Raw genomic sequence first — 57,671 nt, forward strand, 5'->3', positions numbered from 1 at the left:
GCTAGGGTTGCTGTCACGATAACCTTGTGGTGGCAACCGCAAACGCCTAGCGGCTTTTCCTACGCTCATCGCGTATACTGCGAAACCAGCCATTCGCAATTTGACGCATTCACCGAGCCACCCGATCGCAATGAATTCTGACCGACGCAACGAGCTGAGGGACTTGCTTCCGTCCACCGACGATGTTGATCCAGGGGCGTTCGCGTCGGACGCCGAATTAGAGTGTTTGTTGCACCTTGATTTGGCCGGGGAAGACGGCCACGACGGGGTGGAGGGTGAAAGCTACTTTGACCCCGTTCGCCGACCCGGAGCCAACGGCCGTCGGGGTGGAGACGCGACACCGGCCGGTCGTGGTGAGGATGCGGCGTCCGCAACCCTTGAGCTCGGATACGCCACGGAAGCACGCGATTCGGGATGGATCGACATCAACGGTACCTCGGTCGCCTCCGATCAATCGCGACATCCCCTGCGCGCTCAGCATCCGATTGGCAACGACGGATACGTTTTCATTGATGCAACCGGTGGGCGCGGAGGAAACGGAGGAAAGGCGGGCAATGGACAGCCCGGGGCTCGAGGATACAAAGGCCGTGATGCGACGCGTTACTCGAGTGGTGGTAACGGAGGCCCGGGCGGAAATGGGGGCGATGCAGGCGAGCCCAGCGACGGTGAACTCGGCGGCAGCGGGGGCGAGGTCACCTTGGTCGTCGACGCGGACGACCTGGGTCTGCTGATGCTGATCAAGGGCGACCTTGCGGGGGGCGACCTCGGGTTCGCTGGCGAAGGCGGTATCGGGGGGCGCGGTGGCCCCGGTGGGCCTGGCGGAAACAGCTATCACTGGACGGAAACCGCTCACTACACCGATTCACAAGGCAAGCGTCAAACGCGAACGGTTTTCCGGTCCAACCCAGGCGGTTTTGCCGGCCGCGATGGGCATCCCGGAAACGCATCGCGATACCGAGCTCGTGACGGGCAAGCAGGACGTGACGGGCGCCTGAGCATCGTCGTCAAGCATGTTGGCGGGACTCAAAAACAATACGATTCCCCCTATGATTTGCGACTGGTCTCTTTCGATCTTGCGCCGGAATATGGGATTCTGGAACCCGACAGCTTGGCAAGTGTCGATAGTGTGACCGTCTTGAACTGCGGCGGAATGCCGACACCTTCGAATTACACGATTCGTACCTTTTTGCCATCGGATGAGTGGCTGCATTGCGATCAAGTCGACTTGGTCCTTCCTCACTCGCTTGTCCCTGGCGAGTCGTATACGTTTTCCAATCAAAGTCTTCGATTTCGCTTTGCCGATGTCGTGATCGCCGGACCTCGAAAGCGTGGCTTCTCGCTGAATCATTCGATCAGCCCGGTGGCTTATGTTGAAAGTGGCATTCATCGGCCGTTTCGTGATTTTGAAAACCAGGAAGAGGTGCAGGTTCGCTTTCCGATCGAGCTAACCGACGTGATCGCACTCAATAGTCTCGCACCCGGCGAATCGACTCGAGTGCGATGGGGAATCACCAACCTCAGCGAGGAGACCTTTGACGACCAAATGTTTCACCGCAGCGTCCAAACCGGAGTGAGGTTGCTTGGCGGCGACGTCGACTTGGACCAACTTTTGTTCTTTGACGATACCGATGCACCTCGTGATCTTCTCGAACAAGAATACCGCAGTGCGGTCCGCAACCTTGAACCGGGTGAAACACGTTGGATCGAAACACGGATTGGCATTCGCGATCACAGTGATGTGATTGCCTATCAAGCATTTGTGCTCGGCGTGGATCTGCATCAGCAGCGCCCCGGTTCAAGTGATCGGCATGACCAGTATCGTCGCGTCGATTATCGACAGGAAACAATCCGCGTGTCCGAAACCTATCGCCGCGATGAAGGTTCACGCTTCCTGTTGATTGCGAATCAAAAGACCGATGTCGATGACATCCAAAAATGGACTCAGCTTGCCGACTACTTTGGAAGTGGGCTCGATGTTTGGGATGTTGCCTATTACGGATTTCTCGATTTCGTTCGCAAGATCGACCGAGACAAATCGTTGCTGGAGCAGTGGCAGGGGATGACCGTGATCATTCCGAACAACTACTATTTGACGGCTGCGGGAAAGACGGCCGCGTTCAACCAGTTGGCCAAATCGCAGTTTCTACAAGCTGCTGCCGACTTTGATATTTCGTTCTATGTCGTTGGTGATTCTCGTACCGGCGGAGAGGAGTTGCTTGCCAACTCGCTGATTCCCATCAGTGCCGAAAAATCGGCTAGCCAACTGAAAACTGAGCGAGCATTCTTGAAGCGAGTTCGCCGTTGGTCCAAGTACGTCGCGGCAAGCGGTGAAGTGGTCGGCGGTGTCACCAGCGGTGCAAGCGACATCGCCGACGCATCACTTGGTGCGGTTCACGAATTCGAAATCAACAAACGAACCCTTTTGTTTCAACCCAAGCCAAAATGGCTTGAGCAGGAAGCGCGTGACCTGCAACGTAAGCTCAAGAAGGTCGATCCGCTGCATCGTTGGGTCATCGTCCACCGCTACGACACAGGCGATACCGATACGTCGTGGGGATTTTTTCGGAAACGGAAAATCGGCAAATTGGAGGTCCGACGCACGCTTGATTCGAGCAAGGGTTCCGCCGTGTTGTTTGAAGCCGATGCCATCGATGTCGCCGATCAAGATTTCATCAACAGTGAGCAGAACAAACATGGGATCTTCTTAGCACTAAAATTCGAAGACAAAGTGGACCGTTTCATTCGGCTGGTGAGCGAGCGAACCTTTCCCCGCTTCAATGAAAACTATATTGATCGGCCCTTGACGGACGAAGAGATTCACAAAATTGGTCATGAACTGATCGATTCGATCTTGGTCGACATTTACAATGAACAACAGGTCGCTCGGACCAGTCGCACGTGGGCGATCGGCGGCGTCCGCCCGTTGATGCCCAAACTCAACTATCTCGCAGAGCGGTCGCTTAACTACGGAGTCACCTATCGGCAAATGAAAGAAAACGAGGCGACACTCTGCCTGCTTTACGAGCTTTTGGCCAACATTCGCTACATGGCAACGCATTCGAGAACGATTTGGGATTCGGCGATATTCCCAACCGCATTCTTCAAACGAAGTCGGGCGGTTTCCACCTACATGGCGAATCGTGTCGACCGAATCATCGCCAGTATTTTCGGGCCAAAATTGAGTTGGTGGGACAAATGGACGGCTCCCGAGGATTATGACCCCTTCGGTACTGCGAAGAACGCTATTCCGCAGGGGGCGGCTCGTGACTTGGCGGAAAAGGAAATCGCCAAGTGGGAAACCGAGTTGGCAAAACGGAAGACTCCACTCGAGAAATACACTTCCGCCCAAACGCATCCCGGTTTAACGTACGATCCAGAGCTCTTGCCAGAAAACCAACGAGTCCTCTCCGGCAAGGTTTACGACCAATTGGTCAAGAGAGAACAAGACGCCGATATGCAACGAGCGAAACTGGAGTACGCTGTTGCCAAGCAGCGATCCGAGTTGTTGGTCCCGCTCGAAAAAGCAGACCGGACCGCAACGGAAAACGTAACGCCCACCCAAAAACCGACCTCCCTCTGAGTGCCTCTCATGTCCCATCGCCCTACTTTGCGAAACCGCTTCGCCTTGCTCGTCCTCGCAGCATGGGTCGCTTCCCCTTCGCAGGCCGCCGATCCGTTTACGGTAGCGAATCAATACTCAGCACCCGAGATCGATTACGGACTCGAGCGGCTTGAACGATCCTTGAAGAATCGAAAGCTCGAGTTGACGGTAAGTCACGATCGGGCAGCCGATTTAACGTTGACCTGTGAGCAGAATCCTGACCCCGATTGTCATGACGGTTACTCACTCCACCACAGCGATTCCGGCTATGAGATCCGGGCCCAAAACGGGCGTGGAATTCTGTACGGGATCTTGGAGTTCGCAGACCAGTTGGATCACGGCGCCGCGGTGGACGGAATCCAGCCCAAATCGGTGCAGTCACATTTTCCGTTTCGCGCGATCAAGTTCAATCTACCTTGGTACTCGTATCGGTCCGGACAGAACCTTTCGTTGCATCTGGATACCTGCCGCGACTTGGATTTCTGGCGTGCGTTTCTCGACATGATGGTCGAAAATAAGTTCAATACGCTCTCGCTTTGGAACATGCATCCATTCGCATACATGGTCCGATCCCCGTCGTTTCCCGATGCGAGCCCTTTCGATGAAGACGAACTGGCTGAGTGGCAATCGTTTTGGAAATCACTGTTTTCGATGGCTCGGCGTCGCGGGATCAATACCTATGTCGTTAACTGGAATATTTTTGTGTCTGCTGAATTCGCAGAAGCCTACGGTGGCGTCGATCAGGCAGAGAGTTCACAGTTTTTTGGCGACGGTGAAACCTCGGAAGAAATCGAACAGTACACTCGCGAGTTGGTCACGCAAACGATTGACGAGTACGATGACTTGACGGGTCTCGGCTTAACGCTCGGAGAACGCATGGGCGGGATGACTTCTGCGGAACGTCGCGATTGGATTGACCGTACAATCATCGCTGGGCTTAAAGCGGCAAAACGGCCGGCGCGGCTGATCTATCGAGCACCTTTGTCGGCGGACAAACGTTCCGGTGGATCGACCAGCGTCACCACGGAAAAAATCACACGAGACGCGATCGAGACGATGGGCATGGACGACACCGTTTGGATCGAATTTAAATTCAATTGGTCTCACGGCCACTCCTCGCCGCGTCTTTCCATCGTTCATGGCGGAATGTTGACCGACACCTATTGGGACCCGCCGTCCGATCGATTCAAAGCAATTTGGACGATGAGAAACGAGGATTTCTTTGTGCTGCGATGGGCACAACCTGATTTCATCCGCGAGTTCATTCGGCTCAACAGCCAACCCTATGCCGCAGGCTGTTTCGTTGGCAGCGAATGCTACATCCCAGCCAAAGATTACATCACGCAAGACCAACATCGAAATTGGGACTATGCGTTTGAGCGTCAGTGGCTGTTCTATAAGGTTTGGGGCAATCTGCTGTTTGATCCCCAGACACCTGATCGCCTGTTTGCACAAGCACTCGAGGATCGCTTCGCGGGAATTGATGGAACACAGCTTCTTGATGCCTGGAAATTGGCGTCGAGCAGCGCCAATCGCTTGGCCTCGTTTTACCGAGCCACCTGGGATGCGACTCTCTATAGCGAAGGCTTTGCTAAGAACAACGGGAAACTGATCAGCGTGGATGAACTAATCAAGCAACCGGTGTTGGATAGGACCTACATCAGCATTGATGATTTCGTCAACCACGACATCGACGATCCCGACCGTGTGAATCCACTCCAGCTTGCGGATCAGTTGGAAGTGGATTGCCTCGAAGCGTTGCGATTGGTCGCCGTCGCACGTCATCAGTCATCCGATGCCGCCTCAGCAACGCTGTCGATCGAATTGAACGATATCGAAGCGTGGGCGTGGCACGGACGGTATTTTGCTGAAAAGCTTCGTGGTGCCGTTGCGCTCGCTCGGCACCGAAGAACAAAGAATGGATCCGACCAAGAAGCGGCGATCGAACGACTGACTGCTGCAAAGGCATGTTGGGAAAAACTGACCGAGCATGTGGAGAGATACAACCAGCCGGTTATCCCCTATCAATTCGACCCCGAGTACAGTTGGCGAAAACAAATGCCGCTCGTCGAGCGAGACATTGCGATCGCTCACTCGCCCTAACTATTTTCCGTTGTATTTTCCCTTGATCGGTCTTTCCAATGCAACTTTCACGTCGCCAATTCCACCGCGGTTCCGCTGCCGTCGTTGCATCCGCCCTCGCGGGCGAGTATTGCCATGATTATCCAGTCCATGCTGCGGAGTCCACATTGAAGCCATGCCCCACGCACGAGGATACCTTCGGGCGATTGAAGTCTGGCAACAAGATCCCTGTCATCTTTGATACGGATCTCGGTGGCGACATTGATGACACTTGGGCCCTGCTGTATTTACTGAAGTGCCCGGAACTTGACGTTCGCTTGATCGCAACCGACGCGGGTCTTGGCGACTACCGGACGAGCTTGGCAGCAAAATTCTTGACGGAGGTGAGTCGCACCGAGATTCCTCTTGCGATTTCTGTCGGTCCGAAAGGTGGCAGGAGCAACCAACAAGATTGGGTGGGTGACTATCACCATGCAGAGTATGAAGGCATCGTGCATGAGGATGCCGCTGACGCGATCATCCGCACGATTAAAGAATCCTCCGATCCGGTAACGCTGGTTTGCGTCGGAGCGGTGCCAAACATTGCCGAGAGCTTGCGACGCGATCCGTCCATTTGTCAGAATGCTCGTTTCGTGGGGATGCATGGTGCGATTCGTGTCGGCTACGGAGGCCATGCCCCGGTCGTGCCGGAAGCGAATGTGAGGAATGGCATTGAACCACTTCGAGATACGTTTGCCGCTCGCTGGGAATGCTCGGTCACCCCCTTGGACACTTGCGGAATTGTCGATTTGGCGGGCGAGCGGTATGCAAAGGTTTCCCGCAGCGATTCGGTGGGCGTCAAGGAATTGATGGAAAACTATCGCCACTGGTTGAATCGTGTTTCTTGGTTGAAGGTGAAACCCGATCCAAAATCCCGCAGCACCACGTTGTTCGACTTAGTCGCTGTCACGATGGCGTTTTCTGAAGAGTGGATGGAAATGCAAACACTGCCGCTTTCGATTGATGACAAGGGGATCACGGCAATCGACGAGACCAATGGGCAGCCCGTTCGCTGTGCCATGGCATGGAAGGATCTGGATGGCTATAAGGACCACGTTGTTGAGCGATTGATCAGCGGCATGGCGTGAACTGATGTTGGCTTGATCCCGCGATGCTAAGTGTCCCCACGGTCCGCGATGGTCAGCCCGAGTTGTAGCCGCTCTTTTTCAGAGACAACGCGATCAAACACCGCCAGCGCGCTGGGATTGGTGGCATCGAGTTCTCGATAGATCGTTTGCAGTTGGGTTTGACTCTCGGTCAACCGCCGGGTTTCGCCGAGCTGCTCAAGGACGTTACATCGCTGTGCCAACGCAAGCGCTTGGTACAATCGATCGATTCGTGGATTGCGAAGCAGGTCCTCCAGCACGCGGTCCGCTTGCTGCCATTGCAGCTCGGCAGCCATCAAACGCGCCATCTGAAGCAGACTCTTGGCGTGATAGTTGGTGTTCAGTGAATTGTTCTCACTTGCAGGAAAGTAGTCCGACACTGCACGCCAACCTGCTTCATCATTCCGGGTTGCAGCGATCAAGTATTGCTCTTCAACCGTCTTGGCCTGCGGAACTTGATCGGGCCTCAGCACGCGAGTGACACTCTTGGCCGGGTGAGATAAAAAGAACGCTGCCGTCGCGACGATACAACCGAGTGGAATCAGGAAGATGGCGACCCGACGCCAGCCAGGCGAACGCTGGCGAAGTCGAGATTGATCGGCGACTCGTTGTAAGCGAATCGTTGCCGCTGCGGTTCCAATCGTCTCGGCCGCGGAGTAGCCCGCATCAATGGCGCGAGAACGGATCGACGCGAGCAACTCCGAAGGTGATTGGAATCGATCCTCGGGTCGCTTACGAATCAGTTTCGAGACAATCGCAACCAGCCACTCTGGAAGATCCTCCGTTCCACGGGCGCGATCGAGCGGAATGGGCGTTTCATGCAAGTGCATCACAGCCAACGCCAGCGGATCCTCTGCCTCGAAAGGGGGGCGGCCGGCGAGCAAGTGGTACATCGTGATGCCAAGCGAATACAGGTCGCTGCGTGAATCGACCGTGTGACCTTGGATCTGTTCCGGGCTCATGTAGCGAGGTGTCCCAAGGGTCAACCCAGCTTGGGTCAGGTCCGCTCGCGAGGCATCGACATCGGGACCGAGTCGAGCGAGCCCGAAGTCGGCGACTTTGACGATCCCACGAGACGATCGCATGATGTTTTCGGGCTTGATATCACGATGGGTGATGCCAGCTTCGGCAGCCACTTCAAGTGCGGACCCCACAGCGACCAATACCTCGACCGCTTCGTCGGTTGACAACGACCCGCTGCGAGAAAGGATGTGACGCAAGTTGTCGCCATGGATCAATTCTTGGGCGATGTAGTGAAACGAGTCGACGCTTCCCACCTCATAAACTTGGACGATATTGGGATGATTTAGTTTTGCGGCAGCTTTTGCTTCACGGCGAAACCGAGCAACGTAGTCGCCATCGCGAGCATAATCGCTGCGTAGGATCTTCATTGCCACGTCGCGGCCGAGCGTTAGATGCCGGGCCGCGTAAACATCCGCCATCCCGCCACGTCCTAGCTTTCGCAAAATCTGGTAGTCGCCCAACCGACAACCAATCAATTTTGCCGAGGAAACGTCGCCGTCTTCGCGAGATGAGGCCTGGGGAGACAACTCGTTCGGTTCGGAAGATTCGGATGTCAAAACAAATTCCTGAGTTAGGGAATGAAAGTTGGCAGCTTCAAGACAAACGTGTCGGCTCGATCGACACAAGCGAGAGATTCAGGCTACCCGACTGAAGTCCGTGCAGATCCACCGTCACAAAACGAAAACCGAATGAGCGAAACGCCTCGTCCATTTCAGTCGCCAACGAATCTTCAACGAGTCGATGGCGCTCGTCCTTGGGGACTTCGATTCGAGCGAGTTCATCCGCATGCACTCGCACGCGCAGGTCACTGAAGCCGCGCTGTCGCAACCAGCTTTCTGCCTTCTCAATCCGTTCCAGCCGATCCGTAGTGACTTCGACGCCGTAGGCAACGCGGCTGGCCAAGCAGGGAGAAGCGGGCAATTCAGCATTCTCAAGGCCGAACCAGCGAGCAAGCTGACGGACGTCGCTCTTGTCAAACCCCAAATCGGCGAGTGGCGTTTTGACGGAGGCTAATTTCCCCGCTTCGATCCCGGGTCGATAATCACCGAGGTCCTCTGCGTTGGTTCCAGAAATCAACACCGTGTCGCCGCACTGATCGACGAGCTGCGACAGCGTCCGATAGAGCGTCTGTTTGCAATAAAAACATCGCTTTGCGTCGTTGCGAACGTAATCGGCATCACTGCCTTCACTTGTCGACACGACATGATGTTCGATGCCGATCTGGGTCGCAATCCGCTGCGCCCATTCAATCTGCCACTGTGAGACGCTTGCGGAAGATCCCGTGACGGCGACCGCTCGGCTGAGGTCCGCGCGCAGCGCAGCAGCGGCAACCACACTGCTGTCAACGCCACCGGAAAATGCAATGGTCACACGCCCCAGCGGACGCAGCCAATCGATCAGCCGCGTGGCATTGATTTCAACGTCAAGGACATTTTCTATCTTCTGCAAAACCCTAAAACTCCCTTCCGCCAAGACAGCGAATCTCATCTCCGACACGCAACAACAAACGCCCTTGGGCAAACGCAGGCGTCGCCCCAACCGGCCCCCCCAAGTCGACCTCACCGAGTTTCTCAAAACGTTCACTCGCTCGCAACAGCGTGGCCTTACCGTCGAGGCTGATGATCAGCAGCGTGTCTCCAACAATAATGGGGGAAGCACCGAAATTGCCGCCGATCCGCTTGGACCAAATCATTTTGCCCTCTGCGGCGTCTGCACAAGATGCGACCCCTCTATCATCGACGAGGAACAGACGGCCGTCTTTGACCGAGGCAGTCGGAACGTAGGGAGCGCCTCGATCGATTCGATAGACTTGCTCGGGCAATTGATCCGCCGTCGCAGGAATTCGCACCGCCACCAAGTGGTTCCCGCCACCGCCGCTTCCGGCTGAGGCGATTGCGAGATCTCCCACCAAGACCGGAGTGCTGCAGCATCGCATTTCGAACACTGGTAAGCTCCAAATCATTTCGCCCGTCTTGGCATCAAGCCCGAACATGCCGTTGCCGGTATTGGCATCGATCACCTGGGTGGTCCCATCGACATTTTTGTAGATGGCAGGAACGCCATAGCAGGTCCTTGTTGTTTTCAGCGGCGTCTCCCAAAGGGTTTTTCCCGTGGCCCGGTCGACGGCGATCATCCGGCTTCGCCCGGCGGTTTCGCCAGGGTCCAGCTGCTCGCCTTGTTGCGAATTGAGCAATAGCACCATCGAGCCAAACAGTTGCGGCGAGGTGCCGAATCCGTGTTGGCTTTGCCAAGTACCCAAGTCTCGCGACCAAAGCTCGTTGCCGTCGTGATCGAAGCTCTTCAGCATCGTGTGCTTCGGATCACTCCAGGCCACGACCACACCACGGTCGTCCACGGTCGGTGTGCTCGATGCATAGGTATTACGGTTGTGAATCTTAGCGACCGTATGGGGATAGGGTCTGCTGAAAACCACCTTTCCGGTATCCAGATCGATTGCCTCGAGAGCGATCGAGTGGTTCGCAGGGTCCGCCGTCAGATAGAAAACACGGCCTGCAGCGATTGCCATCGATCCGACATCGGTCGAAGGCAGCTTGTGTCGCCAAACGTAGTCTTGGTCGGTCCACGCGGTAGGCAACGTGCCATCCTCAACATATCCATTTGTCTCCATGCCACGAAACCCGGACCAATTTACGGGCGGAGTTTCCCCTGAGGCAATTGGGGCGAGTCCCGCCATGCCGACAAGGCAAACGAGCGTGTTGCGAACAAATCGATGGAGCGGTTTCGAGAGCAAATGCATACGTCATTCAAACCTATACGGCAATTTCACGAGTGTACGATTAATACGATGATGCCGGTCATCGTAGCTGGACGCCGATGCGACGTCTGCATTGTACGCGAAACCACCCATTCGTAACCCGCTGGAGCAAACGCAGGGGCTAGATTTTTGGGAACCCCTTGTGCCACTTCCTCCATTTTGTGCCAGCAAGAGCATTTTCATCTTTAGTGTAGTCCTTTTGGTATCGCACTCCCATTCTGAAAATATTCGAGTCGGTTTTCGAGACAACAGTATGTATCGCATTGAACGGTCTGACAGCTTGGTCGAGCTTTTCGAGAATGGCGACCGCTGGGATGCCCTCGCCGGCGGAATCCCGTTTCGAGAAACCTCCTGGTTGAAGTCCTGGTGGAGCCAGTTTGCCCGCGACCACGAGGCTTATGTGCTGGTCGCTCACGATGCGCGGGGCTGCGTCTGCGGTTTGATGCCTTTTTATCGTAATCCAACCTCTCCCAGCACGCTCTGTTTTCTCGGTGGCAACAACGCCTGTAGCGACTTCACCTCGGTGCTGGCCAAGCCGGATCAGGGCGAGGCCATTGCCGGAGCGATGGCCACCTTTCTGATTGCTGAAGCCAGCAGCAAAGACCACGCTTGGGAAAGAATTGAGATCGACGGAGTGAGCGACGACGACCGGGTCATGAAGCGGTTTGCCGCCTCGCTACAAGATGCCGGAGCAATCGTCCATGCCCAATCTCGAATGCACACATGGCTGTTGGAGTGCAGCGAATCATGGGACGCTTGGCTCGGGACGCAAAGCCGTCGTACTCGACGAAAACACCGTCTGCTTGGATCTCGCGTGGAAACGACCGAGGGGATGCATTTGCAGCGGGCGGATCGTCCAGAGCAACTGCGCCAATGCCTCAATCGCATGATTGATCTGCATCAACGTCGATGGAATGCCGTGGGCAAACCAGGAAGCTATGCGGATCCGAATCAGCGTGAATTCATTCATGCCGCTGCAGCCGACATGCTAGCTCGGGACCGCTTGCATTTGTTGGAAGTGCTACTCGATGGAGAGTGTATTGGTAGCTCGTTGAATTTCGTCGGCGCCAATGACTTTTTGTACGTTTACAGCACCGGCTACGATCCGAAGGCTGCGAAATATGAACCCGGTAAAATCTTGAGTACTGAAACGCTGAAATACGCTCATCAGCATCAGATGAGGGGGGTTGATTTCTTGCGTGGTGACGAGCCCTACAAGAAGCAACTCGGTGCGACACCGACGCGGATGCTTGAATTGCGAATCGTCGCCCCTCGATGGTGGGCCAAGGTCTGCCACAATGCATGGGCCGCTCAATTTGAACTGAAACAATGGGCGCGGCGGCGATCGGGCCGAGATGTGATCGAAGTGGTCGACATGGCGTTGACCTCCTAAGGATCGGCAACGCTGCAACGAACCGCTGGTTGCGAAAATGTGTCTTCGCCGATATGGTCGGATAGCGGTGTCCCGCCGTGTCACTTCCTCTGCTTTTGCGAAGACCGAAACCACCATGATTACCATCGTCGATTACCAAATGGGGAATCTCCGAAGCGTTCAAAAAGGAATCGAACGCGTCGGTGGCTCGGCCCAGATTAGTTCGGATCCCGGTCAGATTGCCGGTGCCGACCAATTGATCTTGCCTGGGGTTGGCGCATTCGGCGACGCGATGGCTGAAATCAATCGACGCGACTTGGCTCAACCGATTCGTGATTTCATCGCGTCGGGACGACCCTTCCTTGGTATCTGCCTTGGGCTACAACTCCTCTTTGAACGTGGCTTTGAACATGGCGAATACGAAGGACTTGGGGTTTTGCAAGGAGACGTCGTTCGCTTCGAATTGCCCTCTGGGATGAAGGTCCCGCACATGGGATGGAATACGGTTTCCCGCTGCAGCGATGCGCCGATTCTCCACGGCGTTACGGCATCAACTCATTTTTACTTCGTTCACTCCTATTATGTGCGGCCAACCGATTCGTCAATCGTGGCCTTGGAATGTGATTACGGGGGCCCCTTTTGTGCCATGGTATGGCGTGACAACTTGTATGCGACTCAATTCCATCCTGAAAAAAGCCAAACCGATGGCCTGAAACTGCTCGAGGCATTCTCGAAGCTGAACGAGCAGACCGCTGAGGTGAACACATGAATCCGGCGCCCTTGTCGATGACCTCTTTCGATGGTCGGTTGTCCGTTGAATTCTCTTGGGATGTCGATCGATTTGCGCACGCATTGGTGGGCTACGATCAGCATGGCACACCCGTCGCTTCCCTTCCCTGTGTCAACGCCAGCGACGACGTTGCCTGGCCTTGTTCGCCACCGATCCAACAACTCTCGCTCGAGAGTCTGCGATCGGGCGACTCCTTGTTGGCAATGGACGCCTTATTAGGGGTGGGAGGAGCCGGCACGAGCCACTGGAGCATCAGTGTCCAGTGGGTGGAATCGGTCGATTGGGCAACGCTCAAATTCGAATTGGCCTGTCGCTGCAGGCAAACCCCAGAATCATTGGGAAGCCAATACCCAGTGGATCCGCGATTCGTCATCCAGCCAGGGAAGGACTCGATCTTGATTCAGGAAAACGATTGGTTGCGGATCCAACCCACCGAAACGAATCAAACCGGCACGATCCGGTGGGAGTACTCGGTAAACCTTGACCCTGCCTCGGTTGCGGATCAGAAGCGTTTTCTTGTTGGGCGTTGAACTCAAAGAGGGAATTGTTAGGATTTCCACCGATCCAGCGCTGGACAACTCAAATCAATCAGAGAAAAGTACCTTGGGCCTCGAACTCAATCAGCTCCATCAAGGCGATTGCCTCGAAAAATTGGCGGCCATGCAGAAGGGCAAGATCGATTTGTGTTTTGCCGACCCACCGTTCAATATTGGATACGATTACGACGTTTACGAGGACAAACGAAACGACCAAGACTACCTGGATTGGTGCAAAACGTGGATCGGTGGAGTCCACCGGGTGCTCAAGCCGAGCGGGACATTCTGGTTGGCCATTGGCGATGAATACGCGGCGGAATTGAAGGTCTGCGCGACTCGCGAGCTGGGCTTTCATTGCCGTAGTTGGGTCATCTGGTACTACACCTTTGGCGTGAATTGCAAGTTTGGGTTTAGCCGCTCGCACACCCATTTGTTTCACTTCGTCAAGGATCCAACACTCTGTACGTTCAACGCCGACGATCCGGCGATACGCGTTCCCTCGGCGCGGCAATTGGTCTACGGCGATAAACGAGCGAATCCGAAAGGCCGCTTGCCGGACAACACCTGGGTTTTGCGGCCGCAGGACTTGCCCGAGGGTTTCCAGCCCAACGGGGACATGTGGTATTTCCCGCGGGTGGCAGGAACTTTCAAAGAACGCGAAGGCTTTCATGGCTGCCAAATGCCCGAGCAATTACTCGGGCGTATTATCCGGGCGAGTTCCAACGAAGGCGACGTCGTCTTCGACCCCTTTAGCGGCAGCGGTACGACCTTGGTCGTGGCCAAAAAGCTAGGCCGCAAGTACATTGGCACGGAGCTTTCCGAAGTTTACGCCGAGAAAATTCGCGAGCGGCTCGATCGAACCCAAGCAGGCGATCCGTTGGTTGGGGCCGAGAACCCGCTGCAGAGTGCCCCCTCAACCAAGCAAGGGAAGCGTTTGGGCAAGAAGCGAACGGCAAAGAAAAGGGCCAAGAAGCGACCGGCCAAGACGAACCCCAACAGCGGGGGGGACAAGCAGGGTTCATTCTTTGACGACTAGATCTGCAGGGTTTCAAACCACTCCATCGCCCGAACCCTCGTTGTTGGCTCGCCCTCTAACAGGGGCAATCACGATTCGGGATTGACGCTTCCCCATGAAAACAATCATTCTTGTCTTACCCGTTCATGCCTCCGTATCGCATGAACACTTCTTTGAACGAAATTTCGAGTGAAATCTGCTATGTCGACCGCATCCGCCGCGATCATCCAAATTCAACTACCCGATGGCACCCTGGCGAAACACCCCGCCCACACCACTTCGATGGACATCGCCAAAGGCATCAGCGAAGGCCTGGCCCGCAGCGTGATGGCGGCCGAAGTCGGCGGCCGGATCGTCGATGCCAACCGACCGCTCGGCGAATTGGCGGAAGAGGACGCGCCTCTTCCGCTGCGGCTGCTAACCAACCGCGACGCGGAATCGCTCGATGTGCTGCGTCACTCAGCGGCCCATGTGATGGCCCGTGCGATCATGCGGCTCTACAAAGGCGTCTCGCTCGCGTTTGGCCCAACCACCTCTGGCGGATTCTACTACGACTTCGATATCCCAGAAAAAATCAGTGAGGATGATTTCCCAAAAATCGAAGCCGAGATTAAGAAAATCATCAAAGACAAAGAACCTTTCGAACGGTTCATTCTCGATCGCGACGAAGCGAGGAAACTATGCGAGGATCTCGATCAAGATTTGAAGGTCGAACACATCGACACGGGACTCGGTGATCAGGCGACTGTCAGTTTCTATCGACAAGGGGAATTCGTCGACCTTTGCCGCGGGCCGCACATTCCGGATGCAGGCAAGATCAAAGCGATCAAGTTGATGAGTATCGCCGGTGCCTATTGGAAAGGTGACGCCTCGGGCCGCCAACTGCAACGTCTGTACGGCACCGCGTTCTTCGACAAGAAAGAACTCGCGAGCTACCTTGAACGACTCGAAGAAGCACGCCGCCGCGACCACCGGGTGCTCGGCAAACAACATGGCCTGTTCGCGATCAATCCCGAGGTGGGTCAAGGGCTCTGTTTGTGGTTGCCCAAGGGCGCCCGCGTGCGAAGTACTCTTGAAGACTTCCTCCGCAAGGAGTTGCTGTCGCGCGGCTATGACCCGGTTTACAGTCCCCACATCGGCCGCGTGGAGCTGTATGAAACCAGCGGGCATTTCCCCTATTATCGCGACAGCCAATTTTCGCCACTGTTTGGTAGTGAAGCAGGTGGAATGATCGACGCATGGAGTCAACGACTCGAAGCTGGGACGCTCGATGCCGACGGCGAAGAGAAATTGATGGAAGCGGCCAAGGTACTCGGCGCGGAAATCCCTGACTACAAACCCTCGGCATCCAACGAGGCAAAACGTGATGCATTGCATCGTTGGCAAAAGGTTCATGAGCGATACCTCGTCAAGCCAATGAATTGTCCGCATCACTGTCACATGTTCAAGGCACAACCACGATCGTACCGGCAATTGCCACTGCGGCTATTCGAATTCGGAACCGTCTATCGTCACGAACAAACCGGTGAACTGAACGGAATGCTTCGCGTTCGAGGATTGACTCAAGACGACGCCCACATCTTTTGCACCGCCGAACAAGTGGAGGCAGAATTCAAGGCAACGATCGACCTCACCAAATTCGTCCTGGAAGCGGTTGGGCTGAAGGATTATCGTGTGCAACTGTCTTTACGTGATCCCAAAAGTGACAAGTATGTTGGCAGTGAAGAGAATTGGGACCATGCCGAAAATGCCCTCCGCGGAGTGATGCAATCGTCGGGGTTGCAATTCAACGAGGAGCAAGGCGAAGCCGCCTTCTATGGACCGAAAGCTGACTTCATGGTCAGCGACTGCATCGGCCGATCCTGGCAACTCGGGACGGTCCAGCTCGACTATAACTTGCCCGAACGTTTCAAACTCGAATACACCGGCAACGACAACTCGACTCATCGGCCGGTGATGATCCATCGCGCTCCTTTTGGTTCGATGGAACGGTTCACCGGAATGTTAATCGAGCATTTCGCAGGGGCGTTCCCGATGTGGTTGTCGCCGGAGCAGATCCGTGTGTTGCCATTGAGCGACAAATCGATCGACTATGCCGTCGCGGTCGCGAAGCAATTCGACGAAGCGGGGTTGAAAGTGACGATCGATAACAACGATGGTAAGGTGCAAGCCAAAATCCGAAATGCCCAATTGGATTTGGTGAACTACATGGCCGTCGTCGGTCCCAAAGAAGCCGAAGCCGGGCATGTCGCACTTCGCGACCGCATCGAGGGTGACCTCGGATCGATGCCGATGGCCGAAGCGATCGCTCGATTGAAAAAAGAGATCGACGAACGGACGGTTCGCCAAGCCGTCGAAAGCAAGGTCAGCGCTGCTGCTGTCGATTCCGGCTCGACCGGCCATGAGTATTAGTGGTTTCGCGGCTGATCAAAACAACCGCGTTGCGATTCCGGATGAATCCACTTGCCATGGCGTCCAAAGGATGATGGGATCGACCACTTTCAAGTCGCTTTTTCGCGGTGCGATCACGGTCGTATCGAATTCCCAGTTCTTGACATCGTACTTCTCGCCTAGCACGGCGATTTCGACCTGAAGTTCCTGATCGAGTTCCGTCATCTCGAGCGCCAATTGCCGCAATGTCTCTTCGGCTCGCGAGACGTCGGCTCGCTGCTGCGCGGCGCGGCCCGCACCGCGTGCTGCCGTCGACACCTTGGACACATTCGTTCGACTCGCCACCTTGTTTCCAAGGAACGCCCCAAGGATAGAGGCTCCAAAGGAGACAACGGTTGATAACCTGGCTTGCTCGTACTGGTCTTGCTCCACAGCGACGCGATCCTTGGCCGATTGGATCTTCTTGTCCAATGCTTTCATCTTGGACGCATACTTGTCCCGAAGCTTTTCCGTCTCTCGGTCAAGTTGTTCTCGCGCATCTTGCTCGAAATAGATTCTCGCTTCGCCTTCACTACATCCGCCCGGCGCATAGCTTCCCAAAACACGACTTTTGTAAAGTGTGATGGCGTAGTGCCGGTACAAGTAATCTTTGAATTGTTTTTCAAAGCTCTTGAACTTCGATGCGTTGCGAAGGGGGGTTGGTAATTCGCTAAAGGTGAAGTCTTCATCGCAGACGTCGGACCCTACAGCATCGGCAGCAAGCGATTCACTTGCCGTCCAAAGATCGTCCGGCACGCCGCCGCCACATGGGACAAACAATTTCGCATCGGACCATTTGTCGAGATCGGCCGAACTTCGCACATAGTGCAGCGTTCCTTCTGCATAAACGGCAGGTCGATAGATCAATCGGCTGCCATCGTTTGCGGCTAGTGTAGGGGTCAGGAATTGTTCTCCGATGCCACTTGGGATCACCGGTCGCGAGGGTGCGGTCACTTCACCCGCAACCGATTCGGTCTTCGAATCCTCATGGCGTTTTTCGAGGCGCGCTTTACGATCTGCCATCAGCGACTTGATTTGTTCTCGAGCCATGGGTCCGGCTAAGTAGGACAAAGCCCATCGAGTTTGAAAGACACTTGGACCGTCATCGTGCACGTTGTTCATCAGGAACACACGATTACCAAGTGCGGCAAGCGTTTGCTCCATCGCTGAGCGATCAAACTTGGACCCGGTTTGCGCCGCTGCGCCCTCGAGCCCTTCAAGCACGCGAGCCTTGTCGCGTTCGGTTTGTAACCGTCCGAGGAACCAAGTGCCGATGTTGGACAGCCCCTTGTAATCCAAGTCAACAGGATTTTGTGTTGCGAGGGTAATTCCAAGCCCGAACGCACGTGCTTGTTTCAAAAGCGTTAACATCGGCGGTTTCGATGGGGGATTGGACACCGGCGGAAAATAACCAGCAACTTCATCCATGTACAACATCGCGCGAAGCGAGCTGGTTCCACGTTGCGTCCTCATCCAAGCCAACAATTCATTGAGCAAGATGGTGACGAAGAACATCCGCTCGCGATCGCTCAGATGGGCGATCGAGAGGATGGATAAACGTGGTTTGCCTTCCGCAGTGAAGAGCAGTTTCTGTATCGACAGCGGCTCCCCTTCGAGCCAAGTGGAAAACGCGGGCGAAGCAAGCAGGTTGTTAAGCTGCATCGCGAGCTTTGCACGGTCACTCGGGGGCATGAAGGAATCGAGATCCAAAATACCGACCCGCTCGATCGGCGGCGATTGAATCAATCCAATCAGATCGCCAATGTTCACGTTCTTGCCGTCTCGCCAGCAATGATCGAGAATCGATGAGATCAAAATGTGTTCACGAGAAAGCAGTGGATCCGCATTGATTCCCAGCAACGTCAACAGCCCGGATGCAGAGCCGGTGACGCGTTCCCGCATCGCATCCGAATCCTCAAGCAGCGATGGTGGCGGTGCGTCAAAGCTCTTCAGCACCGTCATCGGGATTCCCGCGTTGCTGCCGGGCGTATAGATCGCGATGTCGACGCTGTCGCGAAACTTGGCGATTCGTGATGGTGATTGACCCCACGATTCGATTCCCTTCTTCCAAAGCTTCGCTTTGTCGCAGGCAAGCTGTTCCGACGTGACCCCTTTGCGCGTCGCTTCCCCCTTGTCGATCCAGGGCAAGAAATCGCTAGAGCGAAGCTCGGGAAACGTCAGCAGTAGGTTTCCAAGATCGCCTTTGGGATCAATGCAGATCGCTGGAATGCCGTCGATCGCCGCTTCTTCGAGCAGCGACAAACACAAACCGGTCTTGCCGCTGCCGGTCATCCCGACGCACATCGCGTGCGTACAAAGGTCTTTGGCGTCGTACAGCAGCAAGTCATCTTTCAGCTCGCCCTTCTTTAAATCGTAAAGACGTCCCATGTAGAAAGTGGCGAGCTTTTCAAAAACATCTGGCGACGGAACAGGCATGGTTTCGATGACATCCATTGGAAGCGAAAATCTAAGTAGGGTTCCCGGCGATATCTTAACCGATTCGAATGACGGCGAGAGGATGGGTGCGACGATGCGTCCAAAAGTCGTTAAGATACGCGAAACAAACTTCACGCACCTTCTGGTGGAAAGACATCATGCTGGATCTGTTTGACAAAATCGAAGACGCTACGAAAAAAATCAAAAAACAGTTTGCATCGGTTCCGAAAACCGGTATCATCCTGGGCACGGGTTTGGGAGGCCTCGCCGAGCAAATCGAAGTCGAAGCAACCATCGATTATCGTGACATCCCTCACTTCCCAACTTCGACAGCGACAAGTCACAAAGGACGATTGGTTTGCGGGCAACTTGCTGGCGTTCCAGTTGTGGCCATGGAAGGCCGCTTTCATCAATACGAAGGTTATCCACTCAAACAAATCACACTTCCCGTGCGTGTCTTCAAGGCGCTCGGGGCGGAACGACTTGTTGTCAGTAACGCGTGTGGAGGATTGAACCCGTATTACTCGGCCGGTGACATCATGGTCATCGAAGATCAGATCAATTTGATGGGTGACAACCCACTGATCGGTATCAATGATGACCGCTTGGGGCCGCGTTTTCCCGACATGTGCGAAGCCTATGATCCGTGGTGGGTCGACCGAACGATGGAAATCGGACGCCAAGAGAACCTTCCGGTTCACAAAGGTGTTTTTGTTGCGGTAACCGGACCCAATTTGGAAACGCGCGCCGAATATCGGTTCTTGCGCATGATCGGGGCGGATGTGGTTGGAATGAGCACGGTTCCGGAAACGATCGTCGCTGTTCATTGTGGGCTGAAAGTCGTTGGGCTCAGCGTGATCACCGACATGTGCCTGCCTGATGCCTTGAAACCGGCCAATGTCGAGGAGATCATCGCAACAGCAAATGCCGCGTCGCCAAAGCTTATCACTCTGGTGCGTCGCATTGTCGCAGAGGCAGGGCAGACTCGCGTCGCTTGAGGAACGTGCGACCATCATTCACCGGAGCGTGGATTGAAAGCATGATCGATCACCAAAACGTTCTTAACGAAGCTTGCGCCTTCATTCGCGATTCCGCGGCGATCCAGCCGGCGGTTGCAATGATTCTCGGCAGCGGACTGGGGGGAGTGGCTAAACAGATTGAACGCCCGACCACGATCGACTTTGCGGACATCGCGGGGTTCGCTGCGTCCACCGCAAGCGGGCATCAGGGGCAGTTGATCTTGGGGGAACTGGAGCAACAGCCGGTCATCGCCATGGCCGGTCGGCTCCATTGCTACGAAGGATGGAACATCGATCAGGTGACCTTTCCGGTCCACGTGATGGCCGCCCTCGGAGCGTCCCGATTGATCGTCAGCAACGCCGCCGGTGGTGTGAACCCGAAGCTTCGCGTGGGGGACCTGCTGGTCATCCGTGACCACATGGACTGGATTCGCGGCGTTTCGAAAAGGGCGGTTCGCTCCGCCACGGGATCGCTTGGACGCCGAGTTAACCTGTACGACGATGAAATGTCAGCGATAGCGATCGAGGCGTCGAGAGTCGAGAATTTTTTGGCCATGCAAGGAACCTACCTGGCGACGTTGGGGCCCAATTATGAGACGCGGGCAGAGTATCGAATGATGCGACGCGTTGGAGCCGATGTGGTAGGAATGAGCACGGTTCCAGAAGTACTGGCGGCGGCTAGCAGCGGGATGCGTACGCTGGGATTGTCGTTGGTGAGTAACGTCGCCAGGCCCGATGCCGCTTCGGCGGCGAATCATGATGAAGTGTTAGCGGCGGGCAAATTGGGCCAAACCAAGCTAGAATCGATCGTTCGAACCGTTCTGCGGTCATTTACGTAAAGGTTTGGAGATAAACGACTGAACTTAGCTAGAATAGAGTCGTGTGTCCGTTCTCACGGACTTTTCTTTCCGCTCGGCCACTGACCCTGAGTGCCCATGTCTGACGCAGGATCTCGGAGTCCTCAAAACGATTCAACCTTGTCGGCATTCTCGCCGGCTGCGGTCAGCCACGTCTTCTCGATGGCGAAGTTCACTGACGCGCAGTTGCGACAAGCGATCTCCGAGGTTCCCGCGGCCGATAGCGATGAGGAATTGGTTCAGATTCAAGTCACCGACGCTACGGGTCAGCATTCCGCGTTGATGCGGCTTGACCATCCGGTGCGTTTGCATGTGGACGGGCAGCTTGGCGATTATGCCTTTGCGTTCAATCGGCAAGCCGACATTCGGTTAACCGGGTCGGCCGGTCACGGGGTCGGTGAAGGGATGGCCAGTGGTGCGGTTCGCGTGCGTGGTCGCGCCGGATGCGGTGCCGGAGTCGCCATGACCGGCGGCACTTTGGCCATCTTTGGCTCCGCTGGCCATCGCTGTGGCGCCGGCATGCGATCGGGAAGCATTTTCGTGCGTGGCAATGTCGGGGACGAAACGGGAGTAGGCGCTCTTGGCGGGATGATTGTGATCGGAGGGGATGCGGGATTACGGTTGGGTGATGCGATGAACAACGTGACCGTCTTCATTCGCGGGAAGGCGAAAAGTTTGGCAGACGGAGTGACCGAGGCACCGCTGCGCAAGCGGGAAGAACTGCGTTTAGGTTTGTTGCTTATCAATGCATCGATTCGCGGGGATGCAAAGGAGTTTCGCCGAGTGGTTCCCGAGGCGATGCTCAAAGCGGAAGCATCGCAGCGTGGCGAAGTGGTCCCCAATTGGCGTTAGGAACGATCCATGAATCATCGTCTGTCCCCTCTGCATTTCTTGCCTCCCCCGGTAAATACCGCTTGGACTGGGGCTTTGCTGAATCCGGCGCGCGGCGTGCTTTCACGGCGACATGGCGAAGACATCGCGATGCCGCTGCCGCTATTTTGGTACGACCCACCTTGGTACCAAATCACCACCGACCAAGCCGACAACTTGGCTGTCGCGGTCGCGGAGATGGATGTCCTTGTCGCCGCCATGCGCAGCGAGCTGGCAGGGCCCGCGAGCGAGTCGATTTTTCATAGCGGACGTGCCATTGAAGCGGACGTTGCAGCGACCCCGGACATCACCCGTCGGTATCCGCGGATCTTGCCGTATCGTTCCGAGCGATATGGGTTGATGAGCGAGGATTTCGATGACTGCACGATCCTTGACTTGCGACTGATCATGCCACGTGATCTCTCCGGTCGCTTCGCCTATTCCCCTGCTCAACTTCAGCGTTGGGAGGCGACTCCGGCGACAGCACCTGTTGCGGGAGGCGGTTGGATTCATGCGGCCACTTTTCCGCCGGATGTGGTTTCGATGCAACATCTTGCATCGAAAATCGAACAGCTTCGACGACTTGCCTCATCGGCCGCAATCTTCGTATCGATGGGCCCCTATCGCATGGAGGAAGAACTGCCCCTGCTGCTTGCCGCCAAACCGGACGGATTGATTCTTCGGCTCGACGAGATCTTGCTCGATGGATTGGAACTTGCCGTGCTGACGCGCCGAGCCCGAGAGATGATGGATGCTCACGATGCTCCATCGTTGCCGCTCTGGGTGGTGCCTGGAGAAATCACGGCGGACGATGCTGTCAAATTGGTTGCGTTGGGGGCATCGGCGGTGGCCATCGATGCTTGGTGCAACGCGTTGATTGAACAGACGCAGGTCGCACAATCCGAGTCCACGACAGGTTATGTATCGGATTCCCCGCACCAATACGACCCTCGCTGGTGTGAATTTGCCCGCGATCAGATTGGTGAACTGACTTCGCGTTTTCTAGGCCTGTTTGAATCCCTGCAAAGCGTCGCTCGAGACGAGCGGCTCGGCAGTCTGAGTTCAAGTTGGGTCAAGAACCTTGGGGTGCGAGCCTTACGATAGGTTGCTGGTGGTCGTCGCGGGCAGCAGCGGCTCGACATCAACGCGAACCTTGAGCGAGGTTTGCCCCCCGCCAAGAATGACACCTCGCATTGGGCTGACATCTCCATAATCACGGCCCACGCAAATCGGAATATGGTCGGTCCCACACAGACACGCATTGGTCGGATCACAATCAATCCATCCAAGCAGCGGGCCACCATAAACACTCAGCCAAGCATGCGATTCATCTGCACCGACCATCCTCGGCTTTCCCTCCGGTGGAATCGTTCGTAAGTAACCACTGACGTAACGTGCCGGCAAGCCAATCGATCGCAAACAAGCGATCTGAACGTGTGCAAAATCTTGGCAAACCCCTGCTCGAAGTCGGAATGCGTTGATGGTAGGAGTATGAACATCGGTGGCAGTCGTGTCATAACGAAAGTCTTTGTGAATTCGCTTCGTCAAATCCAAGGCAGCCTCCAGGATTGCACGATCGCCTTGAAAAGACTCAATCGCATAATCGGAAAAAATCTTGTCCGTCATCACTCGAGGCGAATCGAATAAAAACTCATACGCCAGCCGATCCGGGAGACGAGCGATATCGCGAGCTTCGTTTCGAACTTGTGTCCAAGGAATCGCGGTAGCGGCCAAATCATCAAGCGAACGGTACTTTGGCGGCTCCACGGTGACATCGCTGTTGGCGACCGCGGTCAGTTCTTTGTGCAGCGTTTCAATGGCAAAGGAATACACCCGATTGCCAAAATAGTCCACGTGCTCGGTAACCGTTTCGGGTACGGGAGTAATGGAAATGGTTGATTCGTGACAGGTGATTCCACTACGTGTTTGCGGTTGCATCCGCAATTGGTTCTGACAAATCGCCACTGGCTCGCTGTAGCGGTACTCCGTGCAATGCTCGATGCGATATCGAAGGGACGCGACAGACACGTTTTAGCTTAACTCCGTTGGGATGACTCCGGTCAACGCTTGCGTCGTACCGGTGTGAATCAGATAACGCGCAGCGATCGCGTCCGACAAACTTGGCAGGCCTTCAATCAGTCGCCTCAGCAGAAGTTGCAGGTTCGATCGTTTTTCGGTTCGATCGATCTCACTCAAGGGCGTCGGGTCGGCCACTCGCAACTGGTGCAACAATTCACTTGCCAGCTTTTCGTCGCTACCAAGACCAATGATCTTTGAATCGGTGGGCAATTGAGTAATCAAGTCAACGATCTCTTGCAATTGGAAGCGAAGCGACCGAGGATTGGTTTCATCGGTCACGAGCAAATCGATCGTGGGCGCGGGACGTACGAGATTCAAGTACCTCGATCGATACGTCATCAAGCTGTCAAGCGCCTCGAGCACCCCTTCGCATAACGTGGTTTCGCTGTGGACGGGCTGTACCAACGTTGCGTCGAGTAGTTCCGCGGTCTGGTCCGCTCGTTCGATCCGACGGCCGAGTTGCAAGAACCGCCAACCGTGTGTTCGTGTCATGCTTTCGTTTGCGACCCCAGAGAAAGCCAATAAATCGGTGATCAACCGGTTCAATCGTTCAATCACCCGGCCCATGTTCTCATCGGGGTGAATCGATGATTCACTCGTGTCGGTTCCAATTCGCTGGATGATGCGATACGCATCGATCGAAAGACGATCGCGAACCGATCGGGCGTTGGTCACGATCGATCGGATCGTCGACTGCAAGCCTCGCGGTTGTTTGAGATCGTTTACGGAATCGGGCAACATGTCTTCAATGCTCGGCAAATTGCCATCAAGGCCCGCAACGGCATAATCCGGTTCGATTTGCCCAACGGCTGCGAGCGCTGCAAGCAAGCGTGGAAGTTCGGGCAGATCACGAATCTCGCTTTCGCCCGAAATCCGCACGATTGTCGCTCGCAACAAGCGTGTGATCGCTTCGGCTCGTTCTGCATAACGGCCGAGCCAAAACAGATGCTCGGCCACCCGACTTGGCAATTCATCGCCACTTCGCTTGAGAGCGATCGTGGCACTCGGAGATGGCAGCAACGTCGTTTCCGAATCAATCGGCTGGCTGCTGGAAACCCAACAATCCATCGTCAAGTGACCGCTGACCGTTGAGAGTTCAAGTTCTCGCTCAAGTGGACTCAGCCGAGCGAGTGCGCCTGGCAAGACCTCGACCGCCTCGTTCGTCTGCAACTGAAAACAACGCAGCGCAACGTGCCATGGCTTCAGTTGTTCATTTGACCAAACGGGTGTGGTGCTATGCTCCAATTTTTGCTGCGCGACATACTCCTGTGGTCTTGCCTTGATCGCGGCAACCAATTCGTCTTTCGCAGCTTGAGAAAGCAACGATGGCGAAACGGGGGGCGCCCCGGACACGGCAAACGCGGGGCGAATGACCAGTGTCTCCAGATGCTGGAGAACAAAATCAAACTCTTTTTTGCCACCACACCAATAGGTCGCCACATTTGGCAATTGCAGCGGTTGACTGAACAAGAAACGACTGGCGGCTGGCAGGAACGGCAACAAGGCTGGCGTCTGTGCCATCACGCTGCCAAGGGAATTGACCACCGCAACATGGGATTCGCGAATTGCTCGGAGCAGCCCCGTGACACCTTCGTTCGAGTCCGGCTCGAGTTCTAGCGGGTCACATTTTCGATCCGAAACGTGACGCCACAACACTTCGATGGGAAGCAGTCCCCCGAGAGTCTTCAGGTTCAGTTGTCCACCTCGCACGGCAAGATCGGTGCTCTCGACCAACGTGACACCCAAGTACCGAGCCAAATACGCATCCTCGAAATCACGATAGCTGTCGTGTCCGGGGGTCAGCAGTGCAACACGAGGGTTTTCACGCATTCGCGGCGCGAGGGAGCGCAAATGCCGCCGCAGAGAGTCAAAAAAAGCCGCCAATCGCCGTGTATTGCATTGGCGGACCAATTGAGGAAACACGCGAGAGGTGACAATCCGGTTCTCTAACAAGTACCCCAACCCACTCGGTGCGCGAGTGCGATCGCTTGTCACCCACCACGAACCATCCGTCGCACGAGCCAAGTCGGTCGCCGTAATGTGAAGTCGCTTGCCCGACGTGCTGGGTAGCTTGTGATAGGCACGCTGGAAAAACGGATTCGCCCACAGCACTTCCGCTGGAATGATCTTCTCTTTGATCAAACGCTGGTCACCCAGCAGATCATCAAGGACCGCTTCGAGCAGCAGCGTACGCTGGGCCAACCCCGTTTCAAGTTTCGCCCACGACTGCGAATCAATGACGAGCGGAATGGCCGACAACCGCCACGGACGAACCAACCGCCCCTCATCGGAGTCGACATTGAACGTCGTGCCGTTCTCGTACACTAACTGTTCAATGGTCGAGGCTCGTTCGCAGATGCCTTCCGGGCCAAGGGATTCGAGATAATCTGCGATCGGGCGCCAATGCGGACGGACTTGTCCATCGGACGACTTGCATTCATCGAACCGAGCCGGCGTCGCAGCATAATCGCCAAACGAACAGGATGTACGGACCGATGTTGTCAAAGCCGTTGACCTAAAACAAAGACACGAAGAGAAAGCCAGCGAATGCAAGCATCCATTCTAGCTGCAATAACCGCCGACTTGAAGCGGCACCGTTACAAGAAGGCTTTGCAGCCTTGGCCTCAGCCGGTTCCCATTCCGTTCGGCAGTCACCCCAAGGCTGGATTCCTTCGTTAAAACTGAAATCGCCTCAAATCGAGCGTGACAGGGTAGTCGCAGCGGCCCAACAAGGCCGGCATTTGGGGCACATCGATCGTGCCGCCGGTCATCGTCCACGATTCAAACTGCACCGCACGGCGAGATTCCGCCTCACTGGCGTTGATTGGGAACACTTCGTGACTTCGACCTGCCGGATGGACGGCATGGTAACGACATCCGCCAAGGGAGCGACGATTTCTCATGTCCACCAGGTCGAATTCCAAGGGAGTATGAATTCCAATCGTCGGATGCAAACAGCGGGGCGGTTGCCAGGCACGGTACTTGACGCCTGCCACATATTGGTTCTGCTCGGAAGTCGGATGCAACGGAACTCGAACGCCATTGCATGTCAATGCATAGCGAGTCAAGTCGATGCCGCTCACGAGCACCTCGATTCGCTCAAGCGACGAATCGACATAGCGCGCCGTCCCACTGCTACCCGATTCTTCACCCATGACGTACCACGGTTCGATGGCGCTGCGCAGTTGCAACTGAATGTCTTGGTAGTTGACCTCGCCAATTTTCGGAAATCGGAACTCGAACTGCGGAGCGTACCATTCCGCTTTCAGACCGGCACCACTGCGATTCAGCTGTTCGATCAAGTCGCCAAGATCCTGCCAAACGAAATGCGGTAGCATGAATCGGTCATACAACGTTGTCTGCCAGCGGACCAGCGGATCGACACACGGCGACTGCCAAAACGAAGCAATGGCAGCACGAATCAACAATTGCTGAGCCAGATTCATTCGCGGATTGGGTGGCATTTCGAAACCACGAAGCTCGACCAACCCCAGTCGTCCGGTCGAAGAATCGGGAGAATACAGTTTGTCGATGCAAATTTCCGTGCGGTGGGTGTTTCCGGTCAAATCGACCAGCAAATCACGAAACAATCGGTCCACTAACCAAGGCGGTTGGTGAGAACCGAGATGATCGAGCTGGCGGAGCGCAATCTCCATCTCATAGATCGCATCGACTCGCGCTTCATCCATCCTTGGCGCCTGACTGGTCGGACCTATGAACCGGCCACTAAACAGGTAGGACATCGCCGGATGATTGTTCCAAAAACGAATCATACTGGCAAGCAAATCAGGTCGTCGTATGAAGGGGCTGTCGGCTGGTTTGGCACCGCCAAGGACGATGTGGCTACCGCCCCCCGTGCCGGTATGACGGCCGTCAATGTCAAACTTCTCTGCTCCCAACCGGCTCAAACGGGCCTCGGCATAGAGCGTTTCAATCTGCTCGACCAGCGACTCCCACGAATCCGTCGGATGCGTGTTGACTTCGATCACGCCTGGGTCGGGGGTGACTTTGAAGTGCTCGATCCGATCATCCGGGGGTGGCAAATAACCCTCCAAGATCACCGGCATGTTCAATTTTTCACACGTCTGTTCGACCGTGGCAACCAGATCGAGGTAATCTTCAAGTCGCTGTGTCGGTGGCATGAAGACATGGATTCTGCCGTACCGGCACTCGACGCAGAGTGCGGTGTTCACGACGTCGTCGCTGGTGGGAATCTCTTCGCTGATTTCCTCATCGAGCACTTGCTCGTTGATGGCGGGGCCCAGCGAAGAGTCTTGCGAGTCGCGTCCAGGCGGGAGGGCTTCGTTTCCTTTCGGCAACGGTGGCAGTGGCGGTCGCTGCGCAAAGGGATCTGCCGGAGTTGAGTAAAAAGCCCCCGTCGTGCTCGTGCCTGAAGGCAAAGTGGAAATCGGCAACCGCAGCCCAATCGGAGAGTCGCCAGGAATCAAATACAGCTTCTCGCTTCGGACGGGCCAACGCCCACTCATCCACCCGGGGCGAGCTTGCCACCAAGCGCGACGTAGGGGCAACACGAATCCAATCGGCTTGCTCAGCCCATGCGTGAACGTGCGCATCATCATTGAACGTTCGTTGGGATCATCGAGTTTGGGATCGGTCGGATCCACATCGATTGGCAGCCGATTTTCACTCCACAAATAGTGGAAAACATCCTCATAAACGGGGAACGTCATCTTCGCGTTGATGTTCAGCTCCGTCGCCAAATGCCGCACAAAACGATTGGCGTCTTCATGCGTGAAGCCGTAGTCGGTCCCTTCGTCAGCAATGTAGCTTGGATCGTTCCAAATGGGCTCCCCGTCGCGCCGCCACATGCACGTTAGCGCCCAGCGTGGCAGCGATTCACCGGGATACCATTTGCCTTGCCCGTAGTGCAGTAAGCCACCTGGAGCGAACTTGTCACGCAAGCGAAGCAGCAGCACATTGCTTAGTACACGTTTCTCTTCGCCGACCGCTTCGGTGTTCCACTGCGGATCGTCCATGTTGTCGATCGAAATGAACGTCGGCTCGCCCCCTGTGGTCAAGCGAACATCGCTTTCCTGCAAACGCGAGTCGATCTGGCGACCGACCTTCATGATTTCTTTCCATTGATCCTCTGAGTAAGGTTTCGTCACTCGCGGGTCTTCATGAACCCGAGTCACCTGCATCTCATGACCAAATTCAACATCGCACGCTTCGTGTCCGCCGGTGATCGGCGCCGCACCATCGTAGGAGGGGGTACAGGCGAGCGGAATGTGACCTTCACCAGCGAACAATCCGCTGGTCGGGTCCAAGCCAACCCATCCCGCGCCTGGCAAGAAGACCTCAGTCCAAGCGTGCAGGTCACAAAAATCCTCAGTCGGCCCTGCTGGTCCTTCGATCGGTTTTTCATCAGCCGTCAATTGAATCAGGTACCCCGAAACGAATCGAGCTGCTAAGCCGATTTGGCGTAATGTTTGCACCAACAACCACGCCGAATCACGACACGAACCGCTGCCGAGCGCCAGGGTTTCTTCGGGTGTTTGAACCCCTGGTTCGAGCCGCACCAGGTACTTCACGCGTTGCTGCGTCAATCGATTGATGTCGACGAGAAAATCATTGATGCTGCCCGACGGTTTCGGAAGCGATTTGACCCACTTGGCGAATTGGCCACCGGGCGAATCACAAGCGAGGTAGGGTGACAGCTGAAGCTTGAGGTCGTCTTTGTAATCGAACGGCCATTTTTCCGCATAGGATTCGACGAAGAAATCAAACGGATTGATGACCGTCATTTCTGCGGTCAGATCGACGGTGACGGAAAACTCCGTCGCCAATTCATTGAAGACGTAACGGGCAATCGGGTTGCCGAACGGGTCTTGTTGCCAATTGACGAAATGATCCGCGGGGACAACCTTCAAGTTGTACGCATTGATTTTCGTGCGACCATGGTAGGCAGGTCGCAAGCGAATGAGTTGGGGACCGAGAGTAATCGGCCGCGAATATCGGTACGAGGTTTGATGATGAAGCGAAACGCGAATGGTCATGTAGCGTTGATTTGGTTGAAGTAGTCTTGATTGAGCGAGGCACCAATTGCGTTGAGCTCGATCTGCAGTTGATCAATGAATTGGTGCATTCCACCGGCAAGCACTTCCTTGACGTTGGTTCTTGAAAATCGGTGTTTGAGCGCCGCGATTTGCTTCTTCGCTTCGTTCGATGCGTCATCACGGTCGACGACGCTGATTTCATGCAGCGACCAATCGGCGCCGGCGACACACGAACGGATCGACCGTGGAAAGGTCCGATGAAACAGAAAGAATTCTACGACCTTTTCCAACTCGACCAAGTGGTGTTCGCGACGGTAGGTCTCAAATCCGCTGATCGCTAGCAATAAGGACGACCATTGTAAGTCGTCAATTGCCGTTCCGACATCTTCGAGCCGCGGTAGCAAATTAAAATACTTGACATCCAAGATCCGTGATGTTTTGTCCGCGCGTTCGAGCAATCGGCCGAGGTTGGCGAAATGCCATGCTTTGTCATGTGCCATGGTGCTGTCGAGCGTGCCTGCCCACATGATGGCATGCCGCCGCACGTTGTCAAAAAACTCAGCCGTCGGGTCGGTCAACTGCGCCGCGGTCGCACTTTCGACAAAGTGGTAGAACTCGTTGAGTTGCTCATAGGATTCCGAGGACATTGTTTCGCGAACCGACTTGGCGTTTTCGCGAGCCGCTCGGAGACACGTCAACATCGAGCTGTGGTATTCCAGGTCAAACGCCAGAAAGCGGACGACGTTCTGTGCGTTCGGCGGACCATATTTCTCATGAAACCACTTCGTGTCGCCGGTCACCAAGACAAGCGGTTCCCAGGGGTCCACCAAGCTCTCCGGTTGGTCCAGGATCAGGTGAAGCGTCACCTCCAAGAAACGAGCGTGATTTTCGGCTCGTTCAACCTGGCGGCTCATCCAATAAATCGATTCGGCAACTCGGGAAAGCATTGTGATCAATATGCAGGAAAGGGGGAGAAGAAGCGTGTCAGCGAAGCGTGGCTTATCAAGGGTCAACCGCAACCGATTGCCCAGCCTCGGCAACCACCCAGGTGTCTTTGCTGCCGCCACCTTGCGAGGAGTTGACAACAAGCGACCCTTTGCGAAGCGCAACACGCGTCAGACCGCCGGGCATGACCCAGACATCATCCGGCCCGCTACACAAAATGTAGGGTCGCAGATCGACATGCCGTCCTTCCAACGCATTATTCGCGAGCGTTGGCACCCGCGAAAGCTGGAGCGTCGGTTGAGCGACGTAGTTACGAGGGTTTTCGCGGATCTTTTCTGCAAACTCGGCGCGTTGGTCTGCGGTTGCGTGGGGTCCGATCAAAATCCCATAACCACCCGATTCTCCGGCAGCCTTGACCACCAATTCATCGAGGTGAGCCAGCACGAACCGACGATCCTCTTCTCGCTGACAGACGTACGTTGGCACGTTGGCGAGGATCGGTTGCTCATTCAAGTAATATTTGATCATCGCGGGAACAAATGCGTAGATGACTTTGTCATCCGCGATACCGGTTCCCGGGGCATTGGCCAACGCGACATTTCCGGCCCGATAAGCTCGCATCAGCCCCGCGACGCCCAATGCAGAGTCCTTGCGGAACACTTCGGGGTCAAGAAACGTGTCATCCACTCGCCGGTAGATCACATCCACTTGCTGCAATCCATCGATCGTTCGCATGTAGACAAACTCATTTTGAACGACCAAGTCGCGACCTTCGACAAGCTCGACCCCCATCTGCTGAGCCAAAAACGAATGTTCGTAGTAGGCACTATTGAACACACCCGGGGTTAAGACAGCGACCGTCGGATCGCGAACCTCTGGCGGAGCCATCGATCGCAGCATGCCGTACAATCGAGAGGGATAGTCGCTGACGGGTCGGACACGCGATGCGCTGAACACCTGAGGAAAGTTGCGTTTCATGACATGCCGGTTCTGAAGCACGTACGACACGCCCGAAGGGCATCGCAGGTTGTCCTCCAATACGTACACGGCTCCCGTATCATCGCGGACCATGTCGGTTCCGGTGATGTGGCACCAAACGTTCCGCGGTGGTTTCAATCCAACACACTGGGGCAAAAATGCTGGGCAAGACTCGATCAATTCGCGTGGGATGACCCCATCGTTCACGATCGATTGGTCACTATACACATCAGAGAGGAATCGGTTTAGCGCCCGGATTCTTTGCCGTAAACCCGCTTCGATGTGTTGCCAAAGCATCGCGGAAACGATGCGTGGGATCACGTCGAACGGCATGATTTTTTCCGTCCCAGCGTTATCGCTGTAGACGGTGAACGTAATGCCCATTTGGTACAACGATCGTTCAATCGCCCCTTGGCGTCGGAGCAGTTCTTCGGGCGGCAACCGATTGATCAACTCGACCAGCAATTCCGCGTCGGGACGAGCGATCGTCGATTCGTCGACCAATTCGTCAAAGAACCCCTCTGTCTGATAGTGACCCAGTTTTGGTGCAATGACCGATTGAGACTGCGATTGGCTAGCCATAGTGCGTTTGACGAACGTGGTTGAAGAATGCCTGTTTGTATCGCGATGAACCGCGACTTGATCGTCCGGAGAATACACAAACGACCTCTCACCCGTTGGGTGGTACCAGTCCGCCAGATCTGGATAGAGAAAAGTCTACAAGAGAAGACGCAAGAAGATAGAGTCCAGGACCGGAATGGCGAGCAATCGTCAAGCTGGACGATGCGAAGGAGCCGACTCCCCGAGTTCGGTAAGGGGGACAAGGATCCTTAAGCAGAAACACAAAGGTAGAAAAGATGCTCGCGCTAGCTGCGGTGAGAGGACACGAATTAAAAACGCAGATTTCTTAAAAGTTTCCCCGTCGCCTTCCTCCGAGAAGGAAATGCCAACCCAAAAGAGCGAAACGCTGGTTGGCCGCTCGTTGTCACAAGCAGCGTTTCGCAAACCGAATGGACTTAGAAATCCGTCGACTCGCCATCGAACGTTCCCGCATCCGTGGTGCGGGAATTGGGGAAGCCGTAGCGGGGCGTTTTCGGTAGTTGCTTTAACCAACCGCCTGGCAGTGGATCTTGCCGCGTCGTGTGCTGCTTCGATTGCAGCGGAACGCCGAGCGTTCGAAAGGGATAGCGAGCCCACGCCGTGTGCGTCGCCGGTGTGGCATGCTTGGCGTGATCGGTTGCGGACGCGTCGATCACATCCGCTGCTGCGGCAGAGTCGATGGCCGACCCCTCGGCTGCTTCCTGAGGTGGCACTGCAATCGGAAACTCCGCCGCCGAGCCGTTGAGATGGCGATAAAAACTGGGAGGCAGATCAATGGTCTCGGTCTTCCGGCGTGGCCGTTTTGAACTCGATCGGTCGTCACCCGAACCACTCGGTTCGCCATCAAAGCTGGCAAGTCTCGTCGACGACGTCGATTTCGATCGATCCTCGATTGTCGTCGCTTGCTGCACGCTCGACGAGCCAGCAACCGGCCTGCTCAAACCGGGCAGAAGTTTGATGGTGGGGTCCGAAATCACGACGCCACCAGCGCGTCCTTCGAAGCGAACGATAAGACTCAATTGGCGATTCACTCCACCCACTTCATCCCAGGGCACCCAGACGCTGTAGGAGGGGCCCATCGATGTGCGGCTCATGTGTTCTGCAAACTGGTCCGCGGTAAAAACGAACTTGCGTTCCGGCTTAGCCAATTCAGGGTTGATCTGGTCCGCGTCAAACGCGTAGATCGCCAACCCGCCATCAACCACGACGGGATCAGGATCGTTTCCTTCGTAGAAATAGACTCGCCCGCCAAAGCCGCGAACACCCGGTTGTTGGGGCTGATGCAAAACCGTGTCGGTCCACATCACCATCATGCGATTCGGGACCGCCGGATCGGGTTCCTTGTGAAATAGGCTGTTTGGCCATTGCACCTTGTCGGGAACGAACTGACACCCCGGCATGAGTAGCATGAACAAGACCGCCGCGACGATGGCTCGTGATGGAAGCTTCATCGATGGTATTCGTGTCGACATCAAAATCCTCCCTGCTCGACCGATGCATCCGGCATGGCTGGTCCGGTCGACGATAACGGCTGTAGCGAGGGCTCGACAGCAGGCCACATCGGATCGGGCCGATTCTGCGGCTGAGCCCATTCTGCATCGGCGTTTGGATGAACCGCTGGGTCAGCCGGTGGAACCAGGGGCGGATGCACCACTCCGGAACCGTAACCGGTTGCTTGCGAGTCCATGTTGCGCGGTGCCAGACCGCGGGGATCGTCATGCGGGTAGATCACCTCCACTTCATAATCTTCGCACGAAGCGTCGAACAGTGACCCGCTGTTGCAATCGGAAATGATCTCGCCATGAAGGTCAAACACATCGCACGCACACCAACTCATCCGTGCCATTTCGGTTTGTTTCAATCGTTCCATGTCAGACGGCGAACGAACAACGTGAGGCGTCAAGATGATCAGTAGTTCCGCGCGTCGACTGGAAACCGAATCGTAGCGGAACAGATGCTTGATCAGCGGCAGATCACCGAGCCAAGGAACCTTCCGGTGGTGTTGTTTTCGGTTCGTCGAAATCAACCCACCCAAGATAATCGTTTCACCGTCCGCAGCACTCACCGTCGCTTGGGCACTTGCCACGTTCACGCGTGGACTACGTACAACCGTACCATCCGCGCTGATCGACACCGGAATCCCCTCCGATTCCGGCCCCACTTCCGACTTTTCCGCGTCGATTTCCATGGTCACATTGCCTTCGGGACTGATTCGCGGTGTGACACCGAGAATCAGACCAACGTTTTCGAGGGTCACCGTGTTTTGTTGCCCAATCTGGTTGATCGTCGATCCGGTGATCCGCGGAACACGTTGGCCGACCTGAATGAACGCCGGTTGATTGTCAAGGGTTAGCACCTGCGGCCGGCTGAGGACTTCGAGTCGTCGTGATTCTTCGAGTGCCCGCAGCAAGACACTGACGTTTTGGCTGCTCGCTGAAAGGACAAGTCCACCAAATCCCAATTCCGCGTTACTGCGACCGAGGGCAAAATTGGAAAGGCCTTGGCCGCCGACGTTACTGGCATTGGACAATGCGTTGGCGGACCCGCTGTTCCCCAACGGATCCGTACTATTGAAATTGAATCCTGGCTCATTGCTTGCGGAAATGACGGTGTCTTGCGTGACGGAAGAGACCGCGCCACCGGCCTGAGTGAGTTGGGACGTACTGGTGACCGTCAACAAATCACCGAGTAGACTACGATCGAAGAGGACCGAATCTTGAATACCAAGTTCAACGCCGAACTCGTCCGATTCATTGAGCAGCACTTCGGCGATCAGCACTTGAATCATCACTTGAGGCGGTTGTTCATCCAATTTCTCAATCATCCGCCGCACTTCATCAAAGTACCGAGGCGTTGCACTGACGATCAATTTGTTGGACACCGGTTCTGGGACAACCACCACTTCTTTTTCAAGTTGAGCGTAGGGGTTGAGGGTCCCCGGCGAAGCATTTTCCACTTGCCGCGTGTTGCGAAGGAATTCGTTGATGGCCAAGGCGACATCGACCGCTGGCGAGTTTTTGAGCTGGTAGACGGTGTTTTGACGTTGCATCGCATCCGCTTCATCCAGACGGAGCAGGAGCGCATCGACAATCTTCAAATCGCCGTCGGACCCCGTGGCAATAATGCTGTTGCTGCGGACATCCACGGTGAACCGCAGCGGTGCGAGCGAGGACTCGCCCGGAGCGCTGGAAAGCTGCGCCGACGTCACCGGATCCGCACCCGGCTGACTGGGGAGCAACGAGCGAAGCGTTTGGATCAAGCTGGCGGCATCCCCATTTTGAATCGGGAAAATCTTGATTTTCGCGACCATGCCTGGTGAATCCAGCCTTTGGATCAATGCTTCGATGATGTCGAAATTCTCAGCCGGCGCGGAAACGATCAAGCTGTTTTTTCGAGCATCCACGGTGATTTGCACATTTTCCAGAACCCCCGATACGATGGTTCGTTCACGGTCGAGATCGTCGAGCATCAACTCCATCCCCGTCGATCGCGTCGCGGATTGAGCCCCTTGAATCGTTTCCCGCAGCGTTTCCGCCACATCGGCGGCCATGCTGTTTTGGATCGGGAACACTCGAGTCCGCTGGACGGCGCCGCCTTCGAGCGTATCGAGTCGTTCGACCAACCGTGCCACCGCAACCATGTCTCGTGGCGCTGCATCAACAATCAGCGAATTGGTACGAACGTCAACGGTTGACTGAATCGTCGGAGCGAGCTCGCCTTCGCGACCTGCAAAGAAGCTTGCAATCGTTTGCTGCAGCGAGGTCGCCGAGGCATACTTGAGTCGAAAAATATTGAACTGCATCTCCGGTGCAAGCGGGCGGTCCAGTTTGAGAGTCAACTCTTTTAACGCCGTGACGGCTTCTCCCCAGCCGAGTAGCAGCAACGCGTTCGGCTTTGCCAGTGGCGTAACCGTCGCACGTCCTTGCCGAGTACCGAGCAGGTCTTCCTGTGTCTGTTCAATCAACTCTGCCACACGGACTGAACTCGCATGTCGCAAACGAATCAACTCGATGGCCGGCTGCGTCTCACGGCTCAATTGCTCCAGCTCTCGAATGATCTCCGATAGCTGGTCAAGGTCTTGGTCACGACCGCGTAGAATGATCGCATCCAAATCGGGCAAGGTTTCGACTTCGACACCTTCCAACTGGGGCAGCGACGGGGCCAACTGGGGCTGCGACGAGGCCGCGTTTTGGGAGGGTTGAGCAGCATCGGCGTCCTGCTCCCTTGGGCCTTCCTCGTCGGGTTGCCCAGCGGGTTGGCCCGTGGGAGCCGGTAACGGTTCCGGAGCATACAGGTCCTCGGCAACTTGGCCGACCGACTGCTGGATCCCGGTTAACTTGAACAACATCCTGGCCCGTTCCTCTCGCAAGCTCGCCCCTTCGGCATCCACGGCTGTCGACGTTGAGCTCGGCGAGCGTGAGGATTGCATCATCTGCCGGACTTTTGGCTGCACCTCCCGTTTCAACATCAAGACGCGCTGCTGTGTCCCGGCGGTTTGCTGGCGCTGGTAGCGTTCGGCCAACGCCTTCAGCAATTGAGTGAATTGATCGACCGTTCCGACCGGTCCGTCGATCAAAACGTCCTCTCGCTCGAGGTCAAATCCGATCTGCAGCGGACCGGAAGGCGTATCCATCGTCCACGCCGTGACTCCCGTCGCCATTTGCAATCGTTCGCCGAAAAGTCTCAAGACATCATCTCGGATCGCCTTTGATTGCCCCATCGGCAACGGCATCAAACGCCGCGTTCGTTCGGTTTTTTGCGGGGCATCGGTTTGTGCCGAAGGCAGGGCTTGCTGAGAGCGTCTCATTCCTGACGGCGAATTTGGCTTGGGCAAGCGAACCGGGACATCGCGTGGGGTTGTCGGTGTCTGTGTTTGTGGACCGGTGGACTGAGGGGGCTGCAACCGAATGGTGCTTTCCGCCGCTGCGCTGCCATCATCCAGATTCCGATCGATCCGATCGAGCACCTGTTTCAAGAGATCGTGTGCCCAAGGCGGACCGGTCAGTACGAGTCGTCCGTGCTGTTCGTCGGCCTGGATGTGCACGTCCGGAGAATCGGCCACCAGCGGTGCGAAGACCGCCTCGGCTTCTCTGACAGACTTGTGTCGCAGCGCATAGGAAACGACGGCATTCGCATTTTCAGACTGCGCAACCGCTGCTGAGAAACTGACCAGACAACCGGTCAGGGCGAAAACGTAAATGAATGACTGCCGAACCTGGTGCATCCTTGCTTCCGGCTTTCGTGAAAAACGCGTCGTAGGTGGGGAGGGACTCTGCGGCGATGCTAGAGGAAGCGAAAAGCGGGTGTCAAGTCAATTCGACGACTAATTTTTCCCCTTTGATTCCTGTCCGTTGAGCTTGCTTGCTGCTTTTTCCTCGGCGGCACTGCCGCGGAGGTACCTCGGGACCAATTGGGCAGGATCCACCCATTTCTGCAATCTGGCCGCTCGAACCCCCAGCAATCCCACGCCAACCGCATCTGGCTGGGACGCCGCCACCCGCCGTTGGGCAAGATTCCCAAACGGTTTGGCTTCCCCCGCCAGGGCAACCCGCGTGAGATCAACCTGCCGCAGGTCCACCGCCCAATCCGCTGCACCGACAATTTTGACACATTTGGGGTGTGCCGACCAGCGATCCGAAAGTCGGTCCAGGTCCGGGAGAGTATCCAACCTACGGAACGAGCCGGTGAAAAACTGTCCGCGGTAGGCGTCGGTTGCGACCAGGATCACTTCGGGCCCGAGATTCTCCAAAACCGAATTTTCAGAAACCGTCGACTGCTGGCCAGCAGAATCAAGCGACGGGCAAGCCCCAGAAAAGATCGTTGCGGCAATCGCAGCGAGCGAGTCGACCGAAACCAGCGGGACTTGTAGGGAATAGCTAAGCATTTTTGCCAGCGTGACTCCGATTCGAAGCCCGGTGAATGACCCCGGACCGTCCGCGACGGAGATAAAATCGACGCCATCCGATTCACGCCGGCACCAGTCGATGGCGTCCTTTAAAGCGGGCCCTATCGCTGCGGCCGTGCGACTTTTAGCACCTAAATCGTGCTGGTAAACGATGTCCTGGTCGACCAAAATCGCGAGCGATCCCGAGCGACCGGTTGTTTCAATAGCGAGCTGGGTGATCCCGACCATTTGGGGGCTGTTTGCAGTTGAGGGTATCCGAACGGCTGTTTCCGATCCCTAAATCGGCAACGAACTCGATTTCGTGGGATTGCCGTGAAAAAATGCTTCCCCTTACAATCAAGGCTAAACGATTGCGGAGGCTCCGACTAGATTTGCTCTCGTGTGCATTCGCGTCAGCTGCATTTTTTTGTTCATTATTCTTGCCACCTTTCCCACGGGACGTTTCAGTGAAACGCGCGTTGATTAGCGACATTCACGGAAATTTTGATGCACTGACGGCAGTGTTGGCGGATATCCGAAGCGTGGGAGTGGACGACATTTACTGCTTAGGGGACATCATCGGCTATGGCCCCAACCCCTGTGAGTGTCTCGACGCGGTCATGAAGAACGCGAAGTCGACCATCCTGGGGAATCACGACCAAGCAGCGCTGTTCGACCCCGAGGGTTTCAATCCGATGGCGTTGCAAGCGATTTACTGGACCCGTGACCAGTTGGATAACGGACCGGGTTCGTCGGACCAAATCAATGCGCGCTGGGACTTTCTGGGGGAACTGCCGCGTCATGTCGACGAAGGCGAGTACCGTTTTGTTCATGGTTCACCGCGTGATCCGACGAACGAATACGTTTTTCCTGAGTACGTGTTCGACACGCGCAAGATGGAGATTCTGTTTGGCAAAATCCAACAGTATTGCTTCATGGGGCACACCCATTTGCCAGGCGTGTTCACGACCGAATGCGAATTCATTTCGCCCGACGAATGTGATTACGTCTACCAGCTCGGTAACCCGAAGGTGATGGTCAATGTGGGGAGTGTCGGTCAGCCGCGTGATGAAGACAGTCGTGCTTGTTACGCGATTCTCGACACGGATGCCCACACCGTCACCTATCGCCGCGTCGGCTATGATATCGACGCGGTTGCCAATAAGATCTATGGGATTCCCGACTTAGCGGACGCCTTAGGCGATCGACTGAAACACGGCCGCTAATCCGCTTTCGCCATTTCCTTCTCGACTGCCCGGGCCCTCGACGTGACGCGAACTGCAATTCTTAGCGACATCCACGGAAACCTCGCAGCGCTCCGGGCAGTGCTGCTTGACGTCGAGAGCCAGAAAGTGGATCGCATTGTTTGCCTTGGTGATGTCGTCGGTTACGGCCCCCAACCGTGTGCCTGCTTGGATCAAGCGATGAAGTTCGACTTCTGCGTGCTTGGCAATCACGACAGCAGCGCGCTATTCGATCCTGAAGGCTTCAACATCGCGGCGGAGCAAGCGATTTTTTGGACGCGTACTCAACTGGAAAGCGGCTCGGATGGGCCTGACGCCAGCCGTCGGCGAATGGAGTTTTTGTGTAAATTGCCTCGGACCGTCCGGGAAGGGGGCGTGTTGTTTGTCCACGGATCTCCGCGTAGCCCCACCAACGAGTACGTTTTTCCCGAGGACACTCAGAATGGGAAGAAGATGGAGAAATTGTTCTCGCTGATTCCGCATTTGTGCTTCCAAGGTCACACACACGTTCCGGGCATTTTTACGCCTGAATTGCGATTCCTTCGCCCCGCAGACCTTGCCGGCGGCTACGGTGTTTCCAATTCGGCCCATCGGCTGATGATCAACGTCGGCAGCGTTGGCCAGCCTCGTGACGGCGATCCGCGAAGCTGTTATGTGCTTTTCGACGAGCAGGTCGTTGAGTTTCGTCGCGTCGAGTACGACATTGAAGAGACCGTGAAGGAAATCGAAGCGGAACCCGAACTCGACAACTTCCTCGGATACCGACTTCGGGATGGTCGATAGTAGCCCTCCGGCCATGACACATTTTCACTTTTCGCTCCGTCATCACGACGCTGGCACTGCGGCGCGTCGTGGCGAGTTTTCAACGCCTCATGGAACCGTGCAAACGCCCGGTTTTATGCCTGTGGGGACCCAAGGAACGGTCAAAGGAGTGACGATCGATCAGGTCGCCGCCAGCGGGGCGGAAATGATCTTGGGCAACACCTACCACTTGGCACTTCGCCCCGGTCACCAGACGGTGCGGCGATTAGGTGGGCTTCACGGGATGACCGGTTGGAAGGGGCCGATCCTGACCGACAGCGGCGGATTTCAGGTTTTTAGCCTCGAAGCGATTCGAGAAATCAATGAGGAAGCTGCTACGTTCCGAAGCCACATTGACGGTGCCATCATTCGGCTGACGCCCGAGCATAGTATCGAAATCCAAGAATCGCTCGGCAGCGACGTGGCGATGGTTCTCGATCATGTCGTGGCACTGCCGGCGGAGCGACACGAGGTCATCGATGCGATGGAACGATCGATCCGATGGGCTCGGCGCTGCCTCGATGCGGCAACGCGAGAGGACCAGGCTCGCTTTGCGATCGTCCAAGGGGGATTGGACGTTGAGCTACGCCAGCAATGCGCCTCGGAATTGTCGTCGATGGACTTTGAGGGTTTTGCGATTGGCGGGTTGAGCGTAGGCGAGCCGCCACCCGAAATGTATCGCATCACCGAAGCAACCTGCCCCTATTTGCCCGCTGAAAAACCGCGATATCTGATGGGAGTCGGCACTCCGGTGGATCTTCTCGAAAGCGTTGCGCGAGGGGTCGACTTGTTTGATTGCGTCATGCCAACTCGCAATGGACGCAATGCAATGGCGTTCACGGATCAAGGGAAAATTAAAATCCGAAATGCGGTGCATCGCGAAGACATACGTCCTTTGGAAGCATCGTGTCCCTGTTTGGCCTGTCGTCACAGCCGAGGGTACTTGCGGCACTTGTTCGTCGCGAAGGAAATGCTTGGCCCCATCCTGCTTAGCATCCACAACTTGACCTATTACCAACGCTTGATGGCGGGCGTTCGCGAAGCGATCGAACAGGATTTGCTGGGGGAATTCATCGCCAGCAAGAAAGCCGGCTGGGCCTCGTCTCCTTCGTCGTCCTAGGATTCCCGCTGCTCTTGGTTTTTGGGCGAAATCGTTGTTGTGCTGTCCGGCCAGGAGCTCAGCCGGCTCGATTGCCGCAGCCGGATCGGGCCTTCGCGATGCTGGATTCGTCCGAATTTGAATTCCGATCGATCTTCCGACGCGGTGGCCAAATTTGTTACAGCTGCAGCGACGAACCGTAGACACGGTTCATTTCACCATGATGGATCGAGAGGCCTAGGGGGCGAAGTGAAACACCACCGGGCTGCATGTGACGAGGAATTTCATGCGAGTCGTTTTTGAAGGCGCGATTTTCGAGATGTTACCGGTGGGTGGTATCGCGAGGTATTTTACGGACATCATCAACCGATTGCCCGAATCCATCACTCCAATCGTATTGGGCCCCGAAGAGGCCAGCCTCGCTTTTTCCAATCCACACGTCACGTTGAGTGGCGTTCGCACCAAAGCGCCGCTCAAAATGCTGCGGCGTTTTTGGCGAAAAAGCCAACATCGGTTGATCGACCAGCAGATGGACTCGCTCTCGGGCGACCTTCATCACTGGACTTACTATTCCGGACTCTGCCAACGCGAGATCCGGCCTGGGAACGTACAGAATGTGATCACGGTTTATGACTTTATCCATGAGTCCTTTCCTGAACTGGATCCCTCTGGCGCCCATTCCTATTGGAAACGCAAAGCGATTGAGTCGGCAGACCACATTTGCTGTATCTCGCAAACGACCCATGACGATCTTTGCGATCGCTTTCCCGAGGTCGCATCCCGAGCAAGTGTTACGATGCTAGGCAACAGCTTTGTCAACGTCGTGGCCGAACCGGTCACCGGACAATTGGCGAATCGGCCCTACGTTTTGTTTGTGGGTCGCAGAGACAACTACAAAAACTTCCAGACGCTGTGGCATGCTTGGCAGTCGGTTCGATCGCGAGTCCCTGAATTGGCCCTCGTGATCGTGGGGCCACCGATCAAGCGACGTGAAGCGCGTGGCTTAGGCATGAAAGAACAAGAAGAAGGGGTCATTCATCTTGGTGGTGTTAGCGATCCTGTCTTGAAGGGACTCTATCAACACTGTCGTGCGTTTGTGTTTCCCTCGAAGGAAGAGGGGTTTGGGCTGCCCGCCGTGGAAGCCATGGAAAGTGGTGCACCGGTGATCGCTTCGACCTGCCCGGCGCTTCGTGAAGTCCTCGGAAACGTGGGGCATTACTTTGATGCCCACGACGTCGATTCGCTTGCGGATCTTCTCGTTCTTGCAGACCTTGAGCGTCTGCCTCACTGTGAAAAAAAGCTACAATTGGGACTTCAGCGAGCGAGCGAATTGAGTTGGCAAAAGACAGTGGAACAGACGGTTGCGGCCTATCGAACGCTCCGTGGTTCCAGCCCAATCGTTCGAGCCGCGTAGCGCTGCTTCGGGTGCAGACCGTCGCGACCCCACACCAAGGAACACCGTGAACAAGAAACCTCTGAGATCCCTACAGGATGACCCAGACGACGAGCTGCCCGATCAGGCCGGGCCTTCGCAGTCGATCGTGCAGGTGCCTTCCAAACCAGATCAACACCAGATTGCTCAATTCATCACGACGATCAAGAACGCACCGCAACAAGTGGGTGAACACATCATTGCTGCGCTGCAACACGAAAACACCGTTGCTGTCATCACGACGGTAGCGATAGGCCCCGATGGTCAGCAGCGAGTCATCTCTGCTGCACTCAATCCGGCGCGGTTGGAGCAGGTCCAGGAAATCCTGGAAGCTGCTGTGGAAGAACGCGAAGAAGAGGAACCGTGTGTTGGATTTCATTGCCTCGTCAAGCCGAAGCGGTCAACGCCCGGCTGACCAGCACCGGTCGACTCAGTCGGTCGACTCAGTCGGCGACTCGCCAAGCTCAACGATTTCGTTGACGAGCTCCGTATCGATAATGTTCCTCTGTTCGGTCTCTGGATTGAGCAGCAAGCCGAAATCCTCAGGGAGGTATTCCAGCAGCGTTTCGCCATCCACCACAAAACCCTGCACCTCGTCTTCGTCGGTGAACATATCGCCCATCTCTTCAACAAAGATCCCTGCGTTTTCTTCGGAGGTGAAAGCCACCAAGACCTCTTCGCCCTCAATCTCGGCGGTCAGCGCCCCCATGCTTTCATCGTCGTCTTCATCGTCTTCAATGTTGATGAGCACAAATTGAAGCTGGAGCAGTAGCGAACGGATCGTCGACGCGTCGCGATCGTTGATCGCGGCATCCAGAGCAGAAGGGTTCGATTCGGTGGTCATGGATGCACACTCGAGGTTCGGTTTGGGAAAAAGGATTGGCTGATGGGAAAAAGCCAAGTAGCGGGCTTTCTCGACCGATAGTGTACCAGAAGTTAGTTTGCCGTCATCACGCCCTGATTCAGGTAAAACAGGTAAACAGGGGCAGATATGGCACCTATCCGGTTCTTTGATAGACTGGGTTCGCACGCGCGGGGCCACCAAGCCCCTTTCCCACCAAGCTTCCTCCTCAAGGATTCCCACCGATGACCCACCCAAAGATCCCCTTTCAAGCCACGGCACCGACGACAGCGCGGCGGATGTTTCTGAAATCGACCGTTGCGACCGGTGCCGCCGTTTCGGTCCCCTATTTCGGTTCCACCCAATCCTCGTTTGCGGCGGAATCCAAATCGAAAAATGCTAAGATGTCGATCGGGGTGATTGGCGCCGGAGGAATGGCAAACGGGAACATCAACACCGCCAAAGAGTGGTTGGATGTCGTTGCCGTTGCAGATGTGGACGCCAAACACCGAGAGGCGTTTGGCGCAAAATTCAGTGGTGGCAAAGCGGACCTCTACGAAGACTATCGTGCCATTCTGGATCGCGATGACATCGACATCATCCACATTGCAACCCCGGACCATTGGCATACCAAGCCATTGATTGAAGCGATGCTTGCCGGAAAGGACGTCTACTGCGAGAAGCCATTGACCCTCACCATCGACGAGGGCAAAAAGATCCGTGAAGTCCAGAAGAAGACGGGCCGGATTGTTCAGGTGGGGACTCAGCAGCGAAGCACGTTCAATCTGTTCGTCAAGGCGATGGCGCTCGTTGCCGACGGCCGACTCGGCCGGATCCAGCAAGTTCAAGCTGCGATCGGCAGTGGTCCCTCCAGTCCCGAGGTGCCGGTGGCTCCCATTCCGAAAGAGCTGAACTGGGATCGGTGGCTTGGCCCCACTCCCAAGGTCCCGTATCGCTACTTGGCCCAACCAGGCAGTCAACGAGCCAAAACAAACTGTCACTTCGAGTTCCGCTGGTGGTACGACTACTCAGGCGGAAAATTGACCGATTGGGGCGCTCACCATGTCGATATCTGCAACTGGGCGTTGAAATTGAATGGGCAAACCGCAGGACCGCTGTCGATTAGCGGCTCGGCAAAGCATCCGGTTGAATTCCAGGACGGTTATCCGGTCCAGAAGGACCGCTACAACACGACGACCCAGCTTCGTTTCACCGTTAAGTACCCAGGTGATACGGAATTGATTATTCGCAGCGACACGCGTAGCGGCGTCTTGATCACCGGTGACAAAGGACGCATCTTCGTCAGCCGTGGCTCCTTGACCGGCAAGCCCGTCGAAGATTTGGTGAGTCAACCACTGCCCGAGGACGCGATTAGCAAGGTCTACAAGGGCTTGCCGATGGAATTCAACGAGCGGAAAGCCCACTGGGCCAATTTCCTGCATTGTGTCCGTGAGCGAAAAGAACCGATTTCGGACGTCCACAGCCACATGCAAATGCTGAACGTCTGCCATTTGGCTGGGATTTCAGCTCGTTTGGGGCGTGATTTGCAATGGGATGACACCGCGGAGCAAATTGTTGGCGACGACCAAGCCAATCGCTTCTTGTCCCGACCTTACCGCGAAGGCTATGAAATCGAGATGTAGCAGCCCTCACACACCGTGAGAGGTAGCCTATGCTGCCCAAGCCGAATCCCAACGCCGCAGGGTGAGTAGTCGCCATGCGGCGTTTTTTGATTTATGCTCTTTGCCAGAGCGGAACCGCGCTTCTACCCACAACTTTTCTGGAAAATAGCCCATGACTGAAAAATATCGTCCCGCAACCTTAGCCCTTCACGCCGGTCAAGTCCCCGATCCAACGACCAACAGTCGCGCGGTTCCGATCTATGCGACCACCAGCTACACGTTCAACGATACCGATCATGCAGCTGCCCTGTTCGGATTGACCGAATTCGGCAACATCTACAGCCGCTTGATGAACCCCACGGTCGATGTGCTTGAAAAACGGCTTGCAGCGCTCGACGGAGGCGTCACGGGGCTTTGCTTTGCATCGGGCCAAGCCGCGATCACCGCCGCAATTTTGACCATCGCCCATAGCGGTCAGAATATCATCAGCAGCACGTCGCTGTATGGCGGCACCTGGACGCTGTTCACCCAAACGTTCAAAAACCTCGGGATCGAGGTTCGTTTTTTTGACGCGGATCACCCTGAAAAGATTCATGAATTGGCCGACGAGAACACTCGGCTGGTCTACATGGAAAGCATCGGCAATCCCAAGAATGACGTTCCCGATTTCGAAGCGATCACCAAGGCTGCCCATTCGGCGCCACACGGTTCGCTCCCGGTGCTCTGTGACAATACCGTGATGACACCGATGCTGCTTCAGCCGATCAAGCATGGCGTTGACATTGTCGTCTACAGTACAACGAAATTCATCGGAGGGCATGGTACGCACATTGGTGGTGCGATAGTCGATAGCGGCAACTTCAAGTGGGCCGACCAACCGAAGAAATGGCCCGAGTTCTGTGGCCCTTCGCCGTCCTATCACGGGGCGGTGTTCGAGGAGCATCTTCGCGGTATGGGCAACATTGCCTACAACGTCCACATCCGCACCCACTGGCTTCGTGATACGGGTGCGGCGATGAGCCCGTTTGCAGCGTTCCTGTTTTTGCAAGGACTCGAAACACTGCATTTGCGCATGCCACGGCACTGTGAAAATGCATTGAAGGTTGCCCAATTCTTGGAAAGCCACGACAAAGTCGAATGGGTGAACTATCCAGGATTGCCGTCTCATAAGGATCACAGCCGAGCCTTGAAATACTTGCCTGATGGCCAAGGAGCGATTCTGGGGTTCGGCATCAAAGGAGGCGTCGAAGCAGGCAAGCGGTTCATCAACGCATGCGAACTCTGTTCACACTTGGCCAACATCGGCGACGCAAAGACGTTGGTGATCCATCCGGCCAGCACCACGCACCAACAGTTATCGGTAGACGAGCAGAAGCAAACCGGTGTGCTGCCAGAGTACGTTCGCGTTTCCGTAGGATTGGAAGACATCGAGGACATTCTCGATGACTTGAAGCAAGCTTTAGCCAAGGCTTAGTGCCCCTCGAATGTCAGATCCCTTTTCCAGCACAGACGATCTCCGCACGGCTGCTCCGCTGCCCCACGCCCAATCGGTCTTTTTCGAAGGTCCGATTCGATTGGAACTCGGTGGCGAGTTACCGGGGATTCGCTGCGCGTATGAAACTTGGGGAACGCTCAACGAAGAGGCGTCCAACGCCGTCTTGGTTTGCCACGCGATTTCGGGGGATTCGCACGTCGCCCGGCACACGCCGGATGACGCGACCGGCTGGTGGGATCAACTGATCGGCCCGGGAAAGTACATTGACACGGATCGTTTCTTCGTGGTTTGTCCGAATGTCTTGGGTGGATGCCGTGGTTCGACAGGCCCGAGTGATATCGATCCCAGCAGTGGCCCTGAACCGCGGCCCTATGGAGCCAACTTTCCTCGCATCACCATCGGCGACATGGTCGGCGTGCAACGCTTGTTGTCCGAAAAACTTGGCATCAAGAAATGGCGGGCGGTCGTTGGCGGATCCGTTGGAGGACACCAAGCGTTGACATGGGTCTCACGCTACCCCGAGTCGGTGGAGTGTTGTGTGGCCATCGCAACCTCGCCACGTTTGACGTCGCAAGCCCTAGCGTTTGATGTGATTGGTCGCAACGCGATTCAAACCGACCCTTACTTTGCCGGGGGCCAGTACTATGACAAGCCCAACCGCCCGGATACCGGGTTGGCCATCGCTCGGATGCTTGGACATGTGACCTACTTGTCGAGCGAGGCGATGGAGAAGAAATTCGAGCCCGATCGTCATGACCCACGAGAAATCGTTTCCAGTTTTGAACAACGATTCAGCGTCGGCTCCTACTTGGCCCATCAAGGAGAAAAATTTACGACTCGGTTTGATGCGAACAGCTACATCACGTTGTCGATGGCGATGGACCTCTTCGATCTCGGGGCTCACCGGCTGGCACTGATGGAAACCTTCGACGATGCGACTTGTGACTTCTTGATCGTCAGTTTCAGTAGCGATTGGTTATTCACTCCCGGTCAATCTCGGGAAATTGTCGACGCCCTGATGGCGCTCGACAAACGGGTGACCTATGCAGAAATCACTTCAAATGCTGGTCACGATTCCTTCTTGATCGATCAATACATCGAACAGTATGGGCCATTGATTCGGGCGAAATTGGGTTCGATCGACCAAGAAAAGCCTGCCCTGAACGCCGCGGAAGAGTCGATTCTTGAACTGATTCCCGCCACGGCATCCGTATTGGATTTGGGCTGCGGCAGCGGGCGTTTGCTGATGGCACTCAAACAACAACCAGCGCGGCGCGTCGTCGGCGTTGAAGTCGCGCAACAAAAGATCTTAGCAGCGGCGTCCCGTGGGCTTGATGTGATCGACTATGACCTCAACCAAGGGCTTTCTGCCTTTATCGACAAACAGTTCGACGTCGTGGTCCTGAGTGCCACGTTACAAGCGGTCGCTAATGTCGAGTCGTTGTTCGATGAAATGCTGCGAGTGGGTAAGCGCGTGATTGTCAGTTTCGCAAACTTTGCCTACCGCGAGCTGCGCGAAGACTACGTTCGGCGAGGGCGATCTCCACGGGCTCCGGGAGTCTTCGACTACGCATGGTACAATACCCCGAATCGTCGCTTCCCGAGCATTGCAGACGTTCAAGACCTTTGCCAAGCCAAGCATGTCACGATCCATCATTCGATTTTCATTGACACGGCAACCCGAGAACTGATTGATGAACAAGACGACCCCAACCTGAATGCGGATACCGCAATCTTGGTGATAAGCCGCGATTGATTGAATCGGATACGATCATTCACAGACTCAACCGAAATCACCCCTCCATTCAGGCAAGATACTCTTGCAAACCTGCATCGATCGCAACTCATCTTCCTCCGATTGAAATTCGATGTCTGATCCCGAACGTCACAATCGCGTCAACCTTCATCACCATCTTCGCGAAGATATCGTGGTCCTTCTGCCTTACGTCGGGTATCGCAACGGTACCCTCGGTTTCGGTGACGGTTGTATCCTCCGGCGAACCGATACCACGTCAATGGGTGACACCGTGATCCGCATGCTCGAACATTGTGCTGCCGCCGACACAAGCCCGCTCGAGGAACGGCGGAACGTCGCGCTGGAGCGGGCGCGGCGCGGCTTTGATCTCAGTTTCGATGAGCACTTTCCCTCGTTCGGCATACCGGACAACTGGGGGCGCATCTACGAGCAATTTCCGGCACTTCTTTATCACCCCAGGGCTTCCGCTCGAGTCTTTGCCGACGCGGAGATTTCGGATCGCAACGACCCTGACCTGCTGACGATGAGTTACCTACAACTTCGCCGGCAAGATCGGGGCATCTATTCCACGGCGCATTCCGAAACGATCAACCGATCAGCGGGTCCCACTACGATTGGCGAGCTGATCTCCGATCGATTGCAAAGGTGGCGCCCCAAGCCGCGTCTATTGGGTTGGCTTTTTGCTTGACGCATGCTGAAATTGACACGGGCAGCGAGCAAAGTCGCGATTTCCTTGTGGAGTGGGGCACGCGCGGTGGCCGATCTTCACGGCGATGGCCGCGGAAACGTGAAGTAGCTAGCGACGAAGGAGTTGCGTTTCCGAGTCAATCGACGGCGGAATCAACACGCTTGAACATCAGCAAGCGGAAATCCATGACCTGGGTTCCAGGGATTTCGAGGGCACGCAGCGTCAATTGGCCGGGCCCTTGTTCTAACTCCATCGTGCCAAGATTCATTGCTCGAAAATCCTTCACGTACGACTCCATCCGCTCGACGCGGTCATGTTCGGCCCCTCGCAGCGGAGGGTCCTGTGCTTGAGTGATCTGTCCTTCGATGCGACTGCCATTGATGCTAAGCTCAAACCTCGACCCGACATCTTCGGCCGGACAGGTGTAGTACAGAACGACCTCGAAGGTTCCGTCGGCGACCACTTCGGCATTCCACGTGATCGCTTCATCAAGCTGTGTCCAGTGGGTCAGGAATGAGCAATTGGGCCAGCGATTGGAACGCTGGATTCCGCCACTTCCTTCGGCATCACGAGCGGGCATTTGGGTGTATTCGAAATCCGGATGTCCAATCAAGAACGGGCGTGGCTGCTGATTGTTGTTTTTAAACACCTCGTTCTGCCACGCTTTCACGTCCGCTTTCAATTCGCTTGTGAGTTGTGGGTGCTCGGCAGAGACGTCTTGGTCCTGACCGGGATCGGCTGCCAAATCGAATAGTTTTCCCTGATGGTCCAAACGAAATTGCGGTGTCCGAACACTGACGCGATTTCCCCAGTGTGAAAAGATCTTTCGATCAGGCAATGACGTCTGCGTGCCCAGCAAAACGGGCTTCAAGCTCACACCATCCAGTGGCTTTTGGCTGATGATCGGTATGCCGGTCAAATCCGCCAACGTGGGCAACAAGTCAATCGCACCGCCGATCTGAGTCACTTGCGTTCCGGGCTCAATGGCGGCGGGCCAGCGAATCACCATCGGTGACCGAACGCCTCCCTCGTCGGTTGATCCTTTCCGCCCTTTCATCCCACCATTCCAGCGGTTGCTGTTAGGACCGTTGTCACAAAAGTAAAGGACAATCGTGTTCTCTGCGAGTTTGAGTTCGTCCAACTTTTCGAGCAAACGCCCTACATTCCAGTCGATATTTTCACACATCGCCAATGCGGCACGCGTGAAGGGCAACGCTTCCTTTTTCGAATCGCGGTGAAGCATCGTCAGCCCCTTGTCCCGAAACTTGTCCCACCATCGATCCGGTACTTGCATCGGCGTGTGAGGCGTATTGAAGGGTAAGTAGACAAAAAAGGGTTGATCTTGATGCATTTCAATGAACTGCATCGCGTGGTTGGTAAAGTCGTCGGTCAGGTAGCCGTCACCTTGAACGATTTGGCCGTTGTGTTCCAGCATGGGACTGAAGTAGTCTCCCCAATGTCCGCTGCAAAAACCGTAGTACTCATCGAACCCGCGGCCACAGGGATGGTAGGGGTACTGCATCCCGTTATGCCATTTGCCAAACGCCGCAGTCGCATAGCCAGCGGCCTTAAACGTGTCAGCGATGGTGATTTCGTCTAAATTCAAGCGTTCGCCCCCCGAGGAGGTGCTATAGACCTTGCCGCGCGGGTGATAGCGTCCCGTCAAAAACTCGGCACGAGTCGGTGAACAAACGGGACAAACATAAAAGCGATCGAAACTGGCCCCGTCGCGGGCGAGCGAGTCAATCTTCGGAGTGCTCAGGTTGACGTTGCCATTCAGACTGAGATCGCCCCAACCCTGGTCATCACTTAGAATCACAACGACATTGGGCCGCTCAGCGGCACCAAGCATCGCCACCGAAACGAGGGTCAGAAACGCGAACAAGCGAACGAGCGAGGTGGAGCGTTTGGGGGTCGGCATGAAAGTCTTTTTGCGAATCAACGAGGGAAGGATGTAGTAGATCGTGCCCTTAAGCATTGATCATTGTAGCGACGCAGCGGGCGCAGGGGACCACCGCAGCCCCGATGCGGGTTTGCATCCGGGTTCGGTTATTGACATTTTCCTCGGTAATAGCCACCCTTTGGGCGTATTCTTCGCACCCATTTCTCCTGTAGGCTGACCATGTCCGAATCGACCGCGGATCTCATCTATACCCACACCGACGAAGCTCCGGCGTTGGCGACGTTTTCCTGGTTGCCGATCGTCGAGGCGTATGGTGCGACTGCGGGCGTCACCATCGCGACAAAAGACATCTCGTTGGCGGGTCGTATTTTGGCGGCTTTTCCGGAGGCCGCTGGCAGTTCGGCTGTTTCCGACGCCTTGGCCGAACTTGGCGAACGGGTCAAGAACCCCGAAGCCAACATCATCAAACTGCCTAACATTAGCGCGTCGATTCCCCAATTGACTGCGGCGATCCAAGAGCTTCAGTCCCGAGGCTATGCGGTTCCCGACTTCCCCGCTGACCCGAAAACCGATCAGGAAACGCAAACGCGTGCGAAGTACGCCTCGGTGCTTGGCAGTGCGGTGAACCCGGTACTCCGCGAAGGCAATTCGGATCGGCGTGTTGCGACTCCGGTAAAGAAGTACGCCCAAGCTCATCCCCATTCGATGGGCAAGTGGACCGCCGATTGTCCATCGCATGTTGCACACATGACCGAAGGTGATTTTTACGGTTCCGAAAAATCGGCTGTACTTGACGATTCCAGTCCCTTGAAAATCACACTCTCGGGTGATGATGGGAAAGAAATCGTGTTGCGAGAATCGGTTCCGGTTGATGCTGGCGAAGTGGTCGACGCCTCGGTGATGAGCGTCAGCAGTCTGCAAGCGTTTTACAATCGCGAAATCGAAGCCGCTCGCAAAAGTGGTGTGTTGCTGTCACTGCATCTGAAAGCGACCATGATGAAGGTGTCCGATCCGATCCTATTCGGACACGCTGTCAGCGTCTACTTTGCCGACATCTTTACGAAACACGCCGAAACGTTTGAGACACTCGCCGTCGACCCGAAGAACGGAATGGGAGGACTCGAAGCCAAGTTGGCTGGTTTACCGAAGGCAAGGCAAGCCGAGATCCAAGCCGATATCGAGGCCGTCTACCAGCGAGGCCCATCGTTAGCCATGGTGGACTCCGATCGCGGCATCACCAATTTGCATGTACCAAGTGATGTGATCATTGATGCGTCGATGCCGGCAGCGATTCGTTCGTCCGGGATGATGTGGGGGCCGGATGGAAAGTTGCAGCCCACCAAGGCGATCATCCCCGACCGTTGTTACGCAGGCGTTTACCAACAAACCATCGACTTTTGTAAAAAGAACGGCGCCTTTGATGTCACCAAGATGGGGACGGTCAGCAATGTGGGGCTGATGGCCAAGAAAGCGGAGGAATACGGTTCGCACGACAAGACGTTTGAAATCCCTGCAAGCGGTACCGTCCGTGTCACCAACGCAGCCGGAAAGGTGATTTTCGAACATCAGGTCGAAAAAGGGGATGTTTGGCGAATGTGCCAAACCAAGGATGTCGCGATCCGGGACTGGGTCAAACTTGCTGTCGATCGCGCGCGGATCACGGGAACCACGGCGATCTTTTGGCTCGATAAGAATCGTGCCCACGACGCGAATTTGATTGCCAAGGTCGAAAGCTACCTGAAAGACCACGAAACCAGCGGGCTGGACCTTCGGATTCTCGATCCGGTCGCAGCAACACAAGTGACTTGCGAGCGGGCGTCTGAGGGACTGGATACGATCTCGGTGACCGGCAATGTCCTACGAGATTATCTGACCGACTTGTTCCCCATTTTGGAACTGGGGACGAGTGCAAAAATGTTGTCGATCGTCCCACTGCTTGCGGGAGGCGGTTTGTATGAAACCGGCGCGGGAGGCTCCGCTCCAAAACATGTCCAGCAATTTGTTAGCGAAGGCCATTTGCGATGGGATTCGCTTGGCGAATTCCTTGCCTTGGCGGTCTCCCTGGAAGACCTGGGGCGCAAGAAAAGCAATCCGAAGATTGACGTCCTGGCTAAAGCTCTCGAAACGGCTACGGAACGTTTTCTACAGAACGACAAGTCACCATCACGAAAAGTGGGGGAGATTGACACACGAGGCAGCCATTTTTATCTGGCGATGTACTGGGCCCGTGCACTGGCAGATCAAACGATCGACTCGGAGCTCTCGAACACTTTCACGCCCGTCGCTAAGGCAATGGAAGAACAAGAACCGACGATTGTTGACGAATTGGCAGCGGCACAAGGCAAGGCCGTGGATCTTGGCGGCTACTATTTTCCCGACCAAGAAAAGACATCCGCCGCAATGCGCCCGAGCAAAACGTTGAACAAAATCTTGGCCCAGCTCACAGCGTGAACACCCTCTGCGGAGTCGCGGCCACCCTCAAATCAAGGTGTGACCGACCACGAGACATGCGAGCGTCCCGTTCGCGGCTTGACGAAATCCATGATTGACCAAATCGTTCTGGTACCAGGTTTTTTTGAGCCTCGTCTGCTGATGCAGCCGCTACGCTATTCGCTCAGGAAGACATCGCTCCGCACACAAATTTGGCGGGATCGCTGGGCGTTTCGGTCGTTGGATCGAAGCATCGACCGTTTGCGTCTCGAGATCAGCGCTGCCAATCGAAGCGAGCGGGGAACGATTGCGATCGTCACACACAGCTTCGGTGATTGGGTTGCTCGGCAAGCGATCGCCGAAGCCAAGAATCACCGCGTGACGCATCTGGTTTCGATTGCCCCGATCATGAACGCCAGCCCCGTGGCGAAGGGACTCCGAGCGATAGGCTGCGGCTTGATTCCGGAAGTCCCCGTGATGGCGAGTGCCACGCGAGCGTCAGAAAACAGCGATGTAGGACCCGGCATCCGTCGATTGATTCTGTGGGCCAATCTCGACGTCTGGATCCGTCCTCCCAAAGTGGTTGAGCATGCCCAGACTCGATCCCTTTGGGCTACCCATTTGTCGATCATTTTGCAGCCGAACGTGCATCGCGCAGTTCGTGATTTCTTGGATCGATAGAGCTCATTCAAGTGGCCCCAGGGTGCGCCGCTGCGCGTCGACCCTGGGCTCTGGAATCTAACCGCTTCGCGGTAAGGGCCCCTGTTTCGCATCAACACGGCCATCGGGAATCAAATCCAATGGTTCGTTTCAGCACTTCTCAAGCCGCCGTAAGGTTGCCTGAACGATTTGTTCCGGAAAACAAAGTGAGAGGAAATGGCCGTCGCGCTCACGCATCGCCCATCTGTGAAGTTTTCACACATTGTGCTTGACCGTCGGCATCAAGTGTGATAGTTTCACACTTGATGCCGTGTTGGCATGGGAGGATTTACGATGGATGAGTTGAACGAAAACGAACGCGAGGCATTACGGATTCTGTGGCAGGCACCCGATCAGAAACCGGCGGAGATCCAGGCAGCGTTTGGTTGGAGCATTGAAAATGCAACGCTTCGCTCGGTGCTGCGAAATCTGTTGCAAAAGGGATACCTGTCGCGAAAAAAATCCGGCAAGGCGTTCGCCTATCGCGCACGCACACGCCGGTCAGCCCAGTTCTCGCGAACGATGCAGCGGATGGCTGAAGTCTTTACCGGGGGATCCAAGACAGATTTGATCATGGAACTCCTCCGTCGCGAAAAGCTGAGCGATGCCGATTTGGCCATGCTCAAAGAAATCACGGATCAAAGAACCGCAGAAGACAACTCCAAGGGGGACTCACCATGAGCAGGTTACAACTCAGTGGACCGGAATTGATCCTCGCGCTCGTGTTGCTCCGCACCACGCTTGTCTTGTCAATTGCCTGGCTACTGCACGGGACCCTTCGACGTTTCAGCGTTCGGTTTCCTGTTTACCTTTGGCGATTCACGATGGTTGGTTTATTCGTGATGGTAGGCACCACCCCCTTTCTCTCCGGCTGGGGTTTCCAATTCGCGGAGCGATCACCGCAAAACGAATGGCAGACCCAATGGACCCACTTGCTACCAGCTCATCAGGGGCCTGCGCTTGAGCCGGTGATCACGGAGCCGGTGATCACGTCCACAGCCGACGCACCGGGCTCGGCATCCCCTGCCGCAACCTCTCAGCCGGCGGCGTCGATTCAGAATCTGCGCAGGGGCGATAACGCTCAGCATGCCTTTGCGTTTTCGTTCGCGGTTCTGCGTGAGCGAATCACAATCGCGGCGTGTTTCGGGTACATCGCGATCGCTGGGTTGATGTTGCTAAGGATATTACGTCAATTCATCGCCCTGCGATTGGTTTTGCGGCAGGCAGACACAGCGGAGGACCGCATCGTCGACTTCGTTGGTTCGGTTTCTCGATCGATGGGGTTACCTGATCCACCCGACGTCATGGCTTCATCCGGCATTTCGGTTCCGATGACAACCGGGATCCACCGTCCCATGATCTTGTTTCCTGAGTCGCTGCTTGGCCATCTGAGCGACGAGCAACTCCGCTTTGTAACGGCCCACGAATGCAGCCATCTCCAAGGACGCGACTTAGCGTGGTCGCTTCTTGCTCGGATCACACAGATCTTTTTCTGGCCGATCCCGCTGGTGTGGAAGCTTCCCTCGGCACATCGATTCGCCTGTGATGTGCGATGCGATGCGGTCGCATCCAAGGGAGACCGCCCAAGCTATGCAAAGATGCTTGCCGACTTAGCCATTGGCTTGCATCGGTCACTGGAACAACCGTTCGCGCTTGCGTTCTTGCGTCAAAGCGAGGTGGTTGCTCGAGTGCGACAGATCGGTTCCGACGGTTTCGTTCGCGAACCGAACGGGTTGACCAAAGTGCTCGCGGGTTTGGCGTTCACGACGGTCTTCGTTGTCGCCGGGACAATCGGAGTGAACTTCCTTCCGCTTTATGCCAACCCTGACCAGGCCAGAGGAAGGGTTCGTGTGACCGTCGTCGATCCGAGTGGAACGCCCGTGGTGGGCGCCGAGGCACAAGTCGTGGGTCTTCGAACCGTGGACGAATCGGCGAGTGCCTATGGGAACCATGCGATGACGGCATCATCCGCAACCAACCGCCGCGGGAAGGCGACCGTCGAATACCCGCTCTTCGTCTACGAACAGATGAAAACAGGAACGATCATGCTGATGATTCAGCATCCCGAATATGCACCCTTCCACCAAGAGTACAGCGTCGATTCACCGATCGAGGCCAGCTTGACTCCGGGGCGACGCTTCACGGCAACGGCGGTCGATGCGAAGACGCAACAGCGGATCAGCGAGGATTTGTATGCCGTTTTGTCTGACCAAACGCAGAATCCTGCATGGCAACTCCATCAGGATGGTACGCTCCATTCGCCGCCTCTGGACCCGTCGATCCAATCGGTCATGTTGGTCCGTTATCGCGAAGGGACGCCCACTTTGTTCAGTGAGCCGATCGACTTGACTGGCAACCTTGTCGATCTGCCGATGAGGACAGGAGAAACACTTCGCGGTGTGTTGAGCGATCGAGTTCCGCGTCCCGTCATCGATGGACGCGTGGCATTGACCGTCGCACTCTCGAGCAAGCCCAACGCCGCAGTCAATCGGCAATCGATTGATTGGTGTGAAACAACGACCGTCAACCCCGATGGTTCCTTCGTGTTTGAATCGATCCCCCCGTGTTCCGAACTGCAAGTGGTCGCGGATTGTGAGGGCTTTGTTTCGGCGACTCCGCCGGCGGCCGAGCTGCTCGCTCGCATCCCCTACGTCACGACCATGCAGCATGCGGAATCGATGCAACGGTCGTTCACCGTCTCGCAAGTATGTTCAAGCGAGGATTCCGAGCCATGCGTGATTGAAATGGAGCGGGCCGCGACGGTGAATTTTCAGATTGTCGACCCAGCGGGCAAACCCGTGTCCAACGCAGTGATCTCGCTGTCGCCGGGCATCGTTTTCACCCCCGGGCCGAGCCTCATTTTCGGAACCTATTTCCGCACGCCCCGGTGGCTCACCTCGGCACGCCAAGCGTTGAAGACGGCGGACTCGAAAACGCTGTCAGACAAGCCTTTTGTGGCCACGACCGATGCAAAGGGACAGGCGACGATTTCGGGGATCCCCGGAAAGGATCACATTTCCGTCAGCGTCACGCATCCGCAGTACGAGCTTCCCGCGACGGAGCCGAATTCCTATCACCGCTCCGGCAATTTCTCCATCGATCCCGGTGAAACCCGTGGGATCACGCTGACGGTTCAAAAGAAAGGCGTTCAAGTCTTGGGGCGTGAGTAGGATCATGTCCCTTGGGGTTTCGTCGTTCCTAAGCCG

Annotated in this window: 41 protein-coding genes (2 of these 41 cut by a window edge); 26 read left to right on the top strand and 15 right to left on the bottom strand. The window is 55.8% G+C overall.

Annotation, left to right across the window (positions count from 1 at the left end; all coding sequences use genetic code 11):
- The 4 genes from Poly41_RS17350 to Poly41_RS17365 form a co-directional block, all read left to right on the top strand.
- A protein-coding gene (locus Poly41_RS17350) for a 4Fe-4S dicluster domain-containing protein (protein WP_231615732.1) crosses the window boundary here: on the top strand, positions 1-22 show its end. 1,658 nt of this gene lie to the left of the window's left edge; only the last 22 of its 1,680 coding nucleotides appear in the window; its start codon lies off the left edge, out of view; its stop codon occupies positions 20-22.
- A gap of 108 nt (positions 23-130) precedes the next feature.
- Positions 131-3,580 (top strand): DUF7932 domain-containing protein, encoded by a 3,450-nt coding sequence (locus Poly41_RS17355; protein WP_146527995.1) that lies wholly within the window; start codon positions 131-133, stop codon positions 3,578-3,580.
- A 9-nt stretch (positions 3,581-3,589) separates the two neighbouring features.
- Positions 3,590-5,704, top strand: coding sequence for a hypothetical protein (locus tag Poly41_RS17360; protein ID WP_146527996.1), 2,115 nt, complete (start codon positions 3,590-3,592; stop codon positions 5,702-5,704).
- 38 nt (positions 5,705-5,742) lie between these two features.
- On the top strand, positions 5,743-6,810 hold the full coding sequence (locus Poly41_RS17365; protein WP_146528247.1) for a nucleoside hydrolase: 1,068 nt from the start codon (positions 5,743-5,745) through the stop codon (positions 6,808-6,810).
- Between the two features lie 26 nt (positions 6,811-6,836).
- On the opposite strand, the gene Poly41_RS17370 is transcribed toward Poly41_RS17365, so the two are convergent.
- From Poly41_RS17370 to Poly41_RS17380, 3 genes are read right to left on the bottom strand one after another with little or no spacing between them, the layout of a single operon-like run.
- A complete protein-coding gene (locus tag Poly41_RS17370; protein ID WP_231615733.1) occupies positions 6,837-8,408 on the bottom strand; it encodes a protein kinase domain-containing protein in 1,572 nt (523 codons plus the stop codon).
- Between the two features lie 37 nt (positions 8,409-8,445).
- Complete coding sequence (larE, locus tag Poly41_RS17375) at positions 8,446-9,300, bottom strand: ATP-dependent sacrificial sulfur transferase LarE (RefSeq protein WP_231615734.1); 855 nt, start codon at positions 9,298-9,300, stop codon at positions 8,446-8,448.
- Between the two features lie 4 nt (positions 9,301-9,304).
- Positions 9,305-10,609, bottom strand: coding sequence for an outer membrane protein assembly factor BamB family protein (locus tag Poly41_RS17380; RefSeq protein WP_231615735.1), 1,305 nt, complete (start codon positions 10,607-10,609; stop codon positions 9,305-9,307).
- A 271-nt stretch (positions 10,610-10,880) separates the two neighbouring features.
- Between Poly41_RS17380 and Poly41_RS17385 the strand changes: the two genes are divergently transcribed.
- The 5 genes from Poly41_RS17385 (at position 10,881) to thrS (ending at position 16,752) form a co-directional block, all read left to right on the top strand.
- Positions 10,881-12,020, top strand: a complete 1,140-nt coding sequence (locus tag Poly41_RS17385; RefSeq protein ID WP_146527998.1) for a GNAT family N-acetyltransferase — start codon at positions 10,881-10,883, stop codon at positions 12,018-12,020.
- 115 nt (positions 12,021-12,135) lie between these two features.
- Entirely contained in the window at positions 12,136-12,768 is a 633-nt protein-coding gene (gene hisH / locus Poly41_RS17390) for an imidazole glycerol phosphate synthase subunit HisH (protein WP_146527999.1), read from the top strand.
- The gene (locus Poly41_RS17395; RefSeq protein ID WP_146528000.1) at positions 12,765-13,319 is read left to right on the top strand and encodes a hypothetical protein; all 555 of its coding nucleotides are present in this window, start codon (positions 12,765-12,767) and stop codon (positions 13,317-13,319) included. The genes hisH and Poly41_RS17395 overlap by 4 nt, the downstream gene beginning before the upstream one ends.
- A 73-nt stretch (positions 13,320-13,392) precedes the next feature.
- Positions 13,393-14,361: a DNA-methyltransferase gene (locus Poly41_RS17400; protein WP_231615736.1), complete on the top strand. Its 969-nt coding sequence runs from the start codon at positions 13,393-13,395 to the stop codon at positions 14,359-14,361.
- Positions 14,362-14,541: 180 nt separating this feature from the next.
- Positions 14,542-16,752, top strand: a complete 2,211-nt coding sequence (gene thrS, locus Poly41_RS17405; RefSeq protein WP_146528251.1) for a threonine--tRNA ligase — start codon at positions 14,542-14,544, stop codon at positions 16,750-16,752.
- Positions 16,753-16,767: 15 nt separating this feature from the next.
- Here the strand turns inward: thrS and Poly41_RS17410 are convergent, their stop codons facing one another.
- Positions 16,768-19,224, bottom strand: coding sequence for an ATP-binding protein (locus Poly41_RS17410; RefSeq protein WP_146528001.1), 2,457 nt, complete (start codon positions 19,222-19,224; stop codon positions 16,768-16,770).
- A 140-nt stretch (positions 19,225-19,364) separates the two neighbouring features.
- On the opposite strand from Poly41_RS17410, the gene Poly41_RS17415 reads away from it, so the two are divergent.
- From Poly41_RS17415 to Poly41_RS17430, 4 genes are all read left to right on the top strand, one after another.
- Positions 19,365-20,204 (top strand): purine-nucleoside phosphorylase, encoded by an 840-nt coding sequence (locus tag Poly41_RS17415; RefSeq protein ID WP_146528002.1) that lies wholly within the window; start codon positions 19,365-19,367, stop codon positions 20,202-20,204.
- 41 nt (positions 20,205-20,245) lie between these two features.
- Positions 20,246-21,064, top strand: a complete 819-nt coding sequence (locus Poly41_RS17420; RefSeq protein ID WP_146528003.1) for a purine-nucleoside phosphorylase — start codon at positions 20,246-20,248, stop codon at positions 21,062-21,064.
- Between the two features lie 96 nt (positions 21,065-21,160).
- Positions 21,161-21,934, top strand: a complete 774-nt coding sequence (locus tag Poly41_RS17425; protein WP_231615737.1) for a tributyrin esterase — start codon at positions 21,161-21,163, stop codon at positions 21,932-21,934.
- 9 nt (positions 21,935-21,943) lie between these two features.
- The gene (locus tag Poly41_RS17430) at positions 21,944-23,056 is read left to right on the top strand and encodes a hypothetical protein (RefSeq protein ID WP_146528004.1); all 1,113 of its coding nucleotides are present in this window, start codon (positions 21,944-21,946) and stop codon (positions 23,054-23,056) included.
- On the opposite strand, the gene Poly41_RS17435 is transcribed toward Poly41_RS17430, so the two are convergent.
- The 8 genes from Poly41_RS17435 to tsaB form a co-directional block, all read right to left on the bottom strand.
- The gene (locus Poly41_RS17435) at positions 23,048-23,980 is read right to left on the bottom strand and encodes a transglutaminase family protein (RefSeq protein ID WP_146528005.1); all 933 of its coding nucleotides are present in this window, start codon (positions 23,978-23,980) and stop codon (positions 23,048-23,050) included. The genes Poly41_RS17430 and Poly41_RS17435 overlap by 9 nt on opposite strands.
- 3 nt (positions 23,981-23,983) lie before the next feature.
- On the bottom strand, positions 23,984-26,536 hold the full coding sequence (locus tag Poly41_RS17440) for a circularly permuted type 2 ATP-grasp protein (RefSeq protein WP_231615738.1): 2,553 nt from the start codon (positions 26,534-26,536) through the stop codon (positions 23,984-23,986).
- Positions 26,537-26,706: 170 nt separating this feature from the next.
- Positions 26,707-30,048 carry a transglutaminase family protein gene (locus Poly41_RS17445; protein ID WP_146528007.1) on the bottom strand — a complete coding sequence of 1,114 codons (3,342 nt, stop codon included), beginning with the start codon at positions 30,046-30,048 and terminating at the stop codon, positions 26,707-26,709.
- The gene (locus Poly41_RS17450) at positions 30,045-30,995 is read right to left on the bottom strand and encodes an alpha-E domain-containing protein (RefSeq protein ID WP_146528008.1); all 951 of its coding nucleotides are present in this window, start codon (positions 30,993-30,995) and stop codon (positions 30,045-30,047) included. The genes Poly41_RS17445 and Poly41_RS17450 overlap by 4 nt, the downstream gene beginning before the upstream one ends.
- Before the next feature lie 55 nt (positions 30,996-31,050).
- A complete protein-coding gene (locus tag Poly41_RS17455) occupies positions 31,051-32,553 on the bottom strand; it encodes a circularly permuted type 2 ATP-grasp protein (protein WP_146528009.1) in 1,503 nt (500 codons plus the stop codon).
- Positions 32,554-32,987: 434 nt separating this feature from the next.
- On the bottom strand, positions 32,988-34,043 hold the full coding sequence (locus Poly41_RS17460) for a hypothetical protein (RefSeq protein WP_146528010.1): 1,056 nt from the start codon (positions 34,041-34,043) through the stop codon (positions 32,988-32,990).
- Positions 34,043-37,795 (bottom strand): secretin N-terminal domain-containing protein, encoded by a 3,753-nt coding sequence (locus Poly41_RS17465; protein ID WP_146528011.1) that lies wholly within the window; start codon positions 37,793-37,795, stop codon positions 34,043-34,045. Before Poly41_RS17465 ends, Poly41_RS17460 begins: the two co-directional genes overlap by 1 nt.
- A gap of 99 nt (positions 37,796-37,894) precedes the next feature.
- On the bottom strand, positions 37,895-38,704 hold the full coding sequence (tsaB, locus tag Poly41_RS17470) for a tRNA (adenosine(37)-N6)-threonylcarbamoyltransferase complex dimerization subunit type 1 TsaB (RefSeq protein WP_146528012.1): 810 nt from the start codon (positions 38,702-38,704) through the stop codon (positions 37,895-37,897).
- A gap of 218 nt (positions 38,705-38,922) precedes the next feature.
- Here tsaB and Poly41_RS17475 point away from each other — a divergent pair, with 218 nt between their 5' ends.
- From Poly41_RS17475 to Poly41_RS17495, 5 genes are all read left to right on the top strand, one after another.
- A complete protein-coding gene (locus Poly41_RS17475) occupies positions 38,923-39,681 on the top strand; it encodes a metallophosphoesterase family protein (protein ID WP_146528013.1) in 759 nt (252 codons plus the stop codon).
- A 42-nt stretch (positions 39,682-39,723) separates the two neighbouring features.
- Positions 39,724-40,482, top strand: coding sequence for a metallophosphoesterase family protein (locus Poly41_RS17480; RefSeq protein WP_146528014.1), 759 nt, complete (start codon positions 39,724-39,726; stop codon positions 40,480-40,482).
- Positions 40,483-40,495: 13 nt separating this feature from the next.
- The gene (gene tgt, locus Poly41_RS17485; RefSeq protein ID WP_146528253.1) at positions 40,496-41,620 is read left to right on the top strand and encodes a tRNA guanosine(34) transglycosylase Tgt; all 1,125 of its coding nucleotides are present in this window, start codon (positions 40,496-40,498) and stop codon (positions 41,618-41,620) included.
- Between the two features lie 265 nt (positions 41,621-41,885).
- On the top strand, positions 41,886-43,013 hold the full coding sequence (locus Poly41_RS17490) for a glycosyltransferase family 4 protein (RefSeq protein WP_146528015.1): 1,128 nt from the start codon (positions 41,886-41,888) through the stop codon (positions 43,011-43,013).
- Positions 43,014-43,059: 46 nt separating this feature from the next.
- Complete coding sequence (locus Poly41_RS17495) at positions 43,060-43,446, top strand: hypothetical protein (RefSeq protein ID WP_146528016.1); 387 nt, start codon at positions 43,060-43,062, stop codon at positions 43,444-43,446.
- 15 nt (positions 43,447-43,461) lie between these two features.
- On the opposite strand, the gene Poly41_RS17500 is transcribed toward Poly41_RS17495, so the two are convergent.
- A complete protein-coding gene (locus tag Poly41_RS17500) occupies positions 43,462-43,875 on the bottom strand; it encodes an SseB family protein (RefSeq protein WP_146528017.1) in 414 nt (137 codons plus the stop codon).
- Positions 43,876-44,117: 242 nt separating this feature from the next.
- Here Poly41_RS17500 and Poly41_RS17505 point away from each other — a divergent pair, with 242 nt between their 5' ends.
- The 4 genes from Poly41_RS17505 (at position 44,118) to Poly41_RS17520 (ending at position 49,433) form a co-directional block, all read left to right on the top strand.
- The gene (locus Poly41_RS17505; RefSeq protein WP_231615739.1) at positions 44,118-45,515 is read left to right on the top strand and encodes a Gfo/Idh/MocA family protein; all 1,398 of its coding nucleotides are present in this window, start codon (positions 44,118-44,120) and stop codon (positions 45,513-45,515) included.
- A 151-nt stretch (positions 45,516-45,666) separates the two neighbouring features.
- Positions 45,667-46,968: an O-acetylhomoserine aminocarboxypropyltransferase/cysteine synthase family protein gene (locus Poly41_RS17510; RefSeq protein ID WP_146528018.1), complete on the top strand. Its 1,302-nt coding sequence runs from the start codon at positions 45,667-45,669 to the stop codon at positions 46,966-46,968.
- Positions 46,969-46,978: 10 nt separating this feature from the next.
- Complete coding sequence (metX, locus tag Poly41_RS17515; protein ID WP_146528019.1) at positions 46,979-48,745, top strand: homoserine O-acetyltransferase MetX; 1,767 nt, start codon at positions 46,979-46,981, stop codon at positions 48,743-48,745.
- A 112-nt stretch (positions 48,746-48,857) separates the two neighbouring features.
- Positions 48,858-49,433 carry a hypothetical protein gene (locus Poly41_RS17520; protein ID WP_146528020.1) on the top strand — a complete coding sequence of 192 codons (576 nt, stop codon included), beginning with the start codon at positions 48,858-48,860 and terminating at the stop codon, positions 49,431-49,433.
- A gap of 136 nt (positions 49,434-49,569) precedes the next feature.
- On the opposite strand, the gene Poly41_RS17525 is transcribed toward Poly41_RS17520, so the two are convergent.
- On the bottom strand, positions 49,570-51,411 hold the full coding sequence (locus Poly41_RS17525) for an arylsulfatase (protein ID WP_197231406.1): 1,842 nt from the start codon (positions 51,409-51,411) through the stop codon (positions 49,570-49,572).
- A gap of 144 nt (positions 51,412-51,555) precedes the next feature.
- Here Poly41_RS17525 and Poly41_RS17530 point away from each other — a divergent pair, with 144 nt between their 5' ends.
- The 4 genes from Poly41_RS17530 to Poly41_RS17545 all read left to right on the top strand — a co-directional run bounded on the left by Poly41_RS17530 (position 51,556) and on the right by Poly41_RS17545 (position 57,635).
- The gene (locus Poly41_RS17530; protein WP_146528021.1) at positions 51,556-53,787 is read left to right on the top strand and encodes an NADP-dependent isocitrate dehydrogenase; all 2,232 of its coding nucleotides are present in this window, start codon (positions 51,556-51,558) and stop codon (positions 53,785-53,787) included.
- Between the two features lie 90 nt (positions 53,788-53,877).
- The gene (locus Poly41_RS17535) at positions 53,878-54,447 is read left to right on the top strand and encodes an esterase/lipase family protein (protein ID WP_146528022.1); all 570 of its coding nucleotides are present in this window, start codon (positions 53,878-53,880) and stop codon (positions 54,445-54,447) included.
- Between the two features lie 312 nt (positions 54,448-54,759).
- Positions 54,760-55,146, top strand: a complete 387-nt coding sequence (locus Poly41_RS17540; RefSeq protein ID WP_197231407.1) for a BlaI/MecI/CopY family transcriptional regulator — start codon at positions 54,760-54,762, stop codon at positions 55,144-55,146.
- Positions 55,143-57,635, top strand: coding sequence for a M56 family metallopeptidase (locus Poly41_RS17545; protein WP_146528024.1), 2,493 nt, complete (start codon positions 55,143-55,145; stop codon positions 57,633-57,635). Before Poly41_RS17540 ends, Poly41_RS17545 begins: the two co-directional genes overlap by 4 nt.
- A 28-nt stretch (positions 57,636-57,663) precedes the next feature.
- On the opposite strand, the gene Poly41_RS17550 is transcribed toward Poly41_RS17545, so the two are convergent.
- Positions 57,664-57,671, bottom strand: the 3' portion of a protein-coding gene (locus tag Poly41_RS17550) for an FkbM family methyltransferase (RefSeq protein ID WP_146528025.1). It continues 748 nt past the right edge of the window; 8 of the gene's 756 nt are visible here — the last part of the coding sequence; its start codon lies off the right edge, out of view; its stop codon occupies positions 57,664-57,666.

It is taken from the genome of Novipirellula artificiosorum, assembly GCF_007860135.1.
Taxonomy (GTDB): domain Bacteria; phylum Planctomycetota; class Planctomycetia; order Pirellulales; family Pirellulaceae; genus Novipirellula_A; species Novipirellula_A artificiosorum.

Coding starts and splice junctions, on each gene's coding strand:
- Poly41_RS17545 (WP_146528024.1), top strand. CDS start 55,143: ATGAGCAGGTTACAACTCAGTGGACCGGAATTGATCCTCGCGCTCGTG.
- Poly41_RS17395 (WP_146528000.1), top strand. CDS start 12,765: ATGAATCCGGCGCCCTTGTCGATGACCTCTTTCGATGGTCGGTTGTCC.
- Poly41_RS17365 (WP_146528247.1), top strand. CDS start 5,743: ATGCAACTTTCACGTCGCCAATTCCACCGCGGTTCCGCTGCCGTCGTT.
- Poly41_RS17445 (WP_146528007.1), bottom strand. CDS start 30,048: ATGACCATTCGCGTTTCGCTTCATCATCAAACCTCGTACCGATATTCG.
- Poly41_RS17450 (WP_146528008.1), bottom strand. CDS start 30,995: ATGCTTTCCCGAGTTGCCGAATCGATTTATTGGATGAGCCGCCAGGTT.
- Poly41_RS17520 (WP_146528020.1), top strand. CDS start 48,858: ATGTCTGATCCCGAACGTCACAATCGCGTCAACCTTCATCACCATCTT.
- Poly41_RS17460 (WP_146528010.1), bottom strand. CDS start 34,043: ATGTCGACACGAATACCATCGATGAAGCTTCCATCACGAGCCATCGTC.
- tsaB (WP_146528012.1), bottom strand. CDS start 38,704: ATGGTCGGGATCACCCAGCTCGCTATTGAAACAACCGGTCGCTCGGGA.
- tgt (WP_146528253.1), top strand. CDS start 40,496: ATGACACATTTTCACTTTTCGCTCCGTCATCACGACGCTGGCACTGCG.
- Poly41_RS17420 (WP_146528003.1), top strand. CDS start 20,246: ATGATCGATCACCAAAACGTTCTTAACGAAGCTTGCGCCTTCATTCGC.
- Poly41_RS17490 (WP_146528015.1), top strand. CDS start 41,886: ATGCGAGTCGTTTTTGAAGGCGCGATTTTCGAGATGTTACCGGTGGGT.
- Poly41_RS17540 (WP_197231407.1), top strand. CDS start 54,760: ATGGATGAGTTGAACGAAAACGAACGCGAGGCATTACGGATTCTGTGG.
- Poly41_RS17425 (WP_231615737.1), top strand. CDS start 21,161: ATGTCTGACGCAGGATCTCGGAGTCCTCAAAACGATTCAACCTTGTCG.
- Poly41_RS17500 (WP_146528017.1), bottom strand. CDS start 43,875: ATGACCACCGAATCGAACCCTTCTGCTCTGGATGCCGCGATCAACGAT.
- Poly41_RS17530 (WP_146528021.1), top strand. CDS start 51,556: ATGTCCGAATCGACCGCGGATCTCATCTATACCCACACCGACGAAGCT.
- Poly41_RS17535 (WP_146528022.1), top strand. CDS start 53,878: ATGATTGACCAAATCGTTCTGGTACCAGGTTTTTTTGAGCCTCGTCTG.
- Poly41_RS17410 (WP_146528001.1), bottom strand. CDS start 19,224: ATGGATGTCATCGAAACCATGCCTGTTCCGTCGCCAGATGTTTTTGAA.
- Poly41_RS17415 (WP_146528002.1), top strand. CDS start 19,365: ATGCTGGATCTGTTTGACAAAATCGAAGACGCTACGAAAAAAATCAAA.
- hisH (WP_146527999.1), top strand. CDS start 12,136: ATGATTACCATCGTCGATTACCAAATGGGGAATCTCCGAAGCGTTCAA.
- metX (WP_146528019.1), top strand. CDS start 46,979: ATGTCAGATCCCTTTTCCAGCACAGACGATCTCCGCACGGCTGCTCCG.
- thrS (WP_146528251.1), top strand. CDS start 14,542: ATGTCGACCGCATCCGCCGCGATCATCCAAATTCAACTACCCGATGGC.
- Poly41_RS17505 (WP_231615739.1), top strand. CDS start 44,118: ATGACCCACCCAAAGATCCCCTTTCAAGCCACGGCACCGACGACAGCG.
- Poly41_RS17525 (WP_197231406.1), bottom strand. CDS start 51,411: ATGCTTAAGGGCACGATCTACTACATCCTTCCCTCGTTGATTCGCAAA.
- Poly41_RS17380 (WP_231615735.1), bottom strand. CDS start 10,609: ATGCATTTGCTCTCGAAACCGCTCCATCGATTTGTTCGCAACACGCTC.
- Poly41_RS17510 (WP_146528018.1), top strand. CDS start 45,667: ATGACTGAAAAATATCGTCCCGCAACCTTAGCCCTTCACGCCGGTCAA.
- Poly41_RS17385 (WP_146527998.1), top strand. CDS start 10,881: ATGTATCGCATTGAACGGTCTGACAGCTTGGTCGAGCTTTTCGAGAAT.
- Poly41_RS17360 (WP_146527996.1), top strand. CDS start 3,590: ATGTCCCATCGCCCTACTTTGCGAAACCGCTTCGCCTTGCTCGTCCTC.
- Poly41_RS17430 (WP_146528004.1), top strand. CDS start 21,944: ATGAATCATCGTCTGTCCCCTCTGCATTTCTTGCCTCCCCCGGTAAAT.
- Poly41_RS17455 (WP_146528009.1), bottom strand. CDS start 32,553: ATGGCTAGCCAATCGCAGTCTCAATCGGTCATTGCACCAAAACTGGGT.
- Poly41_RS17355 (WP_146527995.1), top strand. CDS start 131: ATGAATTCTGACCGACGCAACGAGCTGAGGGACTTGCTTCCGTCCACC.
- Poly41_RS17465 (WP_146528011.1), bottom strand. CDS start 37,795: ATGCACCAGGTTCGGCAGTCATTCATTTACGTTTTCGCCCTGACCGGT.